The organism is Pseudomonas putida, from assembly GCF_004357765.1.
Lineage (GTDB): Bacteria > Pseudomonadota > Gammaproteobacteria > Pseudomonadales > Pseudomonadaceae > Aquipseudomonas > Aquipseudomonas putida_U.
The window spans coordinates 223,810-281,480 of sequence record NZ_SMTE01000008.1 but is presented as its reverse complement, the minus strand read 5'-3'; the positions used below and the strand labels follow the sequence as shown (position 1 = coordinate 281,480).

44 protein-coding genes and 1 pseudogene (1 of these 45 running past the window's edge) are annotated in these 57,671 nt (G+C 62.2%); 24 read left to right on the top strand and 21 right to left on the bottom strand.

Annotation, left to right across the window (positions count from 1 at the left end):
* The 6 genes from pepN to E2H86_RS14355 form a co-directional block, all read left to right on the top strand.
* Positions 1-588, top strand: the final stretch of a protein-coding gene (pepN, locus tag E2H86_RS14380; protein WP_133328848.1) for an aminopeptidase N. 2,085 nt of this gene lie to the left of the window's left edge; 588 of the gene's 2,673 nt are visible here — the last part of the coding sequence; its start codon lies beyond the left edge, outside the window; the stop codon is at positions 586-588.
* A 185-nt stretch (positions 589-773) separates the two neighbouring features.
* Positions 774-1,787 (top strand): WD40/YVTN/BNR-like repeat-containing protein, encoded by a 1,014-nt coding sequence (locus E2H86_RS14375; RefSeq protein WP_397466001.1) that lies wholly within the window; start codon positions 774-776, stop codon positions 1,785-1,787.
* Positions 1,784-4,183 (top strand): efflux RND transporter permease subunit, encoded by a 2,400-nt coding sequence (locus E2H86_RS14370; protein WP_165976074.1) that lies wholly within the window; start codon positions 1,784-1,786, stop codon positions 4,181-4,183. Before E2H86_RS14375 ends, E2H86_RS14370 begins: the two co-directional genes overlap by 4 nt.
* A 65-nt stretch (positions 4,184-4,248) precedes the next feature.
* Positions 4,249-4,539 (top strand): DUF5629 family protein, encoded by a 291-nt coding sequence (locus tag E2H86_RS14365; protein WP_133328844.1) that lies wholly within the window; start codon positions 4,249-4,251, stop codon positions 4,537-4,539.
* Complete coding sequence (locus E2H86_RS14360) at positions 4,505-5,635, top strand: lactonase family protein (protein WP_196173373.1); 1,131 nt, start codon at positions 4,505-4,507, stop codon at positions 5,633-5,635. Before E2H86_RS14365 ends, E2H86_RS14360 begins: the two co-directional genes overlap by 35 nt.
* Positions 5,636-5,757: 122 nt before the next feature.
* Entirely contained in the window at positions 5,758-5,937 is a 180-nt protein-coding gene (locus tag E2H86_RS14355) for a hypothetical protein (protein ID WP_133328840.1), read from the top strand.
* Between the two features lie 37 nt (positions 5,938-5,974).
* Here E2H86_RS14355 and E2H86_RS14350 read toward each other — a convergent pair whose 3' ends face one another.
* The 9 genes from E2H86_RS14350 to E2H86_RS14310 form a co-directional block, all read right to left on the bottom strand.
* On the bottom strand, positions 5,975-6,574 hold the full coding sequence (locus E2H86_RS14350; RefSeq protein WP_133328837.1) for a glutathione S-transferase: 600 nt from the start codon (positions 6,572-6,574) through the stop codon (positions 5,975-5,977).
* Positions 6,571-10,215: an AAA family ATPase gene (locus tag E2H86_RS14345; protein WP_133328835.1), complete on the bottom strand. Its 3,645-nt coding sequence runs from the start codon at positions 10,213-10,215 to the stop codon at positions 6,571-6,573. The genes E2H86_RS14350 and E2H86_RS14345 overlap by 4 nt, the downstream gene beginning before the upstream one ends.
* A complete protein-coding gene (locus E2H86_RS14340; RefSeq protein ID WP_133328833.1) occupies positions 10,212-11,450 on the bottom strand; it encodes an exonuclease SbcCD subunit D C-terminal domain-containing protein in 1,239 nt (412 codons plus the stop codon). The genes E2H86_RS14345 and E2H86_RS14340 overlap by 4 nt, the downstream gene beginning before the upstream one ends.
* Before the next feature lie 172 nt (positions 11,451-11,622).
* Positions 11,623-13,248, bottom strand: a complete 1,626-nt coding sequence (locus E2H86_RS14335) for a BatD family protein (protein WP_133328831.1) — start codon at positions 13,246-13,248, stop codon at positions 11,623-11,625.
* Positions 13,245-14,963, bottom strand: coding sequence for a tetratricopeptide repeat protein (locus E2H86_RS14330; RefSeq protein ID WP_133328829.1), 1,719 nt, complete (start codon positions 14,961-14,963; stop codon positions 13,245-13,247). Before E2H86_RS14330 ends, E2H86_RS14335 begins: the two co-directional genes overlap by 4 nt.
* The gene (locus tag E2H86_RS14325) at positions 14,960-16,036 is read right to left on the bottom strand and encodes a vWA domain-containing protein (RefSeq protein ID WP_133328827.1); all 1,077 of its coding nucleotides are present in this window, start codon (positions 16,034-16,036) and stop codon (positions 14,960-14,962) included. Before E2H86_RS14325 ends, E2H86_RS14330 begins: the two co-directional genes overlap by 4 nt.
* The gene (locus E2H86_RS14320; protein ID WP_133328825.1) at positions 16,029-16,523 is read right to left on the bottom strand and encodes a DUF4381 domain-containing protein; all 495 of its coding nucleotides are present in this window, start codon (positions 16,521-16,523) and stop codon (positions 16,029-16,031) included. The genes E2H86_RS14325 and E2H86_RS14320 overlap by 8 nt, the downstream gene beginning before the upstream one ends.
* A complete protein-coding gene (locus tag E2H86_RS14315; protein ID WP_133328944.1) occupies positions 16,520-17,464 on the bottom strand; it encodes a DUF58 domain-containing protein in 945 nt (314 codons plus the stop codon). The genes E2H86_RS14320 and E2H86_RS14315 overlap by 4 nt, the downstream gene beginning before the upstream one ends.
* 4 nt (positions 17,465-17,468) lie before the next feature.
* Positions 17,469-18,428, bottom strand: a complete 960-nt coding sequence (locus E2H86_RS14310) for an AAA family ATPase (protein WP_133328823.1) — start codon at positions 18,426-18,428, stop codon at positions 17,469-17,471.
* Positions 18,429-18,650: 222 nt separating this feature from the next.
* On the opposite strand from E2H86_RS14310, the gene E2H86_RS14305 reads away from it, so the two are divergent.
* The gene (locus E2H86_RS14305; protein ID WP_133328821.1) at positions 18,651-19,895 is read left to right on the top strand and encodes a phospholipase effector Tle1 domain-containing protein; all 1,245 of its coding nucleotides are present in this window, start codon (positions 18,651-18,653) and stop codon (positions 19,893-19,895) included.
* Between the two features lie 41 nt (positions 19,896-19,936).
* Here the strand turns inward: E2H86_RS14305 and E2H86_RS14300 are convergent, their stop codons facing one another.
* Positions 19,937-20,290 carry a hypothetical protein gene (locus E2H86_RS14300; protein WP_133328819.1) on the bottom strand — a complete coding sequence of 118 codons (354 nt, stop codon included), beginning with the start codon at positions 20,288-20,290 and terminating at the stop codon, positions 19,937-19,939.
* Positions 20,291-20,563: 273 nt separating this feature from the next.
* On the opposite strand from E2H86_RS14300, the gene E2H86_RS14295 reads away from it, so the two are divergent.
* Complete coding sequence (locus E2H86_RS14295) at positions 20,564-25,429, top strand: NAD-glutamate dehydrogenase (RefSeq protein WP_133328817.1); 4,866 nt, start codon at positions 20,564-20,566, stop codon at positions 25,427-25,429.
* Positions 25,430-25,581: 152 nt separating this feature from the next.
* Here the strand turns inward: E2H86_RS14295 and ppsR are convergent, their stop codons facing one another.
* A complete protein-coding gene (gene ppsR / locus E2H86_RS14290) occupies positions 25,582-26,400 on the bottom strand; it encodes a posphoenolpyruvate synthetase regulatory kinase/phosphorylase PpsR (protein WP_133328815.1) in 819 nt (272 codons plus the stop codon).
* A gap of 175 nt (positions 26,401-26,575) precedes the next feature.
* On the opposite strand from ppsR, the gene ppsA reads away from it, so the two are divergent.
* The 8 genes from ppsA (at position 26,576) to E2H86_RS14245 (ending at position 34,658) form a co-directional block, all read left to right on the top strand.
* Positions 26,576-28,951, top strand: coding sequence for a phosphoenolpyruvate synthase (gene ppsA, locus E2H86_RS14280; RefSeq protein ID WP_133328813.1), 2,376 nt, complete (start codon positions 26,576-26,578; stop codon positions 28,949-28,951).
* 65 nt (positions 28,952-29,016) lie between these two features.
* Positions 29,017-30,042, top strand: a complete 1,026-nt coding sequence (locus E2H86_RS14275; protein ID WP_133328811.1) for an alpha/beta fold hydrolase — start codon at positions 29,017-29,019, stop codon at positions 30,040-30,042.
* A 112-nt stretch (positions 30,043-30,154) separates the two neighbouring features.
* Complete coding sequence (rraA, locus tag E2H86_RS14270) at positions 30,155-30,646, top strand: ribonuclease E activity regulator RraA (RefSeq protein WP_133328809.1); 492 nt, start codon at positions 30,155-30,157, stop codon at positions 30,644-30,646.
* Between the two features lie 27 nt (positions 30,647-30,673).
* A complete protein-coding gene (locus E2H86_RS14265) occupies positions 30,674-31,684 on the top strand; it encodes a zinc transporter ZntB (protein ID WP_133328807.1) in 1,011 nt (336 codons plus the stop codon).
* Positions 31,685-31,741: 57 nt separating this feature from the next.
* Complete coding sequence (locus E2H86_RS14260; RefSeq protein WP_133328805.1) at positions 31,742-32,005, top strand: CrfX protein; 264 nt, start codon at positions 31,742-31,744, stop codon at positions 32,003-32,005.
* Between the two features lie 2 nt (positions 32,006-32,007).
* Positions 32,008-32,832 (top strand): mechanosensitive ion channel family protein, encoded by an 825-nt coding sequence (locus E2H86_RS14255; RefSeq protein ID WP_133328803.1) that lies wholly within the window; start codon positions 32,008-32,010, stop codon positions 32,830-32,832.
* Between the two features lie 114 nt (positions 32,833-32,946).
* Positions 32,947-33,513, top strand: coding sequence for an RNA polymerase sigma factor SigX (gene sigX, locus E2H86_RS14250; protein ID WP_133328801.1), 567 nt, complete (start codon positions 32,947-32,949; stop codon positions 33,511-33,513).
* Positions 33,514-33,623: 110 nt separating this feature from the next.
* Positions 33,624-34,658: an OmpA family protein gene (locus E2H86_RS14245; RefSeq protein ID WP_133328799.1), complete on the top strand. Its 1,035-nt coding sequence runs from the start codon at positions 33,624-33,626 to the stop codon at positions 34,656-34,658.
* Positions 34,659-34,733: 75 nt separating this feature from the next.
* On the opposite strand, the gene E2H86_RS14240 is transcribed toward E2H86_RS14245, so the two are convergent.
* The 4 genes from E2H86_RS14240 to E2H86_RS14225 all read right to left on the bottom strand — a co-directional run bounded on the left by E2H86_RS14240 (position 34,734) and on the right by E2H86_RS14225 (position 39,605).
* On the bottom strand, positions 34,734-36,395 hold the full coding sequence (locus tag E2H86_RS14240; RefSeq protein ID WP_133328797.1) for a bifunctional protein-serine/threonine kinase/phosphatase: 1,662 nt from the start codon (positions 36,393-36,395) through the stop codon (positions 34,734-34,736).
* 9 nt (positions 36,396-36,404) lie between these two features.
* Positions 36,405-37,616, bottom strand: a complete 1,212-nt coding sequence (locus E2H86_RS14235; RefSeq protein ID WP_133328795.1) for a nitrate/nitrite transporter — start codon at positions 37,614-37,616, stop codon at positions 36,405-36,407.
* Positions 37,617-37,780: 164 nt separating this feature from the next.
* The gene (locus tag E2H86_RS14230; protein WP_133328793.1) at positions 37,781-38,356 is read right to left on the bottom strand and encodes an ANTAR domain-containing response regulator; all 576 of its coding nucleotides are present in this window, start codon (positions 38,354-38,356) and stop codon (positions 37,781-37,783) included.
* Positions 38,357-38,366: 10 nt separating this feature from the next.
* On the bottom strand, positions 38,367-39,605 hold the full coding sequence (locus E2H86_RS14225; RefSeq protein ID WP_133328791.1) for a CmpA/NrtA family ABC transporter substrate-binding protein: 1,239 nt from the start codon (positions 39,603-39,605) through the stop codon (positions 38,367-38,369).
* A 103-nt stretch (positions 39,606-39,708) separates the two neighbouring features.
* On the opposite strand from E2H86_RS14225, the gene E2H86_RS14220 reads away from it, so the two are divergent.
* On the top strand, positions 39,709-40,734 hold the full coding sequence (locus E2H86_RS14220; protein WP_133328789.1) for a quinone-dependent dihydroorotate dehydrogenase: 1,026 nt from the start codon (positions 39,709-39,711) through the stop codon (positions 40,732-40,734).
* Between the two features lie 95 nt (positions 40,735-40,829).
* On the opposite strand, the gene rmf is transcribed toward E2H86_RS14220, so the two are convergent.
* Entirely contained in the window at positions 40,830-41,045 is a 216-nt protein-coding gene (gene rmf, locus E2H86_RS14215; protein ID WP_003248687.1) for a ribosome modulation factor, read from the bottom strand.
* Between the two features lie 561 nt (positions 41,046-41,606).
* Between rmf and rlmKL the strand changes: the two genes are divergently transcribed.
* The gene (rlmKL, locus tag E2H86_RS14210) at positions 41,607-43,799 is read left to right on the top strand and encodes a bifunctional 23S rRNA (guanine(2069)-N(7))-methyltransferase RlmK/23S rRNA (guanine(2445)-N(2))-methyltransferase RlmL (protein WP_133328787.1); all 2,193 of its coding nucleotides are present in this window, start codon (positions 41,607-41,609) and stop codon (positions 43,797-43,799) included.
* 91 nt (positions 43,800-43,890) lie between these two features.
* On the top strand, positions 43,891-46,257 hold the full coding sequence (locus E2H86_RS14205; RefSeq protein ID WP_133328785.1) for a sensor domain-containing diguanylate cyclase: 2,367 nt from the start codon (positions 43,891-43,893) through the stop codon (positions 46,255-46,257).
* Positions 46,258-46,275: 18 nt separating this feature from the next.
* Here the strand turns inward: E2H86_RS14205 and dacB are convergent, their stop codons facing one another.
* Positions 46,276-47,733 carry a D-alanyl-D-alanine carboxypeptidase/D-alanyl-D-alanine endopeptidase gene (gene dacB, locus E2H86_RS14200; RefSeq protein ID WP_133328783.1) on the bottom strand — a complete coding sequence of 486 codons (1,458 nt, stop codon included), beginning with the start codon at positions 47,731-47,733 and terminating at the stop codon, positions 46,276-46,278.
* Positions 47,734-47,919: 186 nt separating this feature from the next.
* On the opposite strand from dacB, the pseudogene E2H86_RS14195 reads away from it, so the two are divergent.
* Positions 47,920-47,982: pseudogene (locus E2H86_RS14195) on the top strand (hypothetical protein); the annotation flags it as partial.
* Between the two features lie 246 nt (positions 47,983-48,228).
* Here E2H86_RS14195 and E2H86_RS14190 read toward each other — a convergent pair.
* Both E2H86_RS14190 and E2H86_RS14185 read right to left on the bottom strand, forming a co-directional pair.
* Entirely contained in the window at positions 48,229-51,555 is a 3,327-nt protein-coding gene (locus E2H86_RS14190) for an ATP-dependent helicase (protein WP_133328781.1), read from the bottom strand.
* Positions 51,556-51,559: 4 nt separating this feature from the next.
* Positions 51,560-52,393 carry a hypothetical protein gene (locus E2H86_RS14185; protein WP_133328779.1) on the bottom strand — a complete coding sequence of 278 codons (834 nt, stop codon included), beginning with the start codon at positions 52,391-52,393 and terminating at the stop codon, positions 51,560-51,562.
* Positions 52,394-52,856: 463 nt separating this feature from the next.
* Between E2H86_RS14185 and E2H86_RS14180 the strand changes: the two genes are divergently transcribed.
* On the top strand, positions 52,857-53,828 hold the full coding sequence (locus E2H86_RS14180) for a TauD/TfdA family dioxygenase (protein WP_243744057.1): 972 nt from the start codon (positions 52,857-52,859) through the stop codon (positions 53,826-53,828).
* A gap of 140 nt (positions 53,829-53,968) precedes the next feature.
* Here the strand turns inward: E2H86_RS14180 and E2H86_RS14175 are convergent, their stop codons facing one another.
* Positions 53,969-54,313, bottom strand: coding sequence for a YggL family protein (locus E2H86_RS14175; protein WP_133328775.1), 345 nt, complete (start codon positions 54,311-54,313; stop codon positions 53,969-53,971).
* A 487-nt stretch (positions 54,314-54,800) separates the two neighbouring features.
* Here E2H86_RS14175 and E2H86_RS14170 point away from each other — a divergent pair, with 487 nt between their 5' ends.
* Positions 54,801-55,709 (top strand): hypothetical protein, encoded by a 909-nt coding sequence (locus E2H86_RS14170; RefSeq protein WP_133328773.1) that lies wholly within the window; start codon positions 54,801-54,803, stop codon positions 55,707-55,709.
* Positions 55,710-55,820: 111 nt separating this feature from the next.
* Positions 55,821-56,441 carry a hypothetical protein gene (locus E2H86_RS14165; protein WP_133328771.1) on the top strand — a complete coding sequence of 207 codons (621 nt, stop codon included), beginning with the start codon at positions 55,821-55,823 and terminating at the stop codon, positions 56,439-56,441.
* A 70-nt stretch (positions 56,442-56,511) separates the two neighbouring features.
* Here the strand turns inward: E2H86_RS14165 and E2H86_RS14160 are convergent, their stop codons facing one another.
* Positions 56,512-57,030: a hypothetical protein gene (locus E2H86_RS14160; RefSeq protein WP_133328769.1), complete on the bottom strand. Its 519-nt coding sequence runs from the start codon at positions 57,028-57,030 to the stop codon at positions 56,512-56,514.
* Positions 57,031-57,266: 236 nt separating this feature from the next.
* Between E2H86_RS14160 and E2H86_RS14155 the strand changes: the two genes are divergently transcribed.
* The gene (locus E2H86_RS14155; RefSeq protein ID WP_207955632.1) at positions 57,267-57,644 is read left to right on the top strand and encodes a type II toxin-antitoxin system CcdA family antitoxin; all 378 of its coding nucleotides are present in this window, start codon (positions 57,267-57,269) and stop codon (positions 57,642-57,644) included.
* Positions 57,645-57,671: the final 27 nt, after the last annotated feature.

Genomic DNA, 57,671 nt, shown 5'->3' with positions numbered 1-57,671 from the left:
CGCCGCAGCCTGCAGAATATCGCCCTGTCCTACCTGATGCTCAGCGGTCAGGCGCAGGTGCTGGAGGCGACGCTGGAGCAATTCGAGCAGTGCGACAACATGACCGAGCGTCTGACCGCCCTGGCGGTACTGGTCAACTCGCCGTTCGAGGCCGAGCGGGCCAAAGCCCTGGAGGCCTTCGCCGAACACTTCAAGGACAACCCGCTGGTCATGGATCAGTGGTTCAGTGTGCAGGCGGCCAGTGCCTTGCCGGGTGGCCTGGAGCGGGTCAAGGCGCTGATGCAGCATCCGGCGTTCACCATGAAGAACCCGAACAAGGTGCGCGCGTTGATCGGTGCTTTCGCCGGGCAGAACCTGGTCAACTTCCATGCGGCCGATGGCTCGGGGTATCGCTTCCTGGCCGATCTGGTGATCGAACTCAACGCCCTGAACCCGCAGATCGCCTCGCGCCAGCTGGCGCCGCTGACCCGCTGGCGCAAGTACGATGACGCGCGCCAGGCGCTGATGAAGGGCGAACTGGAGCGGATTCTCGCCTCCGGTGAGCTGTCCAGCGATGTGTATGAAGTGGTGAGCAAGAGCCTGGCGTAAGCCTGGTAGATCCTGGGGCTGCACAGCAGTCCCAGCTTTTTGGCGGTTAACAAAACATAACGTCCCGTTCGTTGTAATCCTTCAAGCTTCCCCGATACGATCCGCACAAGCCTCTAATACAGGCTTTTCACAGCACAGACCCACCAATAAGAGCACAACAGGGGATGTTCATGAGGAAGCGGGTGATGACGCAGGCCTGGCGTAATGCCTGGCCGTTGGCGGCCAGCGCAATGCTGGCGCTGGCACTGGGGATGTGGGCCGACAGCGCGCAGGCCGCTGCAGCCGACGAATACTCGACCGAATCGGCCAAGGCCAGCCAGAGTCTGTTGATCGATGCCGCACACGCCGGCAAACGGCTGGTGGTGGTCGGCGATCGCGGCCATATCCTGTTTTCCGACGACCAGGGCAAGACCTGGACCCAAGCCCGCGTACCGACCCGGCAACTGCTCACCGCGGTCACCTTCGTCGACGACAAACGCGGTTGGGCCGTCGGTCATGACGCGCAGATCCTCGCCAGCAGCGACGGCGGCGCGACCTGGAGCAAGCAGTTCGAAGATCTGAGCCGCGAAGCGCCACTGCTCGATATCGGCATGCTCGACGCCCAGCACGGCTTTGCAGTAGGCGCCTACGGCGCATTGCTGGAAACCACCGATGGCGGCCAGCACTGGCAGGACGTCGCCGAGCGCCTGGACAATCCGGAGCAAATGCACCTCAACGGTATCGCCCGGATTACCGACAGCGGCCTGTTCATCGTCGGCGAGCAAGGCAGCATGTTCCGCTCGGCCGATAACGGCCAGACCTGGACCAAGGTCCAGAGTCCCTACGAAGGTTCGCTGTTCGGGGTGATCGGGACCGGCCAACCTCATACCCTGCTGGCTTACGGTCTGCGCGGCAATGTGCTGCGCTCCAGCGATTTCGGCGACAGTTGGCAGCCCATCGAACTTCAGGCCAATCGCGGCACATTCGCGTTCGGTCTGGCCAGCGCCAGCCTGCTCGACGATGGCTCACTGGTGCTGGTCGGCAACGGCGGCAGCGTGCTGCGCAGCCACGACCATGGCCAGCACTTCACCCTCTACAACCGCGCCGACCGCATCGCCCTGGCCGCCGCCACGGGTCTGGCCGACGGCGGCCTGTTGCTGGTGGGGCAGGGCGGTATCCATTTGGCCAACGCAGAAGGCGCCGCGCAGGTGAACCCATGACCAGTCGCGAAAGCATTGCCGTGCATCGGCACCACGGGGACAAGGCGTCCCTGCTCGAACGGATCATCTTCAACAACCGCCCGGCAGTGATCGTGCTGTGCCTGCTGGTCAGCGTGCTGCTGTTCTGGCAGGCCACGCAGATCCGTCCGTCCACCAGCTTCGAGAAGATGATCCCGCTCGAACACCCCTTCATCGAACAGATGATGGCCCACCGCAATGACCTGGCCAACCTCGGCAACACCGTGCGCATTTCGGTGGAGGCGGTCAAAGGTGACATCTTCGACCAGGCCTACATGGAAACCCTGCGGCAGATCCATGACGAGGTGTTCTACATCCCTGGCGTCGACCGTGCCGGGCTGAAATCGCTGTGGAGTCCCAGCGTGCGCTGGACCGAGGTGACCGAGGACGGTTTCGCCGGTGGCGAGGTGATCCCCAACACCTACGACGGCTCGCAGCAAAGTCTCGATGCCCTGCGTGACAATGTGCTCAAGTCGGGCCAGGTGGGGCGTTTGGTCGGCAACAACTTCAGGTCCAGCATCGTCGATGTGCCGTTGCTCGAGAGCTACCCTGACCCTCAGGACCCCGGCAAGCAGGTCAAGCTCGACTACCAGCAGTTCTCCCACCAGCTCGAGGAGAAGATTCGCGATAAGTACCAGGCGCAGAACCCCAATGTGAAGATTCACATCGTCGGCTTCGCCAAGAAGGTCGGCGACCTCATCGACGGTCTGGTGATGGTGGCGATGTTCTTCGGAGTGGCCCTGGCCATCACCTGGGCCCTGTTGTATTGGTTCACCTGGTGCATGCGCAGCACCATCGCCGTGTTGGTCACTACCCTGGTGGCGGTGGTGTGGCAGTTGGGGCTGATGCACGCGGTGGGTTTCGGCCTAGATCCCTACTCGATGCTGGTGCCGTTCCTGATCTTCGCCATCGGCATTTCCCACGGGGTGCAGAAGATCAACGGCATCGCCTTGCAGTCCAGCGATGCCGAAAACGCCCTGACTGCGGCGCGGCGCACGTTCCGCCAGTTGTTCCTGCCTGGGATGATCGCGATTCTTGCCGATGCCGTGGGCTTCATCACCCTGCTGATCATCGACATCGGGGTGATTCGCGAACTGGCCATCGGTGCCTCGATCGGCGTGGCAGTGATCGTCTTCACCAACCTCATTCTGTTGCCGGTGGCTATCTCCTACATTGGCATCAGCAAAAAGGCTATCGAACGTAGCAAGAAGGATGCGACCCGCGAGCATCCGTTCTGGCGCCTGCTGTCGAATTTCGCCAGTGCGAAAGTTGCGCCGGTGTCCGTTGCCCTGGCGTTGGTCGCCTTCGCTGGCGGCCTCTGGTACAGCCAGCATCTGAAGATCGGCGACCTCGACCAGGGCGCCCCGGAGCTGCGCCCGGATTCGCGCTACAACCAGGACAACAACTTCATCATCAGCAACTACTCGACCAGCTCGGACGTGCTGGTGATCATGGTCAAGACTCCGCCGGAGAGCTGTTCGATCCACTCGACCCTGGCGCCGATCGACGAGCTGATGTGGACCATGGAAAACACCCCCGGCGTACAGTCGGCGATCTCCCTGGTGACAGTGTCCAAGCAAGTGATCAAGGGCATGAACGAGGGCAGCCTGAAATGGGAAACGCTGTCGCGCAACCCGGACGTGCTCAACAACTCCATTGCCCGTGCCGACGGCTTGTACAACGCCGACTGCTCGCTCGCGCCGGTATTGGTGTTCCTCAACGATCACAAGGCCGAGACCCTGGAGCAGGTCACCGCGGCAGCCAGGGCATTCGCCGACAGCCATGACCGCGACGGTCTGCAGTTCCTCCTGGCGGCCGGTAATGCCGGGATCGAGGCGGCCACCAACGAGGTGATCAAGTCTGCCGAGTTGACCATTCTGGTGCTGGTCTATCTGTGCGTGGCGGCGATGTGCATGATCACCTTCCGCTCGTTCGCGGCGACCTTGTGCATCGTCCTGCCGTTGGTGCTGACCTCGGTGCTGGGCAATGCGTTGATGGCCTTCATGGGGATTGGCGTCAAGGTGGCCACCTTGCCCGTGGTCGCGTTGGGTGTGGGCATCGGCGTGGATTACGGCATCTATATCTACAGCCGCCTGGAGAGCTTCCTGCGTGCCGGTCTGCCGTTACAGGAAGCCTACTACCAGACCCTGCGCTCGACCGGCAAGGCAGTCCTGTTCACTGGGCTGTGCCTGGCCATCGGCGTGTGCACCTGGATCTTCTCGGCGATCAAGTTCCAGGCCGACATGGGGCTGATGCTGACCTTCATGTTGCTGTGGAACATGTTCGGTGCGCTGTGGCTGCTGCCGGCACTGGCGCGATTCCTGATCAAACCGGAAAAGATGGTCGGCAAGCAGGGCGGCTCGATCTTCGCCCACTGAGGAAAGAAGGGGCCGCGCAGCGGCCCCAAGGCTATAATGCCGCCTCTTTTTCACCGGGTATCCCCATGACCACCCTCACCAACGCCCTCGCGGCATGCGACATGCTCCTGATCGACGGTCTGCATGCGTTCGACTTTACCTGCGATGCAGTCGGCCTGACGGTCGAATGCATGGATGGCCGCCAGCTTCGCCGTTGGCAGTTCACTGCCGAACAGGTCGCTGCCGCCACGTTAGAAGGGAACGACTGGCTCATCAGCGATGTCCAGGGTGAACACCGTCTAGTCTGTATGGAAGCGTTTCGCGCACCCGATGAGGACGAAGATGAACCGGACCTGGAAGAGCCTGCTGACCGCTAGCCTGATGACCCTGATGATCGATGCCCATGCCGCCACCCTGCTGGTCGGTAGCTATACCGATGGCCAGAGCGAAGGAATCTATCGCTACCGGTTCGACAGCAAGACCGGTCATATCGACCCCAAACCGCTGCAAGTGGTGAAAAGCGTCAGCCCTTCGTGGTTGGTGCTGTCGGCCGACCAGCGGCTGCTGTTCGCGGTCAACGAGACCAAGCAGGGCCATGCCAGCAGTTTCAGTGTCAGCGACCGAGGTGAGATCAAGCCGCTCAACCAGGTGCCCAGCCGCGGCGATGAACCCACGCACGCCAGCCTGAGTCAGGACCAGCGCTATCTGTTCGTCGCCAACTATGCGGTGGCAGCCGACCCTGGCGGTAGCCTGGTGGTGCTCCCGGTGGCCAAGGGCGGAAAGCTCGGCGAGGTGGTGCAGCAGGTGCGGCACAAGCCCAGCGGCGTCAACCCCGAGCGTCAGGCTGGCGCCCACGTGCATTCACTGGTGGTGGCGCCGGATGGTCAGCACGTCTATGCCAGTGACTTGGGGGCGGACAAGGTGTTCATCTACCGCTACGACGGCGCCAGTCCGGACCGTCCGCTGAGTCCGGCCAGCCCACCGGCGGTAGAGCTGCCACCCGGCAGTGGACCGCGCCATCTATTGTTCGATGCCAAGGGGCGCCATGCCTACCTGACCTTGGAAATGAGCGGCGAAGTGGTGATGTTCGACGTCCGCGAACATGCCCTGGTGGAGCGCCAGCGGCTGCCACTGACCGAGCATCCGGACGCCGCTGCCAAGGCTTCCGGTGGGCTGCACCTGTCCGCCGACGGGCGCTTTCTCTATGTCAGCAACCGCGGCACGGCCAACGAGATCGTGGTGTACGGTGTGAGCGCGGAGGATGGTCGACTGACGTTGTTGCAGCGCCGCTCGGTGGAAGGCGATCACCCGCGCGAGTTCGCCCTCGACCCGAGCGACAATTTCCTGCTGGTGGCCAATCAGAAGAGCAACCAGATCGTCGTCATTCGCCGTGATCCGCGTAGCGGCAGATTGGGAGAGACGGTGCAGACCCTGTCTCAGGATGCGCCTTCTGACCTCAAGTTCATCGAGTGATCATCGATAGCGATGATATTTCCTACCAGTGCAATGAATTTCTGTGGCTGAGCCCAGCGGCGTAAGTTTGATCCAAGGCCCGGATGGGCCATGTCAAACCACTGAAGCAGAGGTCAGCCCAGATGAACTTCAATCTCTTCCCGGTTATTGCCGCATCCGCCATTTCAGCCTCCGTCGTACTGCCGGCGCATGCCCAACTTGAAAGCCACGCCAAAACACCTGTCACCCACAGCTACACCGACCAGTACCTGCGCCAGAGCGCGCATTTCCACGCGGCGTTGAGTGGCAAGCAGACTCAGTGATCGGAGCTGCAGGACAGCCCGGGGCAACGGGCGGCAGTCACTGTTGCCGCGCCATCACCGCCTTGAACAGCTCCGACTCAAGCCATCCCTCCAGCCAGCTCCGCAGTCGCGGATAAGCTGCCTCGGCGAACCACTGCGGTTCGACCCCGGCAAACTGGCGCATCAGAGGGAGCAGGGCGGCATCGGTCAGGCTCGGGTGGTCGGCCAGCAAGTAGGGCCGGCCTTCCAGCAGGCCTTCCAGCTGCGCCAGCCAGGGTTCGGCCTGCTCACGGTAGTACGCCCGTGAATGCTCCGGATACCGTTCGGCGTACTTGTACAGGTTGACCTGCGCCTTGAAGGCGCTGTCGTTGCGGGCAATCAGCGTATCCGCATGCTGCCTGGCCTGGGGATCGGCCCGCAGACGCCAGTCCTGCGGGTCGTTGCGCTCGAGTGCCCAGTGCATGATGTCCAGGCTTTCCTCCAGCACCTCGGCCCCAGTGTCGAGCACTGGAACCGTGCCTTTGGGCGACAGGGCCAGCAGTTGTGCCGGCTTGTTCTTCATCGCGACCTCGCAGATCTCCACCTCGCACCCGGCATAGCGCAAGGCCAGGCGCGCACGCATGGCCCAAGGGCAACGGCGGAACGAGTAGAGGATCACCCGCTCACCTCGACATCGCTCAAGCCATTGCCCTGGCGACGCACCTGGATCTGCACTGGAATCCGTTCATGCATCTCCTGCACATGGGAGATCACCGCGACTTTGCGACCTTGTGCCTGCAAGCCGTCGAGGGCGTCCATGGCCAATTGCAGCGACTCGGGGTCGAGGCTGCCGAACCCTTCGTCGATGAACAGTGATTCGATCCGCAAGGTGCTGGAGGCCATCGACGCCAGGCCCAGGGCCAGCGCCAGCGAGACCAGGAAGGTTTCACCACCGGACAGCGAATGCACCGAGCGCAGCTCGTCGCCCATCTCGGTATCCAGCACCAGCAGACCCAAGGCACTACCCCCGCGCTTGAGCCGGTAACGACGAGCCAGCTGGCGCAGTTGGGCGTTGGCATGGTGCAACAACAGATCGAGGTTGTAGCCTTGGGCGATCTTGCGGAACACATCGCCGGAGGCCGAGCCGATCAGGGCGCTGAGCCGTGCCCAGCGCTGCCATTGCTGGTTGGCCTGTTCGATGTCAGCGGCCAGGGCCTGGTGCGCCTGCTGCCGGCGTTGGTCGTCGGCTTGCTGCGCACGCAGTTCGGCGCACCGTTGTTCATGGCCGGCGAGGCGTTCGCGCAGCTCGCCCAGGGCCTGTTCCAGCTCATCGGACGAGGCGTCAACCGTCATCAGCGCGGCATGTTGCTGCAGGCGCTGGTCGCGCTCCTGGAGCAGCACCCGGGCTTGCTCGACGGCTTTCTCGGCCGCTTGCAACTGTTGGCGCAATTCGGTCAGTTGGGCGTCGTCCATGGCCAGCAGGCGTTCAAGGCCGGCATCGTCCAGTTCCGGGTGCTCGGCGCGCCATTGGCCGATCTCGCCCTGCAACTGCTGGTGCTCCTGCTCCAGCGCCTGGTGCTGTTGCCGCGCGGCGTTGAGCTCGCTGGCCAGTTGCACGCCCTGGGTACGTAGCGCCTGCAGGTGCTGGGCGGTGTCGGCCTCCCGTGCGCGGGCTTGCTCCAGTTCGAGGTCGCCGTGCCGTTGCCAGGCTTCGGCGCTGGCGTGTTCGCCGAGCAGTTCGGCCAGCTCGGTTTGGGCTTGCTGGCGCTGCCGGTCGAGCGCGGTCAGTTTTTCCTGCAACTGCTGTTGCTGCTGCAGCCGCGCCTGTTGCTGGTCGCGCAGTTTGTCCAGTTGGGTCTGACGCGCCTGCTGTTCGTGCTGTTCGTCCTGGCGCTGGTCCAACTGCTGCAGGCGTAGGGCGATTTGCTGATCGAGGGCGAGGAAGGCATTCGCTGGATCGTCGCTCAGCGCCTTGAGCAGGTCCTCTGGCAACACGCTGGCCAGATCGCCCAGGCCTTGTTGCAACTGCCGCTCGTCATTGGCCAGCGCTTGATGCTGTTGCTCGAGGTGGTGCATGGCCTGTTGCTGGGCTTGCTCGGCGGCCTGTAACTGCTGGCCGAGGCGGGCGGCATCCTTTTGCAGGCTGAGCAGGGCGGCCTGGCGTTTCTCATCCTGGCCGATCTGTTCCTCGAGGCGCTGCAACTGACTGGTCAACCACCGGCTGCGGGCCTGATCGTCCTGCGGTGCGAGTGCTGGCCAGAGGCTGTGTGCCTGCACCTGCTCGACCTGGGCGTGCAAGTGTTCGCTCAACTGCTGCTGTTGCTGCTGGTTGTCCTTGAGCTGGGCGTTGACCACGCCCAGTTGGGTGCGCAGTTCGACCAGCTTGCCGTTGATGGTTTCGACCTGCTGCTGCGCTGCCGCTTCCTCGGCCTGGTCGTGGCGTCCGAGGCTCTGCAACAGGGCTTCAGGTTGATGGAACGGGTGTTCGGCGCTGCCGCATACCGGGCACGGTTCACCGTCGCGCAGTTGGCCGCGCAGTTCCTCGACGCTGGTGTTGCGGGCCAGACGCTGACGGTCGAGCAACTGGCGGGTCAGGTTCAGGGCCTGCTCGGCGGCTTCCAGCTCGGCCTTGGCTGCGGTGCCTTCGCCGATCAGTTGCTGGCGCTGCTGCATGGCTTGCTGTTGACGCAGCTGTTGGGCGTCGAGCTGTTGGCGCAGCTCCATTTCCCGCCCGTGCAGGCGTGACAGCTCTTCGACGGCACGCAGCTGTTTGCGGTTGTCCTGAAGCATGCCGCCGAGCAGATCGATCTGCTCGGCCAGGGCCTGAGGTTCAGCCTTGGCCTCGCGGAACAGCAGTTCGTACTCGTCGCGCTGCCCTTGCAACAGGGCATTGGCCTGGCTGACCTGGGCCTGCAGGCCTGGCAGCTCTTCACGACCCTTGGCCAGGCGGCCGCCGATCTGCATCACCTGCTTGAGTTGTGGCAGATACGCCTGCCAGGCATTGGCCACGGTTGCCAGGTGCTGGCTGCCGGCCAGGGCGGCGTCGATCTGCGCCAGCTGTTGCTGACTGCGCTGCTGGTTCTCCTCCAACTGCTGCAACTGCTGCTGGCCTTGGGCGACCTGCTGTTCGGTCTCCTGGACAGCGGTGCGTTGTGCCGTCAGTTCCTGCTCCAGGCGGGTGAGGTTGTCCTGCCCGGCGAACGCCTGGCGCAGCCGCGGCGCGTTCTCGCTCTGCCTGGCCTGGCATTGGGTCAGTGCCTGACGGGCGTTTTCCAGCGTCTGTTCAAGGTCGGCGGTCTGATGCTGCAGCGCGGTTTGCTGGCGTTGCTGCTCGTCGATCCGGGTCGCCAGGGGCGTCAGCTGTGCGTTCACCGTCTGCTGGCGTTGGAACTGGTGGCGTTGCGGCGCCAGGCGTTCCAGGCGCTGTACGTCCAGACGCTGTTCGGCCAGTTGTTGCCAATGCTGTTCGCCAGCATGCAGGGTCGCCAGCGCTTCGGCGTGCTGGGTATGCAGTCGTTGCTGTTCGCTCAGCCAGTTGCGCTGCTGTTCCAACTGGCGCTCAGTGGCCTGTTCGGCCTTGAATTGTTGCTGTGCCTGCTCGAGGCGTTGGTCAAGTTCGACGCGTGCCGCTTCGTCCATCGGCAGCAGATGGCTGGCGCGTTCCTTGAGGGCGTTGTGCGCTTCGCCGGTTTCCCGGGCCTTGCTGAAGGCGCGTTGGCCGAGACGTGTATAGATGGCGGTATTGGTGAGCTTTTCGAGCAGTTCGCTGCGTTCCCTGTCGTCGGCCTTGAGGAAGGCGCCGAACTCGCTTTGAGCCAGCATCACGGCACGGGTGAACTGCTCGAAGTTCAGGCCCAGGCGGGCCTCGACCAATTGCTTGTACTCGTTCTTGCCGCTGGCCAGCACCTGATCGCTGTCGAGGTCATAGAAGCTCTGGCGGCTGTGCTGCAGCTTGCCGTTGGCCCTGTCGCGGGCGCGGTTGGCTTCCCAGCGGGCACGATAACGACGACCGTCGATACCGACGAAGTCGACCTCGGCAAAGCCGCTGCCAGTGCCCCGGCGCAGCAGGTTGCGGGGGTCGGACGTGGGGATTTCACCGTCCGCATCCGGCACCTTGGCCTCGCGGCCGATGTCGTTGAGCCTCGGCACGCTGCCGAACAGTGCCAGACAAAGCGCGTCAAGCAGGGTGCTCTTGCCCGCACCGGTGGGGCCGGTGATGGCGAACAAGCCCGCGCTGGCCAGTGGCTCGGCGGTGAAGTCGATGTCGATCGGGCCGGCCAGGGATGCCAGGTTCTTCAGGCGGATGGCGAGAATCTTCAAGGCTGTTCCTCTTCCAGTTGCACGTCCTGCAGCAACAGGGCGAAATCGGCCAGAGCCTGGTCGTCGACCGGATTGCCATAGGCCTGTTCCCAGGCCCGACTGAACAGGTCCTGCGGGGTCATCTGCGACAACTCGACAAACGCCAGGTCATCGTCCTCATGATGACCTCGCCCGGCGTACTCGGCGCTGATGCGAATCAGGCGCACCGCCTTGCCGTGCAGGGCGGCCTCGATCTGCTGACGCAGGTCGGGCTGCGGCTCGTCCAGTTGGACCCGGACTTCGAGCCAAGGCTGGCGGTTGGGGTCCTCGAGCAGGTCGACCACCGGCAGGTCGGCGAGTTGTGCCAGCAGTTCGCCCAGCGGCGCCGGGCCGATACGTTGCAGGGCCACGGCGCGTGGCACCGGACGCGGCTCGACGCTGACCAGCTCGGTACCGTCCAGCTCGACTTCCAGGACCTGGTGCGGGTAGTTGATCTCGGCGAACGACAGTGGAATCGGCGAGCCGCTGTAGCGGATGCGGTTCTCCCGGTTGACCTTTTGCGGTTTGTGCAGATGGCCCAGGGCGACGTAGCTGATGGCCTTGTCGAACAGCCTGGCCGGCAGGGCTTCGGCATTGCCGATGATCAGGCTGCGTTCGGAGTCTTCGGAGACGGCGGCCCCGGCCATGTGCGCGTGGCTGATGGCGATCAGCGCCTGGCCCTTCTTGCGCTTGTCCTGTGCGGCTGCAATCAGCTGCTGATGGACCTTGGCGATGCCTTGCAGGTAATCGTCGCCCAATTGCGGCCCGGTGACCTCGGCCGGGCGCAGGAACGGCAGGGCCAGGCACCACGCCTCGACTTTACCGCGAGCGTTGGTGAGCGGAATCAGCAGGCGCTCGGCGTCCAGTTGGCCTTCGTCGAGCCAGTGCACCCGACCCAGGGCATGGGTGCGCAGGCGCCGCATGAGTGCGGCGGGCAATTCGATCCGTGAGCCGGAATCGTGGTTGCCGGCGATCATCACGATGTCGAGCTTGGGCTGTTGCTCGTGGGCCTGAACGATGAAGTCGTAGAGGCGTTCCTGGGCTTTGACCGGCGGGTTGACCGTATCGAAGATGTCGCCGGCGATCAGCAGCGCGTCGGGCTGGCGCAGATGCAACTGGCCGAGCAGCCATTGGAGGAAGCAGGCGTGTTCGAAATCGCGTTCCTGGCCGTGCAGGCTTTGGCCCAGGTGCCAGTCGGAGGTGTGAAACAGACGCATGGATGACCTGTCGGTGTCGATTCGGGCAAGCAAGGGGCTTGTCTTGGAAGATGGGCTTTGCGCAAAGGCGATATGGTACCTGTTGCGCAGTGGATCGCGAAGGGTTCGCTTGAGGGGTGTGGCGGCGCTCGATATATGCACCACCGCACCCTTCAAGTGACCCCCAACCCCTCTACTTCGGATAAAGCGGCGGCAGGCTGCCATTTTCTCCGGTAGGTACCACGACCTGCTCCGCCGATGGGATGGTGCCGATCGCTCGCCACAACTCTTCACCCTGCCAATACTGGCCGCTCTCGCTATACAACGCCCCGTTCAACCCATCCAGCGCATCCGACAACGGCACGAAGCGCGCTGCCATCTCGGCCAAGGTCTCCGGTTGTTGGCGGGCCCAGGCGTCGAGGGCCTGGCGGGTGGCCTGGGGGTCGTTGGCCAGACACGCGCGCTTGAGGTCGTCGAGCAGCGTGCGGGGGCTAGGCCCGTTCTGCGCGGCACGCAACACCGCCGGCTGGGTGCGTGCCCGCCACCACAGGGCGAAGCCCAGCAAGGTCGTCAGGGCGAACACCAGCGTGGCCAATTGCCAAGGCCAGAGCAAACGGCTGGTGCTGCTGTTGTCGCCCACCGGCGTCTCTGCGCTCAGGGCAGGGTTGTCGCGCACGCTCAGGGTCCTGGCTGGCAGGCTGCTGTGCTCCAGATGATCTTCGCGGGTATTCCACCAGGTCACCTCCAACGCCGGCAGGGCCAGTTCGCCGCTGTGGGTCGGCACCAGCGCTTCGCGTTCCTCGCGGTTGGCGGTCATGCCGCGTTCGCTGATGTCGTTGCGCAGCACCGGTTGATCCGGGTAGCGACGCAGGCCGTTGATCTCGGTGGCGGGCAGGGGTGGCAATTGAGTGCTGGACAGGCCTTCGGCGCGCAAGGTGATGCTGCGGGTCAGCGAATCGCCGATCTGCGTGGCCTGACTGGCAGGGTCGGGATTCCAGTGCTCGTCCAGGCTCAGCTCGCGTGCCGGCAACCACGGGGTGTTGGCTGGCCAGGCCGGGGGAATGGGCCGCACGGTGATATGCAGTGGTAACGAACTGACCTGCACCTGATGGCCGCTGCGGTTCCCGGTAGCCGTTGGCGACGCACTGTCGACGGCGGTGGCGATGAACGTCAGTGGTGGGATTTCAAGCGTGCCGCTTTGCTGCGGGTAGACCACGTACCGGGTTTCGATCACGCCATGGCGCACGCCATTGATGTCTTTTTCATAGGTGCGCGACTCACCCAGCGGCTCGACCTTGGCGCTGTCCAGCTGCAACGGGCTGAGGCTGCTGTCGTCATACAGCGACACCGAATGGTAGATACGCAGGGTCAGCACCACCTGGGCCTGGACATAGACCTGCGCGCTGTCCACGCTCGCTTCGATGAACACTTGCTGGGCACTGTTCGGACGGCTGGCGTCGGCTTGCAGGACCTGCAGGTCGATCGGTTCGCTGTGTGACTGGCCCAGTTGCAACGGGGGAATGCGCAGGCTGCCACTGCGACGAGGCAGCAGCGTGATGATCCAACGGGTGCTGGCGCGGGTTTCGCCGTCGAGGGTATGCAGGCTGTTGAGCTGGCGTGTACCACGTACATCGAAGTCGCCTTCCAGGGCACGCAGGTCAGGCTTGCCGAACTGGGTCACGTCCTGGCTTTCGAGGGTCAGCTCGAAGGTTTCGCCGGCTTCCAGGCGGTTACGGTCGACACTCGCCTGCAAGCTCGGCGCGGCATGGGCCAGCAGGCTGCATAGCAAGCTGAAAAGAAAGACGCCGAAGCGACTCATCGTGGATTTTCCTGATGCAATTGCTGTTCATACCAGAATTTGCGCCGCAGCAGTTCCGCCGGATTGTCGGGGATTTCCCGCAGCCATTGTTCCAGGGCCTGACGCTGTTCGGCATCGAGGCTGGCCGCGGCTGGGCGCTGTGGAGGCTTGATGATGCTGTCATCGTCACCGCCTGGATCGCTCCCAGGTGCCGCCTGGCTTGTGCTGCTGCCCTCGCCGGGAGCCGTTGCGCTCTGCTCGTCGTCACCCGGCGCACCCTGAGTCGGATTGCCGGCCGAGCTGCTGTTGCCGTCGGTATCGCTGCCTGGAGTGCCCTGGGCGTCATTGCCGGCCTGCGCCTGCTCGGCCTGGCCCTCACGTTGTTGCAGAAGTTGCTGGACCAGCGCCTGGTTGTCCAGTGCCGGTTGCAAATCGGGTTGCAGTTCCAGCGCCTGCTCATAGGCATCCAGCGCAGCTTCCAGTTCGCCACTGCGGGCCAGGGCGTTGCCCCGATTGTAGTGTGCTGCGGCGCTGTTGCTTTGGGCAAATGCCTGGGCGGCGCCCGCGTAGTCACCGGCCTGATACAGTGCCACGCCGCGCCACAGCGGGTTGCGGAAATGCTGCGCCGCGTCCGCCGGTCGCTGTTGCTCCAGCAGACGCTGACCTTGCTGGTCCGGGCGTAGCCAGAGGTCATCGAAGGTCATGGCCTGGCTCGGTTGCGGCAGCGCCAGCAGCAGCGGCAGGCAGAACAACCAGCCGCGCCGCCCGGCGCAGGCCGCCAGCAGCAACAAAGGCAGCAGCAACCAGTAGCCCTGGTCGGCCCAGCGGTCGAGTTGCAGGTTCTGGCCGTCGTTGCGTAGGCGGTGGGGCGAGTCGAACAGGCCCAGCCCGCGCAGGTCGAGGTCGTCGATCCGGGCGTGACGGTAGCGGCCGCCGGTGCTGCCGATGAAGGCCTTGAGCGCGGCGCTGTCCAGGCGTGGCACGAGAATGCCGCCCTGGTCGTCCTTGAGGTATTCGCCGTTGGCCTGACGTACCGGCGCGCCTTCGCGGCTGCCGACGCCTAGCATCAGCAGGCTCGGCCCCTGTCGGCCCAGGGCCTTGACGATGCCCTGGCGTTCATCCTCGCCAAGTGCCGAGCCCACCAGCAACAGGCGGCCCTGGCCCAGTCCGCTCTGGGCCAGCAGGGCCAGGCCCTTCTGCACGGCCAGGTCGGCGCGCCGACCGGGTTGCGGCATGATCGACGGGTCGATCGCCTCGAGCAGGTTGCGCGTGGTGCCCAGGTCATCGGACAGCGGTACCAGGGTGTGCGCGGAGCCGGCGTAGACGATCAGGGCGGTCTGGCTGTCGCGGCGGTGTTCGAGCAGGTCGAGAATCTTGCGCCGAGCCTGTTCCAGCCGATTGGGCGAGGCGTCTTCGGCAAGCATCTGCGGGGTCAGTTCGAGCAGGATCACCAGTGGGTCGGCCGGCTGCTGGTGGGATTGCTCCAGGCGCTGCCAGCTCGGGCCGAGCAGGGCCAGCACCACCAGCAGCCAAGCCACGCCCAAGGCGACCCAAGGCAGCTTGCTGTTGCTGCCACTGCCACCGCCCAGCAACACCGGGTGAAATGCCGGAGGCAGGATCATCTGCCAGCGCCCGGCACGTTTGCGTCGGTGCCAGAGCTTGAACAGCAGCCAGCTCAGCAGGGGTACCAGCAGCAACCATAACGGGCGCAGCCATTGCGGCCAAAGCTCGATCATCTTCGCCTCCTCAGGCGCAGGCGTTTCAGGCGCTGGCGCCATTCGGGGTGAGGCTGAAGAAAGCGTGGTTTGCGCAGGGCACGCTGGAGCAGGTTGTCCGGCCACAGCGTGTCGGTTACCAACAGCATGCTCAGCAGCAATGCCAGGGCCAGGGGCCAGGGATAGAGCTCACGGGCGGTCCGCGCCTGGGTCGGTTGCTGGGCCACCGGTTCGAGTTGATCGAGGGTGTCGCCGATGGCGTCCAGTTCGGCGCCATCGTGGGCACGGAAATAGGCTCCGTGGGTCAGCTCGGCGATTTCCTTGAGCGAGGCTTCGTCCAGGTCCAGGCTCGGATTGAGTCCCAACAAGCCTGGCGTGCCGCTGGCCTCGGGGTTGGCGCCGATGCCGATGGTGTAGATGCGCACGTCTTCCTGGGCGGCCAGGCGAGCGGCGGTCAAGGGGTGAATCTGACCGCCGTTGTTGGCGCCGTCGGTGATCAGCACCAGCACTCGGCTCTGTGCCGGGCGCTCGCGCAGGCGCTTGACTGCCAGGCCAATGGCGTCGCCGATGGCGGTGTTCTTGCCGGCGATGCCGATCTGCGCCTCATCGAGGAAGGTGTGCACGGTTCGCCGGTCGAAGGTCAGTGGCGCTTGCAGGTAGGCCTGGCTGCCGAACAAGATCAGCCCGACCCGGTCGCCTTCGCGCTCCTGCAGAAAGTCGCCGAGCAGCGCTTTGACCAGATCGAGGCGGCTGATCTCCTCGCCCTGCCATTGCATGTCGGGGAAGTCCATCGATCCCGAAACATCCACCGCCACCAACAAGTCGCGGCCGCTGGCAGCGACGGGCACTGGTTCCCCCAGCCATTGCGGGCGTGCCGCGGCGAACAGCAGCAGTACCCAGATGAGCACGAACGGCAACTGTTGGCGCAACGTCGGCAGGTTCAGCCGGGCGCGGCGTCCGGCGAGGCTTTCGAGTTCGTGCAGAAAGCCGACCTTGAGCACCGGCTCGCCGCTGTCGGCGGCCGGCAGCAGCAAGCGTGCCAGCCAGGGCAGCGGAAGCAGCGCCAGGAGCCACGGCCAGGCGAACTCAAACATGTTTGCGGATCCAGGTTTCGACCGCCTGGGCCAGCCCGGCGATGGCTTTGTCGTCGAGCCGGCACTCGGGCTTGTAGGCCCCTTCGACCAGCACCATCCAGCGGGTCAGGCCGGCGGCGGGGCAGCGGTTGTCGAGGAACGCCAGCCACTGGCGGCCGTTCAGGGTGTGGCTGTTGGCGCCAGGGTAATGGTTGCGGCACAGCCGTTTGAGCAGGGCGTTGATCTGTTGCAGCCAGGCACCGGCCGGGGCGCCGTCATAGGGGCGGGGCAGGCTGGCGAGTTCGGCCAGGGCGGCCAAGCGCACCGGGTCCAGGGGCTGCTCGGCGCGTACCACCGGGCGTTTGCCCGGGCGCCAACGACGCAGGCGCCAGAGCCCCCAGCCCAGCAGCGGCAGCAGTACCAGCAGCAGCCACCAGCCGGGTGCGGGCGGCCACAGGCCGATCGGCGGCGGAGCGATCAGCGGCTGCAGTTGGTCCAGGGGATTCACGGCTGGCTCCCTGGGCGTTGCGCGTTGGTGTATTCACGCAATTGTTCGATCATCTCGCTCTGGGTGCTCAGAGGCATCAGTACGACCCGCAGCTTCTGCGCCATCAGTTCCCAGCGCTCGACCCGTGCTTCGGCCTGCTGACGGTAGGCCTGGCGCAGGTTGGCGTCCAGCGTGTCGAGTTGCAGTTGCCGACCGCGCTGGGCGAAACGCAGCAGGCCGGCAGCTGGTAGGGCGTGGTCGAGGGGATCGCTGACCGGCATCAGCAATAGGTCGCAGTGCCGTGAGAGCATGGCCAGGTGCTGTTCGGCCTGGTCGCTCAGGGAGCGCTCGTCGCAGATGACGATGGCCAGGCTGCCGGGGCGCAGTACTTCCCGTGCCCGACGCAGGGCCAGGCCGAGGTTGTCCGCCTGGGGCAGCGCTTCGCTGTGCAACGCCTGGTTGGCCCGGGCCATGCGGTTGAGCAGTTGCAGCAGGCTCTGTTTGCTGCGCCGGGGTTTGATCTCATGGTGCTCGTTGTCGCCGAACACCAGGCCGCCGATGCGGTCGTTGTGGCCCAGGGCGGCCCAGCCGAACAGGGCTGCAGCCTGGGCGGCGAGCACTGACTTGAACATCAACCCGGAACCGAAGAACAAACGGTGGCTCTGTTCGACGAGGATGAAGATTGGCCGCTCCCGCTCTTCGTGGAACAGCTTGGTATGCGGCTCCTGGGTCCGCGCGGTGACTCGCCAGTCGATGTTGCGCACGTCGTCACCGGCCTGGTACACCCGCACCTGGTCGAAGTCGACGCCGCGCCCGCGCAGCTTGGAATGATGCAGGCCGACCAGCGGGCTACGCTGCCCGGGCCGGGAGAACAGCTGGATCTCACGCACGCGATGGCGCATGTCGATCAGCTCGGCGAGGCCGATGCGGATGCCGGGTTCGGCCTGCGGCGTGGTGGGCATGGGCTCACGCAACGGCGACGACATCGAGGATGCGCTGGACCACCCGGTCCTGGTCGACCCCCGCGGCCTCGGCCTCGAACGACAGAATGATGCGGTGGCGCAGCACGTCGAACAGCACCGCCTGAATGTCCTCGGGGCTGACGAAATCGCGCCCAGCCAGCCAGGCATGGGCGCGCGCGCAACGGTCGAGGGCGATCGAGCCACGCGGACTGGCGCCGTAGGCGATCCAGTCGGCCAGTTCGGCGTCGAACTTGGCCGGGGTGCGCGTGGCCATTACCAACTGCACCAGGTATTCCTCCACCGCATCGGCCATGTAAAGGCCGAGGATCTCCTTGCGCGCGGCGAAGATCGCCTGCTGGCTGACCCGCCGCTCGGGCTTGACCTCACCGCCAAGGGCTTCGCCGCGGGCCTGCTGGAGGATACGACGCTCGACGGCAGCGTCCGGGAAGCCGATTTTCACGTGCATGAGGAAGCGGTCGAGTTGGGCTTCGGGCAGCGGGTAGGTGCCTTCCTGCTCGATCGGGTTCTGCGTGGCCATGACCAGGAACAGTGGTGACAGCTCATAGGTGCTGCGTCCGACGCTGACCTGGCGTTCGGCCATGGCCTCGAGCAGGGCCGATTGGACCTTGGCCGGGGCGCGGTTGATCTCGTCGGCCAGCACCAGGTTGTGGAAGATCGGCCCTTGCTGGAACACGAAGCTGCCGGTTTCCGGGCGGTAGATCTCGGTGCCGGTGATGTCCGCCGGGAGCAGGTCGGGGGTGAACTGGATGCGATGGAACTGCGCCTCGATACCTTCGGCAAGCTCCTTGATGGCCTTGGTCTTGGCCAGACCCGGCGCCCCCTCCACCAGCATGTGGCCGTCGGCCAGCAGTACGATCAGCAGGCGCTCGACCAGCTTCTCCTGGCCTAGGATCTGGGAGGAAAGAAAGGTGCGCAGCGCGATCAGCGCTTCACGGTGTTCCATCGGCGACGGTTCCTGGGATTGCGCCAGGGCGAGCGCGGAGCGCGGGCGGCCTGGCAGGGGCTGATACTTTAATCCATCCGGGGGGGCGCCGACCAATGCAGGCTCGCATTTTTATCCTGCTCAGCGAGGCGAATTCTCCTGCTTTGCTTTACGTGTTTGCCGATTTGCAACGGATGCGGGCTGGCGCTTGCTGGTTTTCTTTTCCTTGTCTGGAACGAAACCATGAGCGAGCAGCACGACTTCCCAACTGGGGTGACCCTGCGGGTGGGGATTTTCTTCGACGGCACCGGCAACAATCAGTGCAACCTGGCCCTGGGGGGCGATGGCGAAGCGGGTAGTTATGGCAACTCACGCAGCAACGTGGCGTTGTTGCACGCGTTGTATCCCACCGGGATGCTGGGCGACCAGTTGTTCATCAAACGCTACGTGCCAGGTGTTGGCACGCGCGAAGGTGCTGCCGACTCCTTCTACGGCCAGGCCACCGGACGCGGTTCCACAGGCGTGGAGGCGCGGGTGGCCGAGGTGTTGGCCTGGTTCGAAAACCAGCGGCACGCGGGCCCCTTGCCGGCACGCCTGGCGTTCGACCTGTTCGGTTTCAGCCGTGGCGCGGCGGCGGCGCGGCACCTGGCCAATCGGCTGGCCGAGGTGCAATGGCCGATCAATTTCATCGGCCTGTTCGACACCGTAGCGGCCATCGTCGCGCCGTTGAGTTGGGACTTCGACCCTGCCGACACCCGCAATGGCGCTCTGCGCCTGGGGCTGGCCCCAGGCATTGCCCGGCACGTGGTGCAATTGGTGGCCGGGGATGAGCAACGGCACAATTTTCCCCTGGTGCGCAGTGCCAACGACATCGTCGTGCCCGGTGTACATGCCAACGTCGGTGGTGGTTACAAGGAGCGCATGCACGAGCAGGTGCAGCTGTGCAAGCCGTTTTCCCAACGGGTGGCGCAGTCGACACCGGTCGAGCGGACCGAGGCCTATGCCCAGGCTGTCAGTTTGCTGCAGACCTCGTTCGCCGAATTGGATGCGCCCGCGGCCCAGGTGCTCAGCTGGGAAGAGCCGGTTGTCGGCGGCGCCGTCCAGCGGTTCTTGGCGCAGAAGCAGGTGTATGCCGCGGTTCACCGTGAGCGTGAGGTGCTCGGACACCTGTCGCGGGTGTACCTGAGCCTCATGCGGGAACTGGGCGTGCGTGGCGGGGTGCCGTTCGCGCCGCTGGGGGGAGAGCCTGAACACCGCTTGCCGGCAGAGTTGCGCGGTATCAGCCACAAGGTGCAGGGCTTTGCTTTGGGCGATTGTTCGCAGTTGCAACTGACCGGTGCAGAGCGCCAGCTGCTGCAGGGTCGTTACGTGCACACATCGGCCCACTGGAATGCCCTGAACGGCATGCGCAACAGCCGTCTTGACTGGATGTACGTGCATCGCCCAGCCCCCAAGGGCAGGGTGATGCATGACAATCCACTGGGCTGAATGAGCGGGCGCCGAGCTAGGGCAGATGCCGGGTCGCAGCCTCAACGCTGGTCGATGAAGGTCCCGGTGCCGTCGAGGATATTGCGCAAGGTCAGCGCCACTTCATCCAGGTCGGTGCCCGCCGAGGTCAGTTCGATGTCCAGTGAGGCGTCGCCTTTGAGCGCATCGCGGTCGGTGGCGGCCACCTCGAGCCTCAGGCGCTGGGCACTCAGCGCCACCGTCAGGCCATCGAGGGTCGACGGCTCGTCATCCAAGGTGAGGTCGACGGTGTCTTCATCTGGATAGCGGGTCAGCAGGAACATCTGCCCTTTGTCGCTGTGGCAGCACAGGGTCGCCATGTTGTCTTCCTCGTCGTCGCAAGGGGTGGCGAACAGCAGGGCGGTCTTGATGTGCATGGCAGGGCTCGGACTGGAGTGAATGAAAGGGAATTCTGACAGCCCGATGCGCATCCATAAACGTAAAGTTTCCACCCTTTGACCGAAATTGTCGCAGCACCGCAAGCGGCGATGACCGGCCAGTCGTTAAGCTTCGGCGAGCCATGAGCGTGCTTGCACGTTCAACGCCCAGGTTTTCACCGTTCGTCTTGCCACGGGTTGACTATCGTTGATCCGTGTACGGCGCACGCATGCGACGCTTCATTACAACAAAGCCCACGCGGAGTACCACAGATGGCGTTCTTCACCGCAGCCAGCAAAGCCGACTTCCAGCATCAACTGCAAGCGGCCCTGGCGCAGCACATCAGCGAGCAGGCACTGCCACAAGTGGCGCTGTTCGCCGAACAGTTCTTCGGCATCATCTCTCTGGACGAACTCACCCAGCGGCGCCTGTCCGACCTGGTCGGCTGCACCCTGTCGGCCTGGCGCATCATCGAGCGCTTCGACCCCGCGCAACCTCAGGTACGGGTGTACAACCCCGACTACGAGCGCAATGGCTGGCAGTCGACGCACAGCGTGGTCGAGGTGTTGCACCACGATCTGCCATTCCTGGTCGACTCGGTGCGCACCGAGCTCAACCGCCGCGGTTACAGCATCCACACCCTGCAGACCACCGTGCTGAGCGTGCGCCGGGGCGCCAAGGGCGAACTGCTGGAACTGTTGCCCAAAGGCACCCAGGGCGAGGGCGTGCAGCATGAGTCGCTGATGTTCCTGGAGATCGACCGCTGCGCCAACGCCGCCGAACTGCAGGTGCTGGCCCGCGAGATCGAGCAGGTGCTGGCCGAGGTACGGGTGGCGGTGGATGACTTCGAGCCGATGAAGGCCAAGCTGCGCGAAGTGGTGGCGCAGGTCGAGCAGACCGCCTTCGGCCCCGCCCAGCACGAGAAAGATGAGGTCAAGGCCTTCCTCGAGTGGTTGCTGGACAACCATTTCACCTTCCTCGGCTACGAGGAGTTCACGGTCCAGGCCGATAGCGCCGGCGGCCAGATGGTCTACGATCCGGACTCGTTCCTCGGCCTGCCGCGGCGTTTGCGGGTGGGCCTGACCGCCGAGGATCTGCGTATCGAAGATTACGCGGTCGCCTACCTCAACGAACCGCTGCTGCTGTCCTTCGCCAAGGCCGCCTTGCCCAGCCGGGTGCATCGTCCGGCCTATCCGGACTACGTGTCGATCCGCCAGCTCGATGCGGCTGGCAAGGTCATCAAGGAGTGCCGCTTCATGGGCCTGTACACCTCGTCGGTGTATGGCGAGAGCGTGCATTCCATTCCTTATATCCGTGTCAAGGTCGCCGAGGTCGAGCGTCGCTCAGGCTTCGATGCCAAGGCGCACCTGGGCAAGGAGCTGGCCCAGGTACTCGAGGTGTTGCCGCGCGACGACCTGTTCCAGACGCCGATCGACGAGCTGTTCAGCACGGTCATGTCGATCGTGCAGATCCAGGAGCGCAACAAGATTCGTGTGTTCCTGCGCAAGGATCCGTACGGTCGCTTCTGCTACTGCCTGGCTTACGTACCGCGGGAAATCTATTCCACCGAAGTGCGCCAGAAGATCCAGCAGGTGCTGATGGAGCGCTTGAAAGCGAGCGACTGCGAGTTCTGGACCTTCTTCTCCGAGTCGGTGCTGGCGCGGGTGCAGTTGATCCTGCGGGTCGATCCGAAGAACCGCATCGATATCGATCCGCAGCAGCTCGAGAAGGAGGTGGTCCAGGCATGCCGGTCGTGGCAGGACGACTACACCGCGCTGGTCATCGAGAACCTCGGCGAAGCCCAGGGCACCAACGTGCTCAGCGATTTCCCCAAAGGTTTCCCAGCCGGCTACCGCGAGCGTTTCCCGGCGCATTCGGCGGTGGTCGACCTGCAGCACGTGCTGGCCTTGTCCGAAACCAAGCCACTGGTGATGAGCTTCTACCAGCCGCTGACGCGCCTGGGCGAGCGCCTGCTGCATTGCAAGCTCTACCACGCCGATACCCCACTGGCGCTGTCCGACGTGCTGCCAATCCTGGAAAACCTGGGCCTGCGCGTGCTCGGCGAGTTCCCTTACCGCCTGCGCCACGCCAGTGGTCGCGAATACTGGATTCATGACTTCGCCTTCACCTACAGCGAAGGTCTGGACCTGGATATCCAGCAGCTCAACGACACCCTGCAGGACGCCTTCGTCCACATCGTCAACGGCGACGCCGAAAACGATGCCTTCAACCGCCTGGTGCTCACCGCCGGCCTGCCGTGGCGCGATGTGGCGCTGCTGCGCGCCTATGCCCGTTACCTCAAGCAGATCCGCCTGGGCTTCGACCTGGGCTACATCGCCAGCACCCTGAACAACCACACCGATATCGCCCGCGAGCTGACCCGGCTGTTCAAGACCCGCTTCTACCTGGCGCGCAAACTGGGCCAGGATGACCTGGATGACAAGCAGCAGCGTCTGGAACAGGCGATCCTCACCGCCCTGGACGACGTCCAGGTGCTCAACGAGGACCGCATCCTGCGCCGCTACCTGGACCTGATCAAGGCCACCTTGCGCACCAACTTCTACCAGCCCGATGCCAATGGCCAGGCCAAGCCGTACTTCAGTTTCAAGTTCAATCCCAAGCTGATTCCCGAACTGCCCAAGCCGGTACCCAAGTTCGAGATATTCGTCTATTCGCCGCGGGTCGAGGGCGTGCACCTGCGCTTTGGCAATGTCGCCCGTGGCGGCCTGCGTTGGTCGGACCGCGAGGAAGACTACCGGACCGAGGTGTTGGGCCTGGTCAAGGCCCAGCAGGTGAAGAACTCGGTGATCGTCCCGGTGGGGGCCAAGGGCGGCTTCCTGCCGCGGCGCCTGCCGCTGGGCGGCAGCCGCGACGAGATCGCCGCCGAGGGCGTGGCCTGCTACCGCATCTTCATCAGCGGCCTGCTCGACATCACCGACAACCTCAAGGACGGCGGCGTGGTGCCACCGGCCAACGTGGTGCGGCACGATGACGACGACCCTTACCTGGTGGTAGCGGCGGACAAGGGCACCGCGACCTTCTCCGACATCGCCAACGGCATCGCCATCGACTACGGCTTCTGGTTGGGCGATGCCTTCGCCTCCGGTGGCTCGGCTGGCTATGACCATAAGAAGATGGGTATCACCGCCCGCGGCGCCTGGGTCGGCGTGCAGCGCCACTTCCGCGAGCGCGGGATCAACGTGCAGCAGGACCCGATCACCGTGATCGGCATCGGCGACATGGCCGGCGACGTGTTCGGCAACGGTCTGTTGATGTCCGACAAACTGCAGTTGGTCGCAGCCTTCAACCACCTGCACATCTTCATCGACCCCAATCCGGACCCGGCCACCAGCTTCGCCGAACGCCAGCGCCTGTTCGACCTGCCACGTTCGGCCTGGAGCGACTACGACACCAGCATCATGTCCGAGGGCGGCGGCATCTTCCCGCGCAGCGCCAAGAGCATCGTCATCACTTCGCAGATGAAAGAACGCTTCGCCATCGAGGCCGACCGCTTGACTCCGACCGAGCTGCTCCACGCGCTGCTCAAGGCACCGGTGGATCTGCTGTGGAACGGTGGCATCGGTACCTACGTCAAGGCCAGCAGCGAAAGCCATGCCGATGTCGGTGACAAGGCCAACGACGCCTTGCGCGTGGACGGCGACGAGTTGCGCTGCAAGGTGGTGGGCGAGGGCGGTAACCTGGGCATGACCCAGCTTGGCCGCGTCGAGTTCTGCCTGCACGGCGGAGCCACCAACACTGACTTCATCGACAACGCCGCTGGCGTGGACTGCTCCGACCACGAGGTCAACATCAAGATCCTGCTCAATGAGGTTGTGCAGGGCGGCGACATGACCGAAAAGCAGCGTAACCAGCTGTTGGGCAGCATGACCGACGAAGTGGCCACACTGGTGTTGGGCAACAACTATAAACAGACCCAGGCGCTGTCGCTGGCTGCACGCCGCGCCCGCGAACGGATTGCCGAGTACAAGCGGCTGATGGCTGACCTGGAGAGCCGTGGCAAGCTCGACCGAGCCATCGAATTCCTGCCCAGCGAAGAGCTGCTGGCCGAGCGCCTGGCGGCCGGTCAGGGGCTGACCCGTGCCGAGCTGTCGGTGCTGATCTCCTACAGCAAGATCGACCTCAAGGAGCAATTGCTCAAATCGCAGGTGCCGGACGACGACTACCTCACTCGCGACATGGAGACCGCCTTCCCACCGTCGCTGGTCAGCAAGTTCGACGTGGCCATGCGCCGCCACCGCCTGAAGCGCGAAATCGTCAGCACCCAGATCGCCAACGACCTGGTCAACAACATGGGCATCACCTTCGTGCAGCGCCTGAAGGAGTCCACTGGCATGAGCCCGGCCAATGTCGCTGGAGCCTACGTGATCGTGCGCGATATCTTCCACCTGCCGCACTGGTTCCGCCAGATCGAGGCATTGGATTACCAAGTACCCGCCGAGATCCAGTTGACCCTGATGGACGAGCTGATGCGTCTGGGGCGTCGGGCTACGCGCTGGTTCTTGCGCAGCCGCCGCAACGAGCAGGACGCCGGGCGCGATGCAGCGCACTTCGGGCCGAAGATCGCGCAGTTGGGGCTGAAGCTCGACGAACTGCTGGAGGGGCCGACCCGCGAACGCTGGATGGAGCGCTATCAGGGCTTCGTCGCCGCTGGCGTGCCGGAGTTGCTGGCGCGCATGGTCGCTGGCACCAGCCACCTTTACACGCTGTTGCCAATCATCGAAGCGGCGGATGTCACGGGACATGAGCCTGCGCAGGTGGCTAAGGCGTTCTTCGCCGTGGGCAGCGCGCTGGACCTGACCTGGTACCTGCAGGAGATCAGCAACTTGCCGGTGGAAAGCAACTGGCAGGCCCTGGCCCGCGAGGCATTCCGCGACGACATCGACCTGCAGCAGCGGGCGATCACCATATCCGTGCTGCAGATGGCCGACGCGCCAGAGGACATCAATGCCCGGGTGGCGTTGTGGGCCGAGCAGCATCGAGTGATGGTCGAGCGCTGGCGCGCCATGCTCGATGACCTGCGCAACGCCACCGGCACCGATTATGCGATGTATGCGGTGGCCAATCGCGAGTTGGTCGACCTGGCGATGAGCGGGCAGGCGGTGGTGGTGCCGTCCTGAGTGTAAGTGCGAATGGGGAGCCCCGGCGGTGATGCCGGGGGTGCTCGTCGGGAGAGTTTTAGCGTCTGTGAGATCGAGCGACGCCCGCGATGCGCCGCGTGGGCGGCGCTCGATCTAACCAGCGACGAACAACTTACGGCGAGCCCCACGCCCTACTTGAACCTACGCTCCACACCTTTCTCCACCAGGATCTTCGCGGAAATCTCCTCCACCGAGAAATGCGTCGAATTGATGTTGGGGATGTTCTCGCGGCGGAACAGATTCTCCACTTCCCGTACCTCGAACTCGCATTGGGCGAAGCTCGAATACCGACTGTTGGGCTTGCGCTCGTGGCGGATGGCGGTGAGGCGGTCGGGGTCGATGGTCAGGCCGAACAGCTTGTGCTGGTACTTCTTCAGTACCGCTGGCAACTGCAGGCGCTCCATGTCGTCTTCGGTGAGCGGGTAGTTGGCGGCGCGGATACCGAATTGCATGGCCATGTACAGGCAGGTCGGGGTCTTGCCGCAACGCGACACGCCGACCAGGATCAGGTCGGCCTTGTCGTAATAATGGGTACGGGCTCCGTCGTCATTATCGAGGGCGAAATTCACCGCCTCGATCCGCTCCATATAGTTCGAGTTGCCCCCGATAGAGTGGGATTTTCCGACGGAATACGACGAATGGGCAGTCAATTCCTGCTCAAGTGGGGATAAAAACGTCGAAAAGATGTCGATCATGAAGCCGTTCGACGTCGCCAGGATCTCACGGATGTCCTGATTGACGATGGTGTCGAAGATGATCGGCCGCATGCCGTCGCGTTCGGCGGCCGCGTTGATTTGCGCCACCATGTTCCGCGCCTTGTCCGGTGTATCGATGTAGGGGCGGGTGAATTTATTGAACGGAATGCTATCGAACTGCGCTAGCAAGCTTTGGCCCAGGGTTTCGGCCGTGATGCCGGTGCCGTCGGAGATGAAGAACGCGGTTCGTTTCATTTGCGATCTGGGCCTTAAGCTGATGACAAATCTTGGATATGATAAGTTCGGTTTGCCGAACGTGGCTGTCGGCATTCTCACTTATTTTCCAGGTACAGGCCACAAGCGCCCGGTCAAGTCATAGCGGCAGGCCGGCGCCCTTGAGCGTTTCCCATACAGAAGTGGAGAGATCACCTTGGTAGAGTACGTAGTTTCCCTCGATAAGCTCGGCGTCCATGATGTAGAGCATGTGGGGGGCAAGAACGCATCCCTGGGCGAGATGATCAGTAATCTTGCCGGTGCCGGCGTCTCGGTGCCGGGCGGCTTTGCCACTACGGCTCAGGCGTACCGCGATTTCCTCGAACAGAGCGGGCTGAACGACCGCATCCACGCTGCGCTCGATGCGCTGGACGTCGATGACGTCAACGCCCTGGCCAAGACCGGCGCACAGATCCGTCAGTGGGTCATGGAGGCCGAGTTCCCGGCGCGTCTGGATTCGGAAATCCGTACGGCGTTCGCCGAAATGTCCAAGGGCAACGACAACATGGCCGTGGCCGTGCGCTCGTCGGCCACCGCCGAAGACCTGCCCGACGCTTCCTTCGCCGGTCAGCAGGAAACCTTCCTCAACATCCGTGGCGTGGACAACGTGATCCGTGCGGCCAAGGAGGTCTTCGCCTCGCTGTTCAACGACCGCGCCATCGCCTACCGCGTGCACCAGGGCTTCGATCACAAGCTGGTGGCCCTATCCGCTGGCGTGCAGCGCATGGTCCGTTCGGAAACCGGCACGGCCGGCGTGATGTTCACCCTGGACACCGAGTCGGGCTTCCGCGACGTGGTGTTCATCACGGGCGCCTACGGCCTGGGTGAAACCGTCGTGCAGGGTGCGGTCAACCCGGACGAATTCTACGTCCACAAACAGACGCTGCAGGCTGGCCGTCCGGCGATCCTGCGCCGCAACCTGGGCAGCAAGGCGATCAAGATGGTCTATGGCGACGAAGCCAAGGCCGGTCGTTCGGTCAAGACCGTCGAAGTCGACCGCGCCGACCGTGCGCGCTTCTGCCTGAGCGACGACGAAGTCAACGAGCTGGCCAAGCAGGCCATGATCATCGAGCAGCACTATCAGCGCCCGATGGATATCGAGTGGGCCAAGGACGGTGACGACGGCAAGCTGTATATCGTCCAGGCCCGTCCTGAGACCGTGAAGAGCCGTGCCAGCGCCAACGTCATGGAACGCTACCTGCTCAAGGAAAAGGGCACCGTGCTGGTCGAAGGCCGCGCCATCGGCCAGCGTATCGGCGCCGGCAAGGTCCGCGTGATCAACGACGTGTCCGAGATGGACAAGGTCCAGCCAGGCGACGTACTGGTCTCCGACATGACCGACCCGGATTGGGAACCGGTCATGAAGCGCGCCAGCGCCATCGTCACCAACCGTGGCGGCCGTACCTGCCACGCGGCGATCATCGCCCGTGAACTGGGCATTCCGGCCGTCGTTGGCTGCGGCAACGCCACCCAGGTCTTGAAGGATGGCCAGGGCGTGACCGTGTCCTGCGCCGAAGGCGACACCGGTTTCATCTTCGAAGGTGAGCTGGGCTTCGACGTCAAGCAGAACTCGGTCGATGCCATGCCGGAACTGCCGTTCAAGATCATGATGAACGTCGGTAACCCGGACCGCGCCTTCGATTTCGCCCAGCTGCCCAACGCCGGTGTCGGCCTGGCGCGTCTGGAGTTCATCATCAACCGCATGATCGGCGTGCACCCCAAGGCACTGCTGAACTACGCCGGCCTGCCGCCGGAGCTCAAAGAGAGCGTCGACAAGCGCATCGCGGGCTACGACGACCCGGTCGGCTTCTATGTCGAGAAGCTGGTCGAAGGCATCAGCACCCTGGCCGCGGCCTTCTACCCGAAAAAGGTCATCGTGCGCCTGTCGGACTTCAAGTCCAACGAGTACGCCAACCTGATCGGCGGCAAGCTGTACGAGCCGGAAGAAGAGAACCCGATGCTGGGCTTCCGTGGGGCTTCGCGTTACATCAGCGAGTCGTTCCGTGACTGCTTCGAGCTCGAATGTCGCGCCCTGAAGCGCGTGCGCAATGAAATGGGCCTGACCAACGTCGAGATCATGGTGCCGTTCGTGCGTACCCTGGGCGAAGCCAGCCAGGTCGTCGACCTGCTCGCCGAGAACGGTCTGGCCCGTGGCGACAATGGCCTGCGCGTGATCATGATGTGCGAGCTGCCGTCCAACGCCATCCTGGCCGAGGAGTTCCTCGAGTACTTCGACGGTTTCTCGATCGGTTCCAACGACCTGACCCAGCTGACCTTGGGCCTGGACCGCGACTCGGGCATCATTGCTCACCTGTTCGACGAGCGTAACCCTGCGGTCAAGAAGCTGCTGGCCAATGCCATCGCCGCCTGCAACAAGGCCGGCAAGTACATCGGCATCTGCGGCCAGGGCCCTTCGGACCACCCGGACCTGGCCAAATGGCTGATGGAGCAGGGCATCGAAAGCGTGTCGCTGAATCCGGATTCGGTCCTCGAGACCTGGTTCTTCCTGGCCGAGGGCCAGGGCGCGGCTTGATCTGGTAAATTGCGGGGACGTGCCTGGCGCGCCCCCGCCTGGTCTATCCAGGGCGAGTTCCAGCAATGGATCCCGCCCTTTTTTTGTGCAAGTCATCTATGCAAAGCAGCAGCACTCTATTTCCCGTGGCCCTGCTCAGCGCCGAGCGCCGGGGCGACCTCAGCGAAGACGTGTACCGGATCAAGGCCGGCAACAGCCCGGATCCGAGCGTCGAACTGGCTGTCACCCGCCTGGGGCTGGCGGATCAGACCGCTGGCCATGGCCAGCCGGTCATCCTCCTGCACGGCAGTTTTTCCAACCGACGCTTCTGGTATTCGCCCAAAGGCATCGGACTGGGGGCGCAACTGGCGCGTGCCGGTTTCGACGTGTGGATCCCAGAGATGCGTGGCCACGGCCTGTCGCCGCGCAACCGCGACTGGCAGCGCAATCGCGTGGCCGACTATGCCCGCTACGACCTGCCGGCGATCGCCGCTTTCGTACACGAACAGGCGGCGCGAGCGCCGCACTGGATCGGTCATTCGCTGGGCGGCACCACCCTGGCAGCGGCATTGGGTGGGGGCTACCTGCCGGCCACCCAGATGGCTAGCGTAGCGTTGTTCGGCAGCCAGGTGAGCCGGGTGTATTGGCCGTTGAAAGTGCCACCCTTGACCTGGGGAGCGAAGCTGCTGCTCAAGCGTTGGGGGCACCTTTCCGGTCCGCGCTTGAAACGTGGCCCGGAGGACGAACCGATTGGTCTGGCGCTGGAAAGCATGCGCTGGCATGGCCTGTTCGGGCGTTTCGGCGACAAGGGCGACGATTGGTGGGCGGGGTTGGCCAACGTCGATGTACCGCTGCTGGTGGTGGCCGGCGCCGGGGACACTCAGGACCCGGTATGGGCGTGCCGCAAGTTGTACGAGCAGTTGGGTGGGGAGCGCAAGCAGTTCCTGCGCCTCGGGCGGGAAGAGGGTTTCGAGGCGTTTGGCCATGTCGACATGCTGGTGAGCAAGGCGGCGCAGGCGCAGGTATGGCCATTGGTGGAGCGCTGGTTGCGCGACCCGTTGGTGGCGGTGCATGAGGCGACGGTGGCGGCGGAGGTTGTGCCGGCGGGGTGATCACAGGTTTCCATAAAACCTGAATGACCGCCCGGTCTGGGATGACTGCACCGACCGCTCCGGTGTAGCCTAGCTCCACATCCGCTTTCGTTGCGACTGACAGGAGCTTGCCATGCAGCATTACGTTACGCCCGACCTGTGCGATGCCTACCCGGACCTGGTCCAGGTGCTCGAGCCGATGTTCAGCAACTTCGGCGGCCGCGATTCCTTCGGTGGCCAGATCGTCACCATCAAGTGCTTCGAGGACAACTCGCGGGTCAAGGAGCAGGTCGAACTCGATGGCAAGGGCAAGGTGCTGGTAGTTGACGGGGGTGGCTCACTGCGCTGTGCGTTGTTGGGCGACATGCTTGCCGAAAAGGCCGCCAAGAATGGCTGGGAGGGGCTGGTCATCTATGGCTGCGTACGCGACGTGGATGTGCTGATCCAGACTGACGTGGGGGTGCAGGCGCTGGCCAGCCACCCGAAGAAGACCGACAAGCGCGGCCTGGGCGACCTCGATGTGGCGGTGACCTTCGCCGGTGTTACTTTCCGCCCAGGCGAGTATGTATATGCTGACAACAACGGCGTAATCGTCTCGCCAAGCCCGCTGAAAATGCCGGAGTAATGCGCCGTACGCGCTGATGGAGCGTCAATGTTCGAGGAAGACAACGCGCAGTGGGGGCTGGTCCATGCCCTGGTGCTCGATGGTAAAGGCGGCGCGCGTTCAATCGCCCGTACCGAGCTGGATGGCTTGCAGTTGCAGCCGCAGGAAAGCCTGTGGCTACACTGGGATCGCAGCCACCCGCAGACCCGTACCTGGTTGCTGCGCGACAGCGGCCTGAGCGAGTTCGCCTGCGACCTGCTGCTGGAAGAAAATACCCGGCCACGGTTGTTGCCGCTGGCCGAGGAACAATTGCTGCTGTTCCTGCGCGGGGTCAACCTCAATCCGGGTGCCGAACCCGAGGACATGGTGTCGGTGCGTATCCACGCCCAGGCGCAGCGTGTCATCTCCCTGCGTTTGCGTTCGCTGCGTGCCAGCGAAGAGATCCTTCAGCAATTGCAAGAAGGCAGGGGGCCGAGATCGGCATCGGAACTGTTGCTGCTGATGGGAGAACTGCTGACCGAGAAGGTCCAGGCACTGGTCAGCGACCTGTCTGAACTGGTCGATCTGGAGGAGGAGAAGTTCGAATCCGACGAACGGTACTCTTCACGCCATGCTGGCCCCGAACACGGCAGTCTCCAGCAGATCCGTCGACGCGCCGCGGGCTTGCGGCGCTTTCTGGCCCCGCAGCGGGAGATCTACGCCCAGCTTTCGCGCAGCAAATGGAGTTGGTTCGCCCCGGCCGATGCCGATTACTGGAACGAACTCAACAACAGCCTGATCCGTTACCTCGAGGAACTCGAGCTGGCCCGCGAGCGCGCGGCGCTGGTGCTGGAAAGCGAGGATCGCCGGCGCAGCGAGCGGATGAACCGGACCATGTACCAGTTCGGCATCATCACCTGCATCTTCCTGCCGATGAGTTTCATCACCGGCTTGCTCGGCATCAACGTCGGCGGCATTCCTGGGGCGCAGAATCCCTACGGTTTTCTGTTCGCCTGCATGGTCGTGCTGGGGTTGGCCGTGGGGCAGTGGTGGCTGTTCCGTCGTCTGCGCTGGGTATGAAGGTTGTGACCCATGGCCCGGCCGTCTCGTCTCTGACTGACACTGCGCGAGGTGCCCATGCACGATCCGTTTGAAGAATCCTTGCGCGACCTGCTCAAGGCGTCGCCGTCCGGTAAGGACCGGGATGATGCCGCCTGCCTGGGTCGCGTGCTGAAAACCGCCAACCGCCAGGTCGGCGCTGGCGATCTGTTCAGCTTGCTTGGCCGATGGAGCCAGGCGCTGCTGATCGCCGTGAACAACGGTTCGGCGCATGTCGCGCCGGTCCGTCGACACTCTACTCGCAACGCTGCCGCCGGCAGCAAAGCTGATAAGGCCGATTGAATATGGAACTCGATCTCTGGACCCAGAGCCTGGTCACTGCCATGACTGCCCTTTGGACCAAGGTAGCGAACTTCATCCCCAACCTGTTCGGCGCGCTGGTCGTGGTGCTGCTGGGTTTCGTGGTGGCCAAGCTGCTCGACACGCTGCTGTCCAAGCTGTTGGCCAAGTTCGGTCTGGACCGCCTGATGGCCGGCACCGGCCTGACCAAGATGCTCGGTCGCGCCGGCATTCAGGTACCGATTTCCACCCTGATCGGCAAGATCGTCTATTGGTTCGTGTTGCTCATCTTCCTCGTCTCGGCTGCCGAGTCCCTGGGCCTGGAACGGGTTTCGGCGACCCTGGACATGCTTGCCCTGTACCTGCCCAAGGTATTCGGCGCAGCCCTGGTGCTGCTCGCCGGCGTGCTGTTGGCACAGCTGGTCAACGGCCTGGTGCGCGGCGCTGCCGAAGGCATCGGCCTCGATTACGCCGCAGGCATGGGGCGCATCGCCCAAGGGCTGGTGGTGATCATCAGCATTTCGGTGGCCATTAGCCAGTTGGAGGTCAAGACCGACCTGCTCAACCACGTGATCGTCATCGGTCTGATTACCGTTGGTCTGGCCGTTGCGCTGGCCATGGGCCTGGGCAGCCGGGAAATCGCCGGGCAGATCCTGGCAGGCATCTATGTGCGTGAGCTCTACCAGGTCGGCCAGCAGGTGCGGATTGGAGAGGTCGAAGGGCAGATCGAGGAGATCGGTACGGTGAAGACGACCGTGCTCACCGATGATGGCGAACTAGTGTCGCTGTCCAACCGTGTGTTGCTCGAGCAGCGAGTCACTAGCCGCTAACCGCATAAAAGCTGTTAATGTATGCCGCCGCAAAAATCGGCCCGAGCGGGCCGAGCGGCGACATTGACCTGACTGTCGGCCAGATCCGTTTTGAATAAAGTTCATTCGCCGCCCATGCGTTATGACCCCCGCGAACTCACCGATGAGGAGTTGGTGGCGCGTTCGCATGAGGAGCTGTACCACGTTACCCGCGCCTATGAGGAACTCATGAGGCGCTACCAGCGGACCCTGTTCAATGTGTGCGCACGTTACCTGGGGAACGACCGGGACGCGGACGATGTCTGTCAGGAAGTGATGCTGAAGGTGCTCTACGGGCTGAAGAACTTCGAAGGCAAGTCGAAGTTCAAGACCTGGCTCTATAGCATCACCTACAACGAGTGCATTACCCAGTACCGCAAAGAGCGTCGCAAGCGCCGGTTGATGGATGCCCTGAGTCTGGACCCTGTAGAAGAGGCGTCCGAGGACAAGGCCCCGAAAGCCGAAGAGAAAGGCGGGCTGGACAAGTGGTTGGTGCATGTGAATCCGATCGACCGGGAGATCCTGGTGCTACGTTTTGTCGCAGAGCTGGAATTCCAGGAGATCGCCGATATCATGCATATGGGGCTCAGTGCAACAAAAATGCGTTACAAGCGCGCCCTAGACAAGCTTAGAGAGAAATTTGCCGGTATGGATGAAACTTAGTCCATAGGAAATATCTCTAACCAATCGGCGAGTTCTGCTAGACTTGCCGTCGAGTTGTCCCCCTGATGTTGGTGGGACTGCTTAACTATCACCAGATGGGGATTTAACGGATGAAATTGAAAAACACCTTGGGCTTGGCCATTGGTTCGCTTGTAGCCGCCACTTCGATTGGCGCTATGGCACAAGGTCAAGGCGCCGTCGAGACTGAAATCTTCTACAAGAAAGAATTCTTCGACAGCCAGCGCGACTTCAAGAACGACGGCAACCTGTTCGGCGGTTCCATCGGTTACTTCCTGACCGACGACGTTGAACTGCGTCTGGGCTACGACGAAGTGCACAACGCTCGTGGCGACGACGGCAAGAACATCAAGGGCTCCAACACCGCCCTGGATGCCGTTTACCACTTCAACAACCCGTACGATGCCATCCGTCCATACGTGTCGGCTGGTTTCTCGCACCAGAGCCTGGGCCAGACCGGCCGTGGCGGTCGTGACCACTCCACCTTCGCCAACGTTGGCGCTGGCGCCAAGTGGTACATCACCGACATGTTCTACGCCCGTGCCGGCGTTGAAGCTCAGTACAACATCGACCAGGGCGACACCGAGTGGGCCCCGAGCGTTGGCGTTGGTCTGAACTTCGGCGGTAGCCCGAAGCAAGCTGAAGTCGCTCCGGCTCCAGTTGCTGAAGTCTGCTCCGACAGCGACAACGATGGCGTTTGCGACAACGTCGACAAGTGCCCTGACACCCCGGCCAACGTCACCGTTGACGCCGACGGCTGCCCGGCTGTTGCCGAAGTTGTTCGCGTTGAGCTGGACGTCAAGTTCGACTTCGACAAGTCGGTCGTCAAGCCTAACAGCTACGGCGACATCAAGAACCTGGCTGACTTCATGAAGCAGTACCCACAGACCACCACCACCGTGGAAGGTCACACTGACTCCGTGGGTCCAGACGCTTACAACCAGAAGCTGTCCGAGCGTCGTGCCAACGCTGTCAAGCAGGTCCTGACCCAGCAGTACGGTGTTGAATCGAGCCGCATTGACTCGGTTGGCTACGGCGAAACCCGTCCGGTTGCCGACAACGCCACCGAAGAAGGCCGTGCTATCAACCGTCGCGTTGAAGCTCAGGTAGAAGCCCAGGCCAAGTAATTGGTTTGACGCTTCAATGAAAAACCCGGCCTCGGCCGGGTTTTTCTTTGTCTGGGATTTGCTGCGAGCAGATGATCACAGCCGCCAAATGAGCAATACCAGGTTCAACAGCAAAGACAGCAGCGCCAGGGTGCGCCATACCTTCAGCGGTTCTCGCTCGAGCAAGGGGCGCGGGCGGTCGGGCAGGTCCTGGCGTTCGCCGCGTTCGAGCAGCAACAGCCATTGCTCGGCAGTCTCGAAACGTTGTGCCGGTACCACCGCGACGGCCTGCAGCAGATTGTGCTGCAACCATTCCGGTAGGTCGGGGCGATAGCGGCCAGGATTGACCGGTTGGCCAAAGCGCGGACGCTGGAACGGCTCGATTTCGCCGTAGGGAAAGTGGCCGGTCAACAGCTGGTACAGGGTCACGCCGACGGCATAGAGGTCCTGGCGCGGGCTGGGTGCCTGTCCTTCGAACGCCTCGGGGGCGATGAACGAGGGGGTGCCGGGAACGTCGAACGGCAGGTCTTCGGACAGCCCAGGGCAGTAAGCCAGGCCGAAGTCCAGCAGGCGCAGTTGGCCGTCCTGACCCAGGTGCAGGTTGTCGGGCTTGATGTCGCGGTGTACCAGGTTACGCCGGTGCAGTACCCCGACGGCGTGTAACAGCTGGCGGGCCATCTCCAGCCATTGCGGCAGCGGCAGTGGACCATGCTCGGCAAGGATGTCGGCCAGATTGTGGCCACTGTATTCGCGCATCACATAGTACAAGTGCTGGCGTTGGCTACCGGCATGCAGTTCAGGAAAATGCCGTCCGGTGACGCGGCGCAGAAACCACTCTTCCAGCAACAGTCTCTGGATTGCGCCGGGCTCCTCACAGCTGGCAGGCAAGGTCTTGAGCAGCCATGGCTGGCCTTGTGGATCGCGCACCCGGTAGAGCAGCGACTGACGACTGTGCGCCAGCAGGTTGTCGACGTGCCAGCCATCGATGAGCTGCCCCTCGCGCAGCGGGCCAGGCAGTGGCCACTGACTCAATTGTGCCAGGGTATCGCCGAGGTTGGCCGGGCCGAGTTGCTCGACCTGTACCAGCAGAGCGCTGGCATTGTCCTGGCTGCCATTGTGGTGGGCGCTGGCTACCAACGTGTCGACGGCGGCTTGCGGGTCGGTTTGCTCGCGCAGTATCGACTGGATGTGCCGGTCGCCCAGGCTGGCCCAGACGCCATCGCTCACCAGCAGGTAGCGCTCGCCCGGCTGCAGTTCGCCTTCGCGGTAATCGACCAGCAGGTGCTGATCCAGGCCAAGGGCGCGCTTGAGCACATGCTGCATGCCTGGTTGGTCCCAGACGTGATCTTCGCTCAGGCACTGCAACCGGCCTTCATGCCAGCGATAGGCGCGGCAGTCGCCGACATGCGCCAGGGTGTAGCGCCGCCCGCGCAGGACCAGGGCGCTGAGGGTGGTGAGCAGCGGCTGACCGTTGCCCTGTGCGCGCAACCAGCGGTTCTGTGCACTCAGCAGTCGGTCCAAGGCCTGGGGCACGCCCCAGGTCGCCGGGGTGGCGTAGTAGTCCAGGGCCAGCGCCTGCAGGCTGGCGCGCGCAGCCAGGCCGCCATCTGCGCACTGGCTGACGCCATCGGCCAAGGCGAACAGGTAGCCTTTGCTCGCCGCCAGTTCCGGCGCTGGCGTCACCAGGCGCAAGGCGTCCTGGTTTTCCGCGCGCGGACCGGTGGCGGTGGCCTGGGCGAAGCTCAGCTGCAGGCTCATCGAGCGACCTCAGACCCGCGCCGCGGTGATAGCCGCCGAGCCCCAGGTGGTACGCCAGCGACGCTTGACGCCATGCAGGCCGAACCAGGCCAGCACACCAAGACTGGCGAACAGCCACAGCCCTAGCTGATAGTCGCCGGTGTGTTGCTTGATGGTGCCCAGGCCGGCGGCGAGCAGGAAGCCGCCGATACCGCCGGCCATGCCGATCAGTCCGGTCATCACGCCGATTTCCTGGCGAAAGCGCTGCGGCACCAGTTGGAACACTGCACCATTGCCGGCACCGAGGCCTAGCATGGCGCTGACGAACAAGGCCAGGGCCGCCGCCGCGCTGGGTAGGTTGAAGCCCACTGCAGCGATGCAGATGGCGGCCACGCTGTACATGCCCAGCAAGGTGCGGATGCCACCGAAGCGGTCGGCCAGGGCACCCCCCAAGGGCCGCATCAGGCTGCCGGCGAAGACACAGGCGGCGGTGTAGTAACCGGCCGTGATCGGACTCAGCCCGTACTGATCGCTGAAGTAGCCGGGCAGGGCACTGGCCAGGCCGATGAAGCCACCGAAAGTGACGCTGTAGAAGAACATGAACCACCAGCTGTCGCGGTCACCGAGGGCCTTGAAGTAGTCGGCCATGGCCTTGGGCTTGGGGCGCTGCGGGGCATTGCGCGCCAGCAAGGTGAACACCAGCAGGGTCAGCAGCAGTGGGATCAAGGCGAAGCCGAAGACATTGTTCCAGCCAAAGCTTGCGGCCAGCGCCGGTGCGAGCAAGGCGGCGAACACCGTGCCAGAATTACCCGCCCCGGCGATGCCCATGGCTTTGCCCTGATGCTGCGGCGGGTACCACTGCGAGGCCAGCGGCAGTGATACCGCGAACGATGCGCCGGCAAAGCCCAGGAACACGCCCAACAGCAGTGCCTGTTCGTAGGTCCGCACCCCCAGCATCCAGGCACCGGCGAGTGCGCCGATCACTGCGACCTGGCCGATCAGGCCAGCGGTCTTGGGGGACAGTCGATCTACCAGCATGCCCATGGCAAAGCGCAGCACCGCCCCGGCGAGGATCGGTGTGGCGACCATCAGGCCGCGTTGCTGCGCGCTCAACTGCAGGTCGGCGGCGATCTGCACCGCCAATGGGCCGAGTAGGTACCAGACCATGAAACTCAGGTCGAAATACAGGAACGCGGCGAACAGAGTGGGCACATGCCCGGATTTCCAGAAGCTGGTAGTCATCGAACACCTCATTCGGCAATGCAACGGAACAAAAAAACGCCGCTACCCATTTCACGAAAGTGAAAAGAGAGAGCGACGTCTTTGTCGGATGTAAGTGGGCAACCGCCGTTGGCTACCGGTGCGCTATGTCGAGCAAGACGCGGGCCAACTCGGCGTTCGCCGATTCAGCCAAGCATTTCATGCATGGCAATGATCTGTTCCGCCACCTGGATCAGCTTCTGCTGACGACTCATGGCCTGGCGCCGCATCAGTGTGTAGGCCTGTTCCTCGTTGCAGTCCTTCATTTTCATCAGCAAGCCCTTGGCTTGCTCGATTCGTTTGCGCTCGGCCAGTTGCTGGTCGCGGGCCAGCAGTTGCGCCTTGAGCGCCTGGTCGCTTTCGAAGCGCGCCATGGCGACATCGAGGATCGGCTGCAGGCGCGCGGCGTGGATGCCTTCGACGATGTACGCGCTGACCCCGGCCTGGATCGCCTGGCGCATCACCCCCGGATCGTGTTCGTCGGTGAACAGCACGATCGGCCGCGGGCGCTCGCGGCTGACCAGCACCACGTGTTCCATCACATCACGACCCGGTGAGTCGGTATCGATCAATACCACGTCCGGATGCACCGTTTCGACGCAGGCGGGCAGGTCGATGGTCAGGCTTGGCGCTTCGATCACCTCGAAGCCGGCCTCGCACAGGGCCGCCTTGAGGCGACCGAGTTTCATCTGGGTGTCGTCGATCAGCAGGATGCGCAGCATGGTGGCGTCCTCACAGTCCAACGCGGGCGCTGGGCGCTTCGCCCAGGGCATGCAGGCGGAAGCTGCGGGCATAGCCGTGGGGGTCGCTGCCATCCCAGCGGATGCCATCGATCAGCAGGCTGCTGCGCATCGATGCTTCGTGACAGGGCACGCCCATGGCGCTGGCGGCGTCCCGATACAACGCCAACTGTTGGACCTTGCGCGCCACTGCCAGGTAGTCGGGATCGTCACGCAGAAGACCCCAGCGGCGGAACTGAGTCATGAACCACATGCCATCGGACAGGTAGGGCAGGTTTGCCCGACCCTGGTCGAACACCCGCAGGCCATGGGGGTCGTGCCAGTGATTGCCGAGGCCGTCGTGATAGTCGCCGAGCAGGCGCGGCTCGATGTTGGCCGGCGCGGTGTCGAGGTAGGCGCTGCCGCTGAGCAGTTGCGCCGTACTGCGACGGTTGTCGGCACCTTGTTCGATGAAGCGGCTGGCGGCCAGGATGGCCTTGATCAGTGCCCTTGCACTGTTAGGGTACTGTTCGACGAAGGCGCGTGCGCACCCCAGCACCTTTTCCGGATGATCCGGCCAAATCGACTGGCTGGTCGTCAGGGTGAAGCCCTGTCCCTTGGCCACCGCATCGGCCGACCAGGGCTCGCCGACACAGAAGCCATCGATACGACCGGCCTCCAGGTGAGCGACCATCTGCGCAGGAGGCACCACCACGCTGTCGACGTCGCGCAGCGGATGGATGCCTTGGCTGGCCAGCCAGTAGTACAACCACATGGCATGGGTGCCGGTGGGAAAAGTCTGGGCGAAGGTCAGTCGTGTGCCATGCTGGTGCACCAGTCGCGCCAGTGCTTCAGGGTTGGTCACGCCCTTGCCTTGCAGGGCTGAGGACAGATTGATGGCCTGGGCGTTCTGATTCAGGCCCATGAGCACCGCCATGTCCTTGGCCGGCACTCCGCCGATGCCCAGGTGCACGGCATAGATCAGACCATACAGGCAATGGGCGGCATCCAGCTCGCCGCTGACCAGCTTGTCGCGCAGGCCGGCCCAGGAACCCTGGCGCTTGAGGTTGAGGGTAAGGCCTTGCTGTTGGGCGAAGCCCTGAGTGGCGGCGACCACGACCGAAGCGCAATCGGTGAGGGCCATGAAGCCGATATCGAGGCTGGGCTTCTCCGGCGCATCGCTGCCGTTGACCCACGCGAGTGGTGCTGTATTCACAAAAGTCCTCGCCCGTACTGAATAGGCTGTGGACATAGGCGAAGCAACCCATGTGCCAAGGGCGCCGAGGATTTGCTGTCATGCCAGGCCGGCGCTGGCTATAATCGCACCCTCATTCACCCCCGAGCCTCGCCTGCCCATGTATACCCTGGCCCGCCAGCTGCTGTTCAAGCTTTCTCCGGAAACCTCCCACGACCTGTCCCTGGACCTGATCGGTGCCGGTGGCCGCCTCGGTCTCAACGGCATGCTGTGCAAGCAGCCGGCGCCATTGCCGGTGAGTGTCATGGGCTTGAACTTCGCCAATCCGGTGGGGCTGGCGGCGGGACTGGACAAGAACGGCGCGGCCATCGACGGTTTTGCCCAGCTGGGCTTCGGCTTCGTCGAGATCGGTACCGTGACGCCGCGTCCGCAACCGGGCAACCCCAAGCCACGATTGTTCCGCCTGCCGCAGGCCACGGCGATCATCAACCGCATGGGCTTCAACAACCTGGGGGTCGATCACCTCCTCGAGCGCGTGCGTGCTTCGCGCTACGAGGGTGTGCTTGGCATCAACATCGGCAAGAACTTCGACACGCCGGTCGAGCGTGCCGTGGACGATTACCTGATCTGCCTGAACAAGGTCTACACCGCAGCCAGCTATATCACCGTCAACGTCAGTTCGCCGAATACCCCCGGACTGCGTAGCCTGCAGTTCGGCGATTCGCTCAAGCAACTGCTCGATGCCCTGGCCGAGCGCCGCGAGCAACTGGCGGGCGAGCACGGCAAGCGAGTGCCTTTGGCGATCAAGATCGCCCCGGACATGAGCGATGAGGAAACCGCCCTGGTCGCCGGCGCGTTGCTGGCCTCGGGGATGGATGCGGTGATCGCCACCAACACCACGCTCAGCCGCGAAGGGGTCGAAGGCCTGGAGCATGGCGGCGAGGCGGGTGGCCTGAGTGGCGCTCCGGTGCTGGAAAAAAGCACCCACACCGTCAAGGTGCTGGCCGGCGAGCTGGGCGGCAAGTTGCCGATCATCGCGGCGGGTGGCATCACCGAAGGGCGCCATGCGGCCGAGAAGATCGCGGCCGGTGCGAGCCTGGTGCAGATCTACTCGGGCTTCATCTACAAGGGACCTGCGCTGATCCGTGAGGCGGTGGATGCGATCGCTGCGATGCCGCGTGGTTGAGCGAGGCATAAAAAAGGGCCCCTTGAAGGGGCCCCTGGGCCTTAGCCCGCCGCCCGGATGGGGCGCGCATGGTGACTCGAAATCAATGTCCTCGTTCAGCCAACGGCGTGATTTTCGTTGAGTCTATGGATGCCAGCGGTGCCAGTCATTCCGTCCCAGTTATCACCGCGACCTTCGCGCCAGCCGTTGATCCAGGCTTGGCGTACAGAAGGAAGATTGAAGGGGCAAAGTTCGCGGGATTTGCCGGTGACCCCGTATTGGTAGCCACGTGAATATGCTCTTTCCAACGGATCACGCTTAAGTCTTCTCATAGGGTGTTGCCCTCACTTGTTGACTGTAATGTCCCGTCGGCCTCTCCGAGGCCGGGCAGAATCGTTCTGCCGGTTTGCGCTCGCTGCCGGCGTGGCGAGCTGAAAGTGCCGCCTCGTTGCGAAGTGGCCTGAGACCAGTTCTATCGAAAGCGGCTCGCCCTGGGAATGATCGATTTGTCATAAGGACGTAATCTTTTCTAGGGTGAGAGGATAAGTAAATAAATGCGACTCAACCTTGTTTGGCCCTGAGCCGCCTGTGATCGGGGTTTGCCGCAGCATGATAGGCATTTTGCCATTGCTGGCATGCGCTGATGGAAACACCTGGAAACGCGACGAAGGGTCACATCGAGCCTGGTTCGCGGGAAATTATTCGTACTGCCCGATGATCTAAGCTGTCTTTGCCACCCGGCAAGCGGCCGAATGTCCGGGCGGCCCGGCCGTCCTCTGCGCATGGCGCGTAGCGGCGGCCACTCGAACGCTTGCTGGAAGGGCGTTCGGGCAAACATCGGCGAGGCGATGCGTCGCTTCGTCACTCAAACAGCCCAAGGCTCTGGAAGACTCATGTCGGACCGTTTCGAACTCTATCTCACCTGCCCCAAAGGCCTCGAAGGCCTGCTCGCCGAAGAGGCCAAGGGCCTCGGCCTGGATGACGTGCGTGAGCACACCTCGGCCATTCGCGGCGCCGCCGACATGGAAACCGCCTACCGCCTGTGCCTCTGGTCGCGCCTGGCCAATCGGGTGCTGCTGGTGCTCAAGCGCTTCCCCATGAAGAACGCTGACGATCTGTACGATGGCGTCCATGGGCTCGACTGGGCCGACCACCTGGCCGCTGATGGCACACTGGCCGTCGAGTTCAGCGGCCATGGGTCGGGGATCGACAACACCCATTTCGGCGCGCTCAAGGTCAAGGACGCCATCGTCGACAAACTGCGCAACCGTGAAGGCCTGCGGCCGTCGGTGGAAAAGATCGATCCTGACGTGCGCGTGCACCTGCGCCTGGACCGAGGCGAGGCGATCCTGTCACTCGACCTTTCCGGTCATAGCCTGCACCAACGTGGTTATCGTCTGCAGCAGGGCGCCGCGCCGCTCAAGGAGAACCTTGCCGCCGCCGTGCTGATCCGTGCCGGCTGGCCACGAATCGCCGCAGCCGGCGGTGCTTTGGCCGACCCGATGTGCGGTGTCGGCACGTTCCTGGTGGAAGCGGCGATGATCGCTGCCGACATCGCGCCCAACCTCAAGCGCGAACGCTGGGGCTTCACGGCCTGGCTCGGCCATGTGCCGGCGCTCTGGCGCAAGGTGCACGACGAAGCACAGGCGCGTGCCGAGGCCGGTCTGGCCAAGCCACCGCTGTGGATTCGTGGCTATGAGGCCGACCCGCGGCTGATCCAGCCAGGCCGCAACAACGTCGAGCGCGCGGGCCTGGGCGACTGGGTGAAGATCTACCAGGGCGAGGTCGCCAGCTTCGAGCCGCGTCCCGACCAGAACCAGAAGGGCCTGGTCATCAGCAACCCGCCCTATGGCGAACGTCTGGGTGATGAGGCCAGCCTGCTGTACCTCTACCAGAACCTCGGCGAGCGCCTGCGTCAGGCCTGCATGGGCTGGGAAGCGGCGGTCTTCACCGGCGCGCCCGAACTGGGAAAACGCATGGGGATCCGCAGCCACAAGCAGTACGCGTTCTGGAACGGCGCCTTGCCGTGCAAACTGCTGCTGTTCAAAGTGCAGCCCGACCAGTTCGTCACCGGCGAGCGTCGCGAGGCGCAGGGCGACGACGCTCGGTCGAGTGTCCGTGAGGCCATCGCCAGCCAGCCGGCGCGCCTGTCGGAAGGGGCTCAGATGTTCGCCAACCGCCTGCAGAAGAACTTCAAGCAGTTGGGCAAATGGGCCCGTCGTGAGCAAGTCGGTTGCTACCGCGTTTACGATGCCGACATGCCCGAGTACGCGCTGGCCGTCGATCTGTACCAAGACTGGGTGCATGTGCAGGAATACGCCCCGCCACGCTCGGTGGATCCGGAAAAGGCCCAGGCACGTCTGCTCGACGCCTTGTCGGCGATTCCCCAGGCGCTGGGCGTCGATCCGCAGCGTGTGGTGCTCAAGCGTCGCGAGCGCCAGAGCGGTACCCGCCAATACGAGCGTCAGGGGACCGAGGGGCGGTTCATGGAGGTGGTGGAGGGCGGCGTCAAACTGTTGGTCAACCTCACCGACTACCTCGACACCGGTCTGTTCCTCGACCACCGTCCGATGCGGATGCGCATCCAGCGCGAGGCGGCTGGCAAGCGCTTCCTCAACCTGTTCTGCTACACCGCCACAGCTACCGTGCATGCGGCCAAGGGCGGTGCGCGGAGCACCACCAGCGTCGACCTGTCCAAGACTTACCTGGACTGGGCCCGACGCAACCTGTCGCTCAACGGCTTCTCCGAGCGCAACCGTCTGGAGCAGGGCGACGTCATGGCCTGGCTCGAAGCCAACCGCGACAGCTATGACCTGATCTTCATCGATCCGCCGACTTTCTCCAACTCCAAGCGCATGGAAGGTGTGTTTGACGTGCAGCGCGACCACGTGCAACTGCTGGACTTGGCCATGGCGCGCCTGGCCCCGGGCGGCGTGCTGTATTTCTCCAATAACTTCCGCAAGTTCCAGTTCGATGAACACCTGCTGACCCGCTATGCAGTCGAGGAGATCAGCGCCCAGACCCTGGACCCGGACTTTGCCCGCAACAACCGGATCCACCGTGCCTGGCGTCTGCAGCTGCGCTGAAGCGTTTGGGCTTGCACGGATAATGGCCAATGGCTATAAATTGTTCAGGGCCAAGTTGATTCGCAGGACGCTGACGTGACGAGACGGTGCTATGTCCAAGGTGTATGCGAAGTGGGCCGGCCTCGGCAGGTTCAGCCTGCCGGCCTGGGCGGTAGCGCTGGTGGCGCTGGTAGCGGGTGGCCTGCTCTCGGCGGCGCTCGCGTTGGGGGCGCAGAATCTGTACAAGCAGAAGCTGCGCCAGCGTTTCGACCTGCTGGCGGATGAACGCTACAGTCGTTTGGCAGAGCGTCTGGATCAACAAGAGCAACGCCTGGATGGCCTGCGTCGCTTCTTCAGCTATTCCGATGTCATCACCCCGCACGAGTTCGACGGCTATGCAGGGCCGCTGCTGCAGCGCACCCAGGCATATTCGTGGGCTCCGCGGGTCGAGCACGGCCAACGCGCCGAATTCGAGCGTCAAGCCAGTGCCCGGCTCGGCCATGCTTATCTGATCCGTGATCGGGATGCCCAAGGCAATTGGCAGCCCGCCCCGGAGCGTGCGGTGTATTTTCCGGTGCTCTATACCCAGGCGGCCAACCTGCTTGGGCAACCCTCTGGTCTGGACCTGGCCGGCCAGGCGCAGCGTCAGGCTGTCCTGGAGCGCGCATCGGTGCCCGGCAGCATGGCCGTCTCGCCCCCTCTGGACCTGATCAACCTGCCGCCGGAACACACCCGCGGGCTGCTGATGGTGGCGCCGGTGTTCGGCGAGGGTCAGGAGCACAATCCTCCGCTGGGATACGTGATAGCGGTACTGAGCATGCGCCAGTTGCTAGGCGAGGGGTTGTCCGGGGGCAGAGACGACAACCTGGTGATGCGCGTGATCGACCCTGCCGGGGCCGGTGGTGGCGAAGTATTGTTCGAATCGGACAATGCACCCGCACCTTTGGGGTTTTCGAGTACCTATTTGTTGCACATGGCCGATCACCACTACCGGCTCGACATCCGCCCCAGCCAGGTGTTCTTCACTGCCAATCACTCCTCCCTTGCGCAGATGCTCGCCGTGCTCGGAGGCCTGCTGAGCCTGTTGCTCAGTGTCCTGCTCTACAATCTGTTCAGCCAGCGCCAGCGTGCTTTGGCCTTGGTCGAGCAGCGGACCGCGCAGCTGCGGATCAGCAAGCAATCACTGCGAGACACCCATAATCAGTTGCGCAGCGTGCTCGACGCCGCCACCCAGGTGGCGATCATCGCCACCGATCTCAAGGGCGTGATCACCACCTTCAACGCCGGTGCCGAGCGGATGCTCGGCTATACCTCCCATGAGGTGGTAGGCAGTTTGCGCCTTGAGGCGCTGGTGTCGGCAGCCGAGCTCGACGCTCGTGCCCAGGCTTTGCACCTGCCCCGTGGGCGCGAGGGTGAGGCGCTGTTGCAGGAAAGCAGCGGTAAGCCCATGGAGTGGACCTTGTTGCGCAAGGATGGCAGCCAGCTGTTGGCCAATATGCTGGTGAGCGCGGTGAACGATGAGCAGGGCTTGTGGATCGGGTATCTGGCCATCTGCATCGATGTCACCGAGCGCCGTCGCGTGCACGAAGCGTTGGCATCGCGTGATCGGCTGCTGGAAAAGCTCAGCGACGAAGTGCCCGGCGGCATCTATCAATACCGCCTGGATGCCGATGGCCACTCGTGCTTTCCCTACGCCAGCGAGGGGCTTTACGACATCTATGAAATTGACCTGCAGGTCCTGCGCGAGGACGCTTCGGCGGTGTTCGAACGCATTCATCCGGACGACCTGGAGCGTGTCCGTCGTTCGGTGCGCTATTCGGCCGAGCACCTGACGCCCTGGCGCGAGGAATACCGGGTCTGCCTGCCGCGCGCCGGATTGCGCTGGATACGCGGCGAGGCGACGCCTGAGGTGGGCGGGCAGCAGTCTACGGTGTGGCATGGCTACCTGACCGATATTTCCGACCTCAAGCGAGTCGAGGAGGAGCTACGGGCCTTGTCGGTCACCGATGCCCTCACCGGCATCCATAACCGTCGCTATTTTCAGGAGCGCTTGAAGGCCGAGCTCGATCGCGCCCAGCGCGAAGGCACCGACCTGTCGGTGATCATGCTCGATATCGACCACTTCAAGCGTATCAACGATCGCTTCGGCCATGCCGCCGGAGACCAGGTGTTGCGCAGCCTTTGCCAGCGCATTGGCAACCGCTTGCGGCGTACCGACGTGTTCTGCCGGCTCGGCGGCGAGGAGTTCATGGTGCTGTGCCCAGGCGCCAATGCCGAGCAGGCCCGCCTGTTGGCCGAGGAGTTGTGGCATAGCGTGCGTGCCGTTCCGGTTACGGATATCGGCACGGTGACGGCGAGCTTTGGTGTCGCAGGGTGGCGCCCTGGGGAGGGCGCCGATGCCTTGTTGTTACGCGCCGATGCTGGTGTGTACGCGGCCAAGCAAGCTGGCCGGGACCGGGTCGAAGACGGTCCGGACTGAGTCCTGTCGTCGACCGCTTCAGTTGGCCGCTGTGCTGCCTGCCACCTTTGGCTGGCGGTAGAGATCCAGCAAGACCTGGTCGAGCACCTGGGAGGCGCCCCAGGGTTTCGGGTCGTTGAGAATCGCAGCCACTGCCCAGGTATGGCCATTGTTGTCACGGCTGTAGCCGGCAATTGCCCGCACGGTGTTCAGCGTACCGGTCTTGATATGCCCTTCGCCGGCCATGGCGGTGCGCTTGAGGCGCTTGCGCATGGTGCCGTCCATGCCCACCAGCGGCATCGAGCTGATGAACTCCGCCGAATAGGGGCTCTTCCAGGCCGCCTGCAACAAGGCCGCCATTTCGCGGGTACTGACCCGTTCAGCCCGCGACAGCCCCGAACCATTCTCCATCACCAGGTGCGGCGCGGTGATGCCTTTCTTGGCCAGCCACTGGCGCACCACGCGCTGCGCGGCACGACCGTCGTCGCCGTCGGCATCGGTGCGGAACCGTGCGCCGAGGCTGAGGAACAACTGCTGCGCCATGGTGTTGTTGCTGTACTTGTTGATGTCGCGGATCACCTCGACCAGATCGGGGGAGAACGCCCGCGCCAGTAGGCGTGCGCTCTTGGGCACGTTCTCGATGCGATCGCGACCCTGGATACTGCCGCCCAGTTCGCTCCAGATGGCCCGCACGGCGCCGGCGGCGTAGGTCGGGTGGTCGAGCAGCGACAGGTAGGTCTGCGAGTTGCAGCCGTCACCCAACTGACCGCTGACCGTCACGGTGATACCGTCGGCCTGGGTTACCGGGTTGTAGCGCACATCGCCGCTGCACTTCTTGGATGCCACCGGCTTGACCTGGTTGTCGATATGGATGCTGGCGATCGGCGGTTCAACGGCAACGGTGACCTTGCCCCCGTCGTTGCGGGTCACGAAGCGCAGTGCCTTGAGGTTGATCATCAACGAATCGGGCTTGACCAGGAACGGCTTGTTGACGTCGCCGCCGTCGTCGTTGAACTGCGGCAGGTTAGGCTGTACGAAATGGCTGCGGTCCAGCACCAGGTCGCCGGTTACCGTGCGTACGCCGTTGGCGCGCAGGTCACGCATGAGCAACCAGAGTTTCTCCATGTTCAGCTTGGGATCGCCGCCCCCTTTGAGATAGAGATTGCCGTTGAGCACACCGTTGCTCAGGGTGCCGTCGGTGTAGAACTCGGTCTTCCACTGGAAGGTCGGGCCGAGCAGTTCGAGCGCGGCATAGGTGGTGACCAGTTTCATGGTCGAGGCCGGGTTCACCGACATATCGGCATTGAACACCGTGGCAGTGCCGGGGCCGTCGAGAGGCAACATCACCAGCGACAGGGCGTCGTCCTGCAGCTTGTTGGCCTTCAGGGCCTGTTGCACCTTGGGGGGGAGGGTGGTGTTGACGGCAGCTGCCTGGCTGGGGATTGCCAATGGCATCAGCAGGCTGGCGAGAAAGAGGGGACGGAGCGCTTTGATCATAGGTGACAAATACCCTGCGGACGAGGGAGAAAGACATTGGGGCTGTAAGAATGGTTGCCCCAGAACGAAATATAGTGCGCATTATGCCCCAAGCGTGGCTGCGGTGAACCCTGTTCGACGGAAAAGGCCCGAACGGCAGTGGAAACTGGTAAAGTGCCGCGCGTAAATACTCAAGAGGATTGTTTCATGGCTACCAACCGTTCCCGTCGTCTGCGCAAGAAGCTGTGCGTCGATGAATTCCAGGTTTTGCTGATTAGCAAAAAATAGTTGGTTGGTTGTCAAAATCCTTCTTCCTCTTCTCCCCCCGAAATCCCTCTTCCCCTCATGCGACTGCCACGCAGCGCTCCCAATCCGCTCCCTATGCAACGCACACGATCGATCCAGGATCGAAGCGTCAGCGCACGCCCAGACGCCCCAACCGCCCTACTAGCTCCGGCCAGGCGAATGAGTCGAGCAGCTGACATCAGGTGCAGCGGTGTGATGAGTACAGCCCGTTTAGGGTCTGTTTTCGCAAATGCTCAGGTAGGGGCAGCGGCGGCAAAGCCAGCCCTTTTTTGCGCCTCTGTATCCTGAGGAAAACAGCGGAGCCATCTTGTGCACAGCAGTGCTCTGGGGAGCTCTGGAGGGGGTGTCTCTTTTGATCTTCTCGCTAATCAGCGAATGCACCGTGCCAGATTTTGCCTTCAACGTGGTCATTGCCAGCATCAGTGGGCGGAAGTGGCGCGAAGTTGTTTCTACGCCGGCATGCGTGCGTAACCAGTGGAGCTCAATGCCCTGTGGAGTGTTCGCCTGGAGCATCCACGGCAGCTGAATGCGTACGCCGTGTATGTCCGCATGCAGTCCTTCTACGATCGTACTACCGGTGTCGTGAATGATCTGCAGGCCTTTGTTGCAGGCTTTGACCGCATCCGAGTAAAGCGCCTGATCAAGTGCGAACTCCGGAAGGTCATGGTTTTCCCACGCATTGTTAAACGCCACCTGCGCTGACATGCCTTTGAGAGTAGATTGAAGTGCTTCCATGACGGCCCAGCGAGCCCGAATAGATATGTCGATATCCTGCTCGGCGGTGAGGGCGAGCTCATACCGGTAGTGGTAATGCAGCGGACAACTTAAGTAGGACTCAAACGCACTGTAATCGATGGTAAGAGGAGTTGTTGCGGTTCCACTGCTTGCGAAGGCCGGGATGATAGGCATGACGGTCGCAGGAGGAGTTAAGCCTGTGCGGCGGTCTAGGAAAGCAGTTGCAGTAGTGAGAGCTTGAGGTCGATCCCGAGAGTTCGTCTCATAGAGAAAAAGCTGGTCGCGAGCGCGGGAGAGGGCAACGTATAGCAGATTGTTGCGCTCTACAGCCTCTTCGAACTCATGCTCTGCCAGGGTGCTGTTAAGCACTTCGGGGGGGATCAATTGCGTCGAGCGTGGATCGTGATCCCAGGGTTTCTCTTTCCCGTAAGCTGATTTGTTAACGTCCGTGACATGGACGGCGTCAAACTCAAGCCCTTTACTCCCATGAACCGTCATCAGCGTGATGGCATTAAGTGCGCGAGCTTCAGGAGGCGCACTGCGGTCAGCCAATTTCTCGTTGATTCGGCGGCGTAAGTCTTCGCGCACTAGGAACGCGGATAGCCTGGCTTCCTTGGCACTGCCTTCACTATTCCGTACGGCATACACGAACAGCCATATTGCAAGGCGCTCGGTATGAGCGCGAATGCTTGTATCGGCGGGGTTGGGTAGCCCGTAGCGACGATCAAGAAGGACGGTGCATACAAACTCCCAAGGATTGGTGTGTCGATTGAATCCGGTCAAGAGCGTGGCCAATGTCGCACTAGCCGCTTCGCCCGCTGCAGATAGACCTAGACCGGGAGCGCCAAGCCATTTTCCTCGTTGCAGCGTGACCCCGGTACCCGGTGAGGTACAGGTCATGAGTTGCTGCATGTCCGGCATGGACATTGCCAATGCTGGCTCTTGAAGCAGGCCAATCAGTGATCGAGGCTGTCGGGTGCACAACAATTGCATCAGGCAGACAAGCCGCTTGATCTCGGGGCGCTGGTAGACATCACCTATATACAGGCAAGGAATCCCATTGGCAGAGAGGTGCTCTGCGGCGCTTTCAATATCTGCTGTGCTGCGACTGATGACAACTTGATCTCGGTAATCCAGACCATTTTTCGCGAGGTAATCAACCACTGCCGTAAGCGTATGGGCCTGGCTTTCCGGAGAGTCGCATTCGAACAGGGCTGGCCTGATGTTGATAGAGGGGCGATGAGGCGTTACTGATTGCAGTGGCAATCTAGCCTCCAGAGAGTGGACGCGTCCTGTATGGCTGAAGAGATTGAGAATCTCTGGGGTGCTGCGTCGGTTTACATCGAGGTGGAAGGTAGCTACGGAAGCTGACGGCGCGCCGCGCCTGAAGGCAGTGTCAAACTTCATCAAACTCTGGATCGACGCACCCCGCCAGTGGTGGATGGCTTGACGAATGTCACCGACCACCCACACGGAGTTGGCGCTCACTGCAAGCTCACGCACGAACTCCACCATGACGTGCGTGACGTCCTGGTACTCGTCGACCAGAATGTGCTCGAAATGGCTGATGTACTGGCTTACAGCTGTGCGGTCTTTTCGAGCCTGTAGCGTTGGCAGTGCCACTAGGTCTGTGTAGTCGACATAGTGCTTGGAGCGCAGCGCCGCCTCATAGGCTTCATAAACTGCTGCGATATCTGCTTGCTGTTGCACCACATCTGGAGCGGGCGTAGGCAGGCCGGCGAGGCGTGCCCTGTACTCATCTACGGATACCAGCTCTTCCTTCAGTCGGTCGATGTAGTCCAGCACTTTTGGCAGCCATTCATAAGGGTCTTGAAGGCGCACGTAATATTGGAGCTTGATTGAGGGGAGCAATTTGGTCATCAGCCTCACTTTCGCCAACTTATCCACCATGGCGATGTCAGCGTGAAGCCCAAACAAGTCGTGATATTTGCGGAGAAATTCCAATCCAAACGAATGGAAGGTGCCTGCCCACACGTCTGCAGCGCCAAGAATCGCTGAGGCGCGCATTCGTTCCACCAGCTCGTTAGCGGCTTTGTTCGTGAAGGTAAGCACCAGAATCTTGCTGGGGTTCACTCCCTGCTCGATCAGGTGCTTGATGCGATGAACAAGCGTGGTTGTTTTTCCAGTGCCTGGGCCTGCGACGACGTTCACAAACCTCTCTTTTGCGTGTGCTGCATCGCTTTGAGCAACCGTCATGTTAGGGAGGCCAGGCGTAGGCCGTATAGCTAACTCTGGCAGCAGGAGGGCGTCGAACAGCTGCAGCCTGACCACCTCCAAAGGCACTTTGAGGAACGAGGCAATCTTTCTGGCATTCAGTCCGCTAGCCCACAGGGCTCGCGCTGCTGTGCGAGGCAACAAAAGCTCTCTGGCGAATACGTTGGCCTGGAGTTCCTGACGTTCCCGTGCGCCGTATGCTTCGACGGTGAGAACCGCAGGTGTACCCTGCGGGGCTGTCATAGAGGAGAGGTTTGCCACCGACATAGCAGGCTTTTCAGCGTCCAGGAACCAGTGGCCCAGTTCATGGGCTATTAGGTAAGCGGTCTCAGGCCATGATTTGTCGTTGCGAATATAGGCAGTGAACTTTTCCCGAATCAGTACGCCATCTGCACCGGCTAAGGTGAAGTGATCATGCGGCAAAAGCTGGATTGCAACGTCGTATTCTTCTTCGATCGACGAGAAATCCAATAGCTGTTTGCTAGTGAGGTCATCCGACAGGAACTCGCCGGCCAATACGCTTCTGACTTCGATGGCCTGCTGGCGAGCCCTGTCAAATGGATTCAAGGTCTCAGTTCTCCAAATCTAGTAGGGCCTGCTCTTCATCAGGCGGTAGATTCAACGCTTTCACCGCCTCACTCCATGAATGAGGGCTGGTGGCTAGCTGTGGTTTGCCTTTAGTGGCCTTGAACATCGGCACTGATCGAGATTGGAAATTGCTCGAAAATCCAGCTACCAGCAGCTCAATTGGTACATCAACGTGCGTAGATATCGCGCTTATCACAACAGGGGGCGCGATTGTCTCCCCTTGTAGCACCTGACGCATAAGGTCTTGGTGCGCGCCGAGACCAGCACGTTCGGTCAACTCTCGTGCCCGCTTGGGGCGCTGCCAGGACTTAATAGCTACCAATGCCTCATCCAGCTCAGAGGATGAATAGTCGAGCGAGGCGGAAGGTTGGTCAGGACTGGATGGCATAGACGCATTGCTGGTGGGTTTGGAAGTGACGGCAGTCGCGGCAAGGGTCAACCCTTCGTGTTGCAGCGATTCGGCTAGCAAAAAAGAGGCAATCTGCGATGCGGACTTTTCAAATTCTTTTGCCGTCATCCGAACCCATTTGGCCAACGGTCGATCAAGCCGTAGTGACCACTGTTCGCTTTCGCCCTCATACGACTTTGCAGCTTGTTCGTAGGTGCGAAGCAGGCTGGAAGGGTTCTTGGTCTCCATTGCGCACTCAAATCGTTCCAATCCCTGCTGAAGTAAATCACGAGCAAATTCTGCTGTGGCGACACCGCGCCCCTCAGCCAACAGCGTCAAGGCCGTATGGAACGACCTTTTCGTTGTTACTCCGATAGTTTCACGGCGGGGCTTTGTGTCCATACGCTTGACCTCATCCTTAGGCTGCATAGGCTTCTCCTGTCTCGCTGGCTGTGTAGCCAGCATCGGGAGTGAGACATCTCTGGCATTTTCATTTTCACAAGGAGTGGGTGGGGCAGGGAGTTGCTCGACGAGCTCCTTGAGCAGGCTGCGTACTGCGAGCGATGCGGTATGCCCTATGCCGATTACATTGTGTCCCGACGGCAATCCCACCAAGCACTCCCAATGGTTGGTCTCAGCCTGGACGACCATCTGATCGGCAAGGCCGTCTAGCCAATGGGCCCAGTGCTTGAGACAATCGGAGGCTGTAACAGTGTGATTTTTCATGAAATCTTAGGTGAGGGCCGGTCGGGAAGTCCTGGTCGATGGAGAGCGTTACACGTAACGCTGTATCCATATCAACTTTATATCACTGCGTATGGTAGGGACACAATTGATCAACGCTCATTTTTCCGCAGCCATTCGTACGGTCGTGACTGCATGGCGGCGCTCCATGGACATTGGCGACGCCCAGCAGCAATTGAGTGATCCGGTCGCTTTGGGGCAGGCCTTGGTCGGTGAGGTTGTACATTCGCTTGCGATGCGCGGAATTGTGCATTCAGACCTCATCGCACATGCGTGGGAGACTCCATGCATCCATCTGGTGGGCGTTTTCGACCCAGACGTTGACGTCGATACCCCTGTGGGATTCCTGCCAGTACCGGATACCGAGGCGACGATCGTGGCGCGCGCGTCGATCATTGTTGCCAATGCCGTCCTTGGCTCCAGCACCATTTCGTATGGATCTGAAAATGGCGGGGCGTTGTTCGTCAACCTGGTGGTGAAACCAGGTGAAGGCTATGAGGCGGAGAAATCTAAAGGCTCCATGAAGGGCCATACCGATGCCGTGTGGCTGCCAGTGCGCGGTGAACAGCATCCCTATGACGTGCGCATTTCTCCTTCGCCAGATTTTGTATGTCTTGCAGGTCTGCGCAACCCGAACCAAGTACCGACCACCGTCATGCCGCTGAGGAGCGTGTTACGCCATCTGAGTAAAGCTCAACTCCACGAGTTGGCTCAGCCGCAATACATCATCGGCCCGCAGTTCACGTTCAAGAAGCGCCTGAAGGAGCTATTTGGATTTGATCTGTTCGTAGAGGGTTCCCAGCTGCTTTTCTGGGTGGACGACTCGCCATGGATCAGGTACAGCCATAGCTCAACGCAGACTGATACGGAAGAAAGTAAGGATGCACAGGCGGCCATGAATGCATTTGAAGCTGCGTGCAAGGTCTGTGTTGAAAGCTACTCGCTGGCACCCGGGGACGTCATTTTGGTCAACAACAGGACATGCCTTCACGGTCGTTCGGAAGTGGGCGAGGAGCATGGAGCGAAGTCCCGCTGGTTGCTCCGTGCGTATGGCCTAGATACGGCTGGCCTTGATGCGTCGCAGTGGCATGAGGGCAGTTCTCACATACTCTGGCCTTGATAGGGTAGGGCGCGCTTAACGCGCTGCTCATGCACACTGGAGTTCGATTGCGGCCTGAGTGCGCTGCAATGCTCCAAAAAAAACCACCCGGAGGGTGGTTTTTTCACAAGCCAGCAGTTATCCACTGCGGCTCAGCGCGATCACTTAGCAGCGTTGATCGGCTTTTCTGGGTACCATGCGTCGAGCAGTGGGCTGACTTCAACCTTGGTCACTTCGCTACGGCCTTTGAGCCATGCTTCGACGGTTGCGCGTTGCTCTTCGGTAACCGAGCCGCGTTCTGCCTTGCAAACCAGGCCGAAATCGTCGCCGCCGACGTAGTCCAGGCCATTGGCATCCATCGCTTCGCTCAGGAAGGCATCGAGGAATGCATCGACAGCCTCGTCATCCAGGTCTTCCTTGAAGGCCAGGTTCAGCTCGAAGCCCAATTCCTGAAACTCGTCCACACAAAGCTTTTTGCGCAGACGACGGGAGCGGTTAGTGGCCATCAAAAAATCCTCTGATTAATTACGGCGCGCAGTCTATCAGCTAACACATTCAAATGCCTGCTTTGTCCGATCAATCGAGGTGCCAAGGTTGCGTTCTAGGCAGTCACACGGGGCGTGAACGGCTATGGATCAAAGGCCGATTACCTTCATAGGTCAGTCAACTATTGGCCACCTTTTTTTGCCGCGATGATTAACCCCTATCAACGGACGTGTCCCGCAGAGCGCTCCGCGAGTTAACCGGTACCCCGAATGCAGCCTCTGCATCCAGAAACTGTATTGGGGGGAAGCACTGCCCCTGTTTCGGCGTCCTCCAGTGAAAATTTTTGCTGGTTGTGAGAGCTCCCCATGCAGCAGGAACTGGCTGCACATTCCAAATCTTGTGCATAAGACACATGAGTCTCGGCCAACCGACAGGTCACTTCAGTTCTGATGGCAGTATGCTACATGCTACCTTGGGCTTCTCTCACGGATGGTAAGGGCGAAAGCAATGGTCACTGGCAAGTCGATCAACAGCGTCAACAGAATCATCGCGCACTCGCATGGTGCGCGCGAGATGCTCTTTGTGATTGAGCGAGACAAAGTAGATCAAGACGCTCAGGCGCGGCTGGCGATTGCTCACCTCGAAAAGGACGGTGATTCGATCCTTCCTGGGGTGATCGGAAAAATCAGCGAATTCAATGCTCGCGGCAAGGAGATTAAACGGCGAGATCTCCCGCTAATCAAAAAATCAGTCCCGCAATACCGAAGCTGGAAAGACTGGCATGGTCAAGAGCACAGCGGTGTGCAAATTCGAACAATGGATGTGTATCCCATCGACTTTGTTCGTCCGCCCATGGAGCACCTTTCTCTAAGCGTCATCGATGGGAAAGAGTACATTGTGACTCGCCGGGTGAGAGTCGATGAGCCGCCCGCAGTGCTTGTTCACCTGGCGAACCTCATGCTCGAATTCTTCCAGGAATTTGAGATTTTTGACGTTGAGCGGCAGCGCATCGCTAAGGTGCAGGCGCGCCAGTTGCAATGGGATTTGCTCCCCCCTGGGAAATACCCATGGAAGAGTGCTGAGGCCATCGTAAAACCCTATCTGGCCGGTCTGCGGGCGTCAGAGCAGGGAGTGATCGAACACCGGATCAGAGAGATCACTCGGTTCGAGCCCGATTTCTTCGCGACGGGCCGAGGGGGATATCAAGGCTACTTCGTCTTTGGCTTTTCCACGCGTGGGATTTATCTCCTTGAGAGCTCACATTTGGATAACGCCACCTATAAGTTTGGTGAGGATTGGGAAGTCCTTTCGACCCTTACCAAAGACGAGATCATCAACGGTGATCACGACCATCAACGTTTCATCCACGATAAAACCTGGGGGCGCAAGATCCGCCAAATGCTCGCATACGCTTAGCCGGTGCCGTCCCAGATGTGGGCAGCTCTCTCTGAAGGAATTTGTGCAGGGCTGGTTGCGTGGTGGCTACACCAATCGAATAGAAACGTCATATTCAAGAAGGAGCTTGTTTTGGTTGAAGCCGTGGTTGTGGAGCGCATTCTCTGCGTAGTGGACAGGTGCCTGAAAAGCCAGTTTCCTGACGATTATTACAAGCGTTGCCTGTACGCGTCGTTCGGCATTCATAGTCTCCTTAAGGCCATGGGGTACAGCCCTGTGGTAGTGGGGGGGGATTTTTTAGCGTTCGTCGTCTCGCGAGATGAGCGTCAAGCATCCATGCAGGGCTATGGATCTGACTCTGCTGAGCACTCTCACTACTGGGTTGAGCTCAACGGCTCGATTATTGACTTGGGTACCTACTATTTGCCTGTTGGTTCGAGCTTCGTTGCGTCTGACATGCCAGCGTTGTTTTGGGATACCGCGAACTCTTTGCCCAAAGGGTTGAGATACGCTTCTGAAGCCCGCTACGCATCAACGGAGACGTCGCATTTTGAATCGCAGATCGAGGAGAGGATGATAGTGTTCATTGCGGCTTGTCATGCGCGTATGAAGCAGCCCCTCGTCAAACCGAAACTTGGGAGGTGGCTCGCGACAACGCCATCATCATTTCAGAAGGCGGCAAGCAAAGGGGATGTGTGGGCTAAATCTGTGATTCGGTATCAAAGCATGCCGGCGGAACGTCACCCTATTTGAAGCATCCGGGCAGGTGGGCTTCTATGGGGCCCATCCGCTTTTTTCACTCCCAATAATCCCCTGTGCCCATCTACGCCTTCGACGTGCCCAGCTCGTCAAAGGGAAGGATAGCTCGTGCGTTATCGAGCCAGTCCTCAGGGTCTTCAAGTTTCTCTCTGACGTAGTCGCCGTCGCGATTGCGGTAGCCGAAAGCCAGGTGCTGCAGATTTTCACGGTGGATCATGTATGCCGCCGTGACCCTAGCCTGACAGGCATACTCTGCTCCATCGAAAACGGGGGCGAGCAGTCCCATCCTGGCCAGCGTGAGCTCTGTCTGCTCTCGCACAAACTCGACGAAAAGTTGCTGAGGGTCTGCCACCTCCGCTTTTAGCTCCTTGGGCCGACCATCTTCATGTTCCAGTCCGTAGAGGTAAGCCGTCTCCTGAGACTCCACAAACAATACATCCTTGAAAATCCGACATGCTCCTCCGGGCTCGCAAGCCTTAATGTCGGCGAGCCAAAGCTCGTCATGCTGGGAGTCTGGGAAACGCCCTGCGAAACGCGGGTTTGAGGCTGAATAGATGGTGGCTGGTGTGATGCTGTCCTGCATGGTTGCGCTCCAAAAAATAGCGTCGAGTGTCATCCGTCATCGAGTGTAGTTACTTATGGGGATGACCAATGACTACTACTCTGAGGATGAGCTTGGGCATTGAGGTATAGGCTGGTATCTGACCCATCACGAACGACGCGTTTAATGGCAAGCTAGGCGTTCACTTCCGGGGCTTTGCAGGCTCTGAGCTTCGAGTAGGACAGCCCATTCGCTCTGCGCATTATAGGAGATAAGCCATGCCTCTCGATTACGACCCAAATGCCCCCAAACAGGCACTCAACCTTTGGGTCAACGGTGAGCTACTGGACAGGGCAGTGGTAATGGATCTGAACCTCTCCGCCGTCTCAGAAAACGCCTTAGCTGAAGCTGTCGTCCGGTGTCGTGAGGGTGAGCAAGGCCTTGAAGAAAACCAAGAAGCCATACAGGACGAATCCCTGGCTCAGATTGACCCCAATGTGCTGACTACCGCCGTTGGTGTTTTCGGAAACGCGACTCATGCGAAAAAGTGGCTGACCACCCCAGCACGAGTGTTAGGCAACAAGCGCCCAGCAGAGGCGGATGTCGAAGAAGTCATGGATCTGATAGGGCGTATAGAACACGGCTTTGGCGCCTAGCAAATCGTGCCTGATCTGGCGGCTGGA

Bases quoted from the DNA above. Each gene is read 5' to 3' on its own strand.
- E2H86_RS14375 (WP_397466001.1), top strand. From the start codon at position 774: ATGACGCAGGCCTGGCGTAATGCCTGGCCGTTGGCGGCCAGCGCAATG.
- E2H86_RS14370 (WP_165976074.1), top strand. From the start codon at position 1,784: ATGACCAGTCGCGAAAGCATTGCCGTGCATCGGCACCACGGGGACAAG.
- E2H86_RS14365 (WP_133328844.1), top strand. From the start codon at position 4,249: ATGACCACCCTCACCAACGCCCTCGCGGCATGCGACATGCTCCTGATC.
- E2H86_RS14360 (WP_196173373.1), top strand. From the start codon at position 4,505: ATGAACCGGACCTGGAAGAGCCTGCTGACCGCTAGCCTGATGACCCTG.
- E2H86_RS14355 (WP_133328840.1), top strand. From the start codon at position 5,758: ATGAACTTCAATCTCTTCCCGGTTATTGCCGCATCCGCCATTTCAGCC.
- E2H86_RS14340 (WP_133328833.1), bottom strand. From the start codon at position 11,450: ATGCGTCTGTTTCACACCTCCGACTGGCACCTGGGCCAAAGCCTGCAC.
- E2H86_RS14335 (WP_133328831.1), bottom strand. From the start codon at position 13,248: ATGAGTCGCTTCGGCGTCTTTCTTTTCAGCTTGCTATGCAGCCTGCTG.
- E2H86_RS14330 (WP_133328829.1), bottom strand. From the start codon at position 14,963: ATGATCGAGCTTTGGCCGCAATGGCTGCGCCCGTTATGGTTGCTGCTG.
- E2H86_RS14325 (WP_133328827.1), bottom strand. From the start codon at position 16,036: ATGTTTGAGTTCGCCTGGCCGTGGCTCCTGGCGCTGCTTCCGCTGCCC.
- E2H86_RS14315 (WP_133328944.1), bottom strand. From the start codon at position 17,464: ATGCCCACCACGCCGCAGGCCGAACCCGGCATCCGCATCGGCCTCGCC.
- E2H86_RS14310 (WP_133328823.1), bottom strand. From the start codon at position 18,428: ATGGAACACCGTGAAGCGCTGATCGCGCTGCGCACCTTTCTTTCCTCC.
- E2H86_RS14305 (WP_133328821.1), top strand. From the start codon at position 18,651: ATGAGCGAGCAGCACGACTTCCCAACTGGGGTGACCCTGCGGGTGGGG.
- E2H86_RS14300 (WP_133328819.1), bottom strand. From the start codon at position 20,290: ATGCACATCAAGACCGCCCTGCTGTTCGCCACCCCTTGCGACGACGAG.
- E2H86_RS14295 (WP_133328817.1), top strand. From the start codon at position 20,564: ATGGCGTTCTTCACCGCAGCCAGCAAAGCCGACTTCCAGCATCAACTG.
- ppsR (WP_133328815.1), bottom strand. From the start codon at position 26,400: ATGAAACGAACCGCGTTCTTCATCTCCGACGGCACCGGCATCACGGCC.
- E2H86_RS14275 (WP_133328811.1), top strand. From the start codon at position 29,017: ATGGATCCCGCCCTTTTTTTGTGCAAGTCATCTATGCAAAGCAGCAGC.
- rraA (WP_133328809.1), top strand. From the start codon at position 30,155: ATGCAGCATTACGTTACGCCCGACCTGTGCGATGCCTACCCGGACCTG.
- E2H86_RS14265 (WP_133328807.1), top strand. From the start codon at position 30,674: ATGTTCGAGGAAGACAACGCGCAGTGGGGGCTGGTCCATGCCCTGGTG.
- E2H86_RS14260 (WP_133328805.1), top strand. From the start codon at position 31,742: ATGCACGATCCGTTTGAAGAATCCTTGCGCGACCTGCTCAAGGCGTCG.
- E2H86_RS14255 (WP_133328803.1), top strand. From the start codon at position 32,008: ATGGAACTCGATCTCTGGACCCAGAGCCTGGTCACTGCCATGACTGCC.
- sigX (WP_133328801.1), top strand. From the start codon at position 32,947: ATGCGTTATGACCCCCGCGAACTCACCGATGAGGAGTTGGTGGCGCGT.
- E2H86_RS14245 (WP_133328799.1), top strand. From the start codon at position 33,624: ATGAAATTGAAAAACACCTTGGGCTTGGCCATTGGTTCGCTTGTAGCC.
- E2H86_RS14240 (WP_133328797.1), bottom strand. From the start codon at position 36,395: ATGAGCCTGCAGCTGAGCTTCGCCCAGGCCACCGCCACCGGTCCGCGC.
- E2H86_RS14235 (WP_133328795.1), bottom strand. From the start codon at position 37,616: ATGACTACCAGCTTCTGGAAATCCGGGCATGTGCCCACTCTGTTCGCC.
- E2H86_RS14230 (WP_133328793.1), bottom strand. From the start codon at position 38,356: ATGCTGCGCATCCTGCTGATCGACGACACCCAGATGAAACTCGGTCGC.
- E2H86_RS14225 (WP_133328791.1), bottom strand. From the start codon at position 39,605: ATGTCCACAGCCTATTCAGTACGGGCGAGGACTTTTGTGAATACAGCA.
- E2H86_RS14220 (WP_133328789.1), top strand. From the start codon at position 39,709: ATGTATACCCTGGCCCGCCAGCTGCTGTTCAAGCTTTCTCCGGAAACC.
- rmf (WP_003248687.1), bottom strand. From the start codon at position 41,045: ATGAGAAGACTTAAGCGTGATCCGTTGGAAAGAGCATATTCACGTGGC.
- rlmKL (WP_133328787.1), top strand. From the start codon at position 41,607: ATGTCGGACCGTTTCGAACTCTATCTCACCTGCCCCAAAGGCCTCGAA.
- E2H86_RS14205 (WP_133328785.1), top strand. From the start codon at position 43,891: ATGTCCAAGGTGTATGCGAAGTGGGCCGGCCTCGGCAGGTTCAGCCTG.
- dacB (WP_133328783.1), bottom strand. From the start codon at position 47,733: ATGATCAAAGCGCTCCGTCCCCTCTTTCTCGCCAGCCTGCTGATGCCA.
- E2H86_RS14185 (WP_133328779.1), bottom strand. From the start codon at position 52,393: ATGCAGCCTAAGGATGAGGTCAAGCGTATGGACACAAAGCCCCGCCGT.
- E2H86_RS14180 (WP_243744057.1), top strand. From the start codon at position 52,857: ATGGACATTGGCGACGCCCAGCAGCAATTGAGTGATCCGGTCGCTTTG.
- E2H86_RS14175 (WP_133328775.1), bottom strand. From the start codon at position 54,313: ATGGCCACTAACCGCTCCCGTCGTCTGCGCAAAAAGCTTTGTGTGGAC.
- E2H86_RS14170 (WP_133328773.1), top strand. From the start codon at position 54,801: ATGGTCACTGGCAAGTCGATCAACAGCGTCAACAGAATCATCGCGCAC.
- E2H86_RS14160 (WP_133328769.1), bottom strand. From the start codon at position 57,030: ATGCAGGACAGCATCACACCAGCCACCATCTATTCAGCCTCAAACCCG.
- E2H86_RS14155 (WP_207955632.1), top strand. From the start codon at position 57,267: ATGCCTCTCGATTACGACCCAAATGCCCCCAAACAGGCACTCAACCTT.